At 38.2% G+C, this 57,671-nt stretch carries 55 protein-coding genes (2 of these 55 only partly in view); 12 read left to right on the top strand and 43 right to left on the bottom strand.

Going from position 1 to position 57,671, the window contains the following annotated elements:
• Together E6H07_09070 and E6H07_09065 are read right to left on the bottom strand one after the other, a co-directional pair.
• Positions 1–921, bottom strand: the 5' portion of a protein-coding gene (locus E6H07_09070; GenBank protein ID TMI66037.1) for an extracellular solute-binding protein. 240 nt of this gene lie to the left of the window's left edge; only the first 921 of its 1,161 coding nucleotides appear in the window; the start codon lies at positions 919–921; its stop codon lies beyond the left edge, outside the window.
• Between the two features lie 6 nt (positions 922–927).
• Entirely contained in the window at positions 928–1,368 is a 441-nt protein-coding gene (locus E6H07_09065; protein ID TMI66036.1) for a dehydratase, read from the bottom strand.
• A 330-nt stretch (positions 1,369–1,698) separates the two neighbouring features.
• On the opposite strand from E6H07_09065, the gene E6H07_09060 reads away from it, so the two are divergent.
• On the top strand, positions 1,699–2,358 hold the full coding sequence (locus E6H07_09060; GenBank protein ID TMI66035.1) for an HAD family phosphatase: 660 nt from the start codon (positions 1,699–1,701) through the stop codon (positions 2,356–2,358).
• 48 nt (positions 2,359–2,406) lie between these two features.
• On the opposite strand, the gene E6H07_09055 is transcribed toward E6H07_09060, so the two are convergent.
• From E6H07_09055 to E6H07_08935, 25 genes are all read right to left on the bottom strand, one after another.
• Positions 2,407–4,155, bottom strand: coding sequence for a sodium/solute symporter (locus tag E6H07_09055; GenBank protein ID TMI66034.1), 1,749 nt, complete (start codon positions 4,153–4,155; stop codon positions 2,407–2,409).
• 24 nt (positions 4,156–4,179) lie between these two features.
• Positions 4,180–5,682: an L-arabinose isomerase gene (gene araA, locus E6H07_09050; GenBank protein TMI66033.1), complete on the bottom strand. Its 1,503-nt coding sequence runs from the start codon at positions 5,680–5,682 to the stop codon at positions 4,180–4,182.
• Positions 5,683–5,691: 9 nt separating this feature from the next.
• A complete protein-coding gene (locus E6H07_09045; protein ID TMI66032.1) occupies positions 5,692–6,822 on the bottom strand; it encodes a galactose mutarotase in 1,131 nt (376 codons plus the stop codon).
• 20 nt (positions 6,823–6,842) lie between these two features.
• The gene (locus E6H07_09040; GenBank protein TMI66031.1) at positions 6,843–7,541 is read right to left on the bottom strand and encodes an L-ribulose-5-phosphate 4-epimerase; all 699 of its coding nucleotides are present in this window, start codon (positions 7,539–7,541) and stop codon (positions 6,843–6,845) included.
• Between the two features lie 33 nt (positions 7,542–7,574).
• Positions 7,575–9,212 (bottom strand): ribulokinase, encoded by a 1,638-nt coding sequence (locus E6H07_09035; GenBank protein TMI66030.1) that lies wholly within the window; start codon positions 9,210–9,212, stop codon positions 7,575–7,577.
• An 88-nt stretch (positions 9,213–9,300) separates the two neighbouring features.
• Positions 9,301–10,014, bottom strand: a complete 714-nt coding sequence (locus E6H07_09030) for an NUDIX hydrolase (GenBank protein ID TMI66029.1) — start codon at positions 10,012–10,014, stop codon at positions 9,301–9,303.
• A gap of 41 nt (positions 10,015–10,055) precedes the next feature.
• Positions 10,056–13,472: a DUF4982 domain-containing protein gene (locus tag E6H07_09025; protein TMI66028.1), complete on the bottom strand. Its 3,417-nt coding sequence runs from the start codon at positions 13,470–13,472 to the stop codon at positions 10,056–10,058.
• A 136-nt stretch (positions 13,473–13,608) separates the two neighbouring features.
• Positions 13,609–13,803: a hypothetical protein gene (locus tag E6H07_09020; protein ID TMI66027.1), complete on the bottom strand. Its 195-nt coding sequence runs from the start codon at positions 13,801–13,803 to the stop codon at positions 13,609–13,611.
• Between the two features lie 118 nt (positions 13,804–13,921).
• Positions 13,922–14,626, bottom strand: coding sequence for a sulfite exporter TauE/SafE family protein (locus tag E6H07_09015; GenBank protein ID TMI66026.1), 705 nt, complete (start codon positions 14,624–14,626; stop codon positions 13,922–13,924).
• Entirely contained in the window at positions 14,623–15,060 is a 438-nt protein-coding gene (locus E6H07_09010; protein ID TMI66025.1) for a hypothetical protein, read from the bottom strand. The genes E6H07_09015 and E6H07_09010 overlap by 4 nt, the downstream gene beginning before the upstream one ends.
• Before the next feature lie 11 nt (positions 15,061–15,071).
• Positions 15,072–16,517, bottom strand: a complete 1,446-nt coding sequence (ccoG, locus tag E6H07_09005) for a cytochrome c oxidase accessory protein CcoG (protein ID TMI66024.1) — start codon at positions 16,515–16,517, stop codon at positions 15,072–15,074.
• Between the two features lie 30 nt (positions 16,518–16,547).
• Positions 16,548–17,477, bottom strand: a complete 930-nt coding sequence (locus E6H07_09000) for a c-type cytochrome (GenBank protein ID TMI66023.1) — start codon at positions 17,475–17,477, stop codon at positions 16,548–16,550.
• A gap of 2 nt (positions 17,478–17,479) precedes the next feature.
• Positions 17,480–17,695 (bottom strand): cbb3-type cytochrome c oxidase subunit 3, encoded by a 216-nt coding sequence (locus E6H07_08995; protein TMI66022.1) that lies wholly within the window; start codon positions 17,693–17,695, stop codon positions 17,480–17,482.
• 12 nt (positions 17,696–17,707) lie between these two features.
• The gene (gene ccoN, locus E6H07_08990; protein ID TMI66021.1) at positions 17,708–19,864 is read right to left on the bottom strand and encodes a cytochrome-c oxidase, cbb3-type subunit I; all 2,157 of its coding nucleotides are present in this window, start codon (positions 19,862–19,864) and stop codon (positions 17,708–17,710) included.
• 4 nt (positions 19,865–19,868) lie between these two features.
• Positions 19,869–20,051: a cbb3-type cytochrome oxidase assembly protein CcoS gene (gene ccoS, locus E6H07_08985; GenBank protein ID TMI66020.1), complete on the bottom strand. Its 183-nt coding sequence runs from the start codon at positions 20,049–20,051 to the stop codon at positions 19,869–19,871.
• An 84-nt stretch (positions 20,052–20,135) separates the two neighbouring features.
• The gene (locus E6H07_08980) at positions 20,136–22,568 is read right to left on the bottom strand and encodes an HAD family hydrolase (GenBank protein TMI66510.1); all 2,433 of its coding nucleotides are present in this window, start codon (positions 22,566–22,568) and stop codon (positions 20,136–20,138) included.
• Positions 22,569–22,878: 310 nt separating this feature from the next.
• Positions 22,879–23,793, bottom strand: coding sequence for a transporter (locus E6H07_08975; GenBank protein TMI66019.1), 915 nt, complete (start codon positions 23,791–23,793; stop codon positions 22,879–22,881).
• A gap of 57 nt (positions 23,794–23,850) precedes the next feature.
• Entirely contained in the window at positions 23,851–24,591 is a 741-nt protein-coding gene (gene ric, locus E6H07_08970; GenBank protein ID TMI66018.1) for an iron-sulfur cluster repair di-iron protein, read from the bottom strand.
• A 20-nt stretch (positions 24,592–24,611) separates the two neighbouring features.
• Positions 24,612–25,379: an ABC transporter permease gene (locus E6H07_08965; GenBank protein ID TMI66017.1), complete on the bottom strand. Its 768-nt coding sequence runs from the start codon at positions 25,377–25,379 to the stop codon at positions 24,612–24,614.
• Between the two features lie 11 nt (positions 25,380–25,390).
• Positions 25,391–26,143 carry an ABC transporter ATP-binding protein gene (locus E6H07_08960; GenBank protein TMI66016.1) on the bottom strand — a complete coding sequence of 251 codons (753 nt, stop codon included), beginning with the start codon at positions 26,141–26,143 and terminating at the stop codon, positions 25,391–25,393.
• A complete protein-coding gene (gene nosD, locus E6H07_08955) occupies positions 26,140–27,369 on the bottom strand; it encodes a nitrous oxide reductase family maturation protein NosD (protein TMI66509.1) in 1,230 nt (409 codons plus the stop codon). Before nosD ends, E6H07_08960 begins: the two co-directional genes overlap by 4 nt.
• A complete protein-coding gene (locus E6H07_08950; protein TMI66015.1) occupies positions 27,369–28,400 on the bottom strand; it encodes a hypothetical protein in 1,032 nt (343 codons plus the stop codon). The genes nosD and E6H07_08950 overlap by 1 nt, the downstream gene beginning before the upstream one ends.
• Positions 28,401–28,476: 76 nt before the next feature.
• Positions 28,477–29,034 (bottom strand): fasciclin domain-containing protein, encoded by a 558-nt coding sequence (locus E6H07_08945; protein ID TMI66014.1) that lies wholly within the window; start codon positions 29,032–29,034, stop codon positions 28,477–28,479.
• An 11-nt stretch (positions 29,035–29,045) separates the two neighbouring features.
• Positions 29,046–31,037, bottom strand: coding sequence for a Sec-dependent nitrous-oxide reductase (nosZ, locus tag E6H07_08940; protein TMI66013.1), 1,992 nt, complete (start codon positions 31,035–31,037; stop codon positions 29,046–29,048).
• Positions 31,038–31,063: 26 nt separating this feature from the next.
• Positions 31,064–31,534 carry a cytochrome c gene (locus E6H07_08935; GenBank protein TMI66012.1) on the bottom strand — a complete coding sequence of 157 codons (471 nt, stop codon included), beginning with the start codon at positions 31,532–31,534 and terminating at the stop codon, positions 31,064–31,066.
• Between the two features lie 165 nt (positions 31,535–31,699).
• Here E6H07_08935 and E6H07_08930 point away from each other — a divergent pair, with 165 nt between their 5' ends.
• Positions 31,700–32,140: an Rrf2 family transcriptional regulator gene (locus E6H07_08930; protein TMI66011.1), complete on the top strand. Its 441-nt coding sequence runs from the start codon at positions 31,700–31,702 to the stop codon at positions 32,138–32,140.
• Between the two features lie 92 nt (positions 32,141–32,232).
• Entirely contained in the window at positions 32,233–32,988 is a 756-nt protein-coding gene (locus tag E6H07_08925; protein ID TMI66010.1) for an iron-sulfur cluster repair di-iron protein, read from the top strand.
• 88 nt (positions 32,989–33,076) lie between these two features.
• Here E6H07_08925 and E6H07_08920 read toward each other — a convergent pair whose 3' ends face one another.
• The 3 genes from E6H07_08920 to E6H07_08910 are packed head-to-tail and all read right to left on the bottom strand — an operon-like array spanning position 33,077 to position 35,895.
• A complete protein-coding gene (locus tag E6H07_08920; GenBank protein ID TMI66009.1) occupies positions 33,077–34,003 on the bottom strand; it encodes a hypothetical protein in 927 nt (308 codons plus the stop codon).
• Positions 34,004–34,050: 47 nt separating this feature from the next.
• Positions 34,051–34,668: a hypothetical protein gene (locus E6H07_08915; GenBank protein TMI66008.1), complete on the bottom strand. Its 618-nt coding sequence runs from the start codon at positions 34,666–34,668 to the stop codon at positions 34,051–34,053.
• A 30-nt stretch (positions 34,669–34,698) separates the two neighbouring features.
• Positions 34,699–35,895, bottom strand: coding sequence for a hypothetical protein (locus E6H07_08910; GenBank protein ID TMI66007.1), 1,197 nt, complete (start codon positions 35,893–35,895; stop codon positions 34,699–34,701).
• 591 nt (positions 35,896–36,486) lie between these two features.
• Here E6H07_08910 and E6H07_08905 point away from each other — a divergent pair.
• From E6H07_08905 to E6H07_08865, 9 genes are all read left to right on the top strand, one after another.
• Positions 36,487–36,702, top strand: a complete 216-nt coding sequence (locus E6H07_08905) for a hypothetical protein (protein TMI66006.1) — start codon at positions 36,487–36,489, stop codon at positions 36,700–36,702.
• A 21-nt stretch (positions 36,703–36,723) separates the two neighbouring features.
• Complete coding sequence (locus E6H07_08900; GenBank protein TMI66005.1) at positions 36,724–37,698, top strand: 4Fe-4S dicluster domain-containing protein; 975 nt, start codon at positions 36,724–36,726, stop codon at positions 37,696–37,698.
• 38 nt (positions 37,699–37,736) lie between these two features.
• Complete coding sequence (locus E6H07_08895; protein TMI66004.1) at positions 37,737–39,086, top strand: polysulfide reductase; 1,350 nt, start codon at positions 37,737–37,739, stop codon at positions 39,084–39,086.
• 11 nt (positions 39,087–39,097) lie between these two features.
• Complete coding sequence (locus E6H07_08890; protein ID TMI66003.1) at positions 39,098–40,000, top strand: hypothetical protein; 903 nt, start codon at positions 39,098–39,100, stop codon at positions 39,998–40,000.
• 52 nt (positions 40,001–40,052) lie between these two features.
• Positions 40,053–40,454: a cytochrome c gene (locus E6H07_08885; protein TMI66002.1), complete on the top strand. Its 402-nt coding sequence runs from the start codon at positions 40,053–40,055 to the stop codon at positions 40,452–40,454.
• Positions 40,455–40,618: 164 nt separating this feature from the next.
• Positions 40,619–41,095, top strand: coding sequence for an OsmC family peroxiredoxin (locus E6H07_08880; protein ID TMI66001.1), 477 nt, complete (start codon positions 40,619–40,621; stop codon positions 41,093–41,095).
• Positions 41,096–41,127: 32 nt separating this feature from the next.
• Complete coding sequence (locus tag E6H07_08875; protein ID TMI66000.1) at positions 41,128–41,664, top strand: hypothetical protein; 537 nt, start codon at positions 41,128–41,130, stop codon at positions 41,662–41,664.
• 78 nt (positions 41,665–41,742) lie between these two features.
• Positions 41,743–42,984: a PAS domain S-box protein gene (locus E6H07_08870; GenBank protein ID TMI65999.1), complete on the top strand. Its 1,242-nt coding sequence runs from the start codon at positions 41,743–41,745 to the stop codon at positions 42,982–42,984.
• Positions 42,981–44,036, top strand: a complete 1,056-nt coding sequence (locus E6H07_08865) for a response regulator (protein TMI65998.1) — start codon at positions 42,981–42,983, stop codon at positions 44,034–44,036. The genes E6H07_08870 and E6H07_08865 overlap by 4 nt, the downstream gene beginning before the upstream one ends.
• Before the next feature lie 44 nt (positions 44,037–44,080).
• On the opposite strand, the gene E6H07_08860 is transcribed toward E6H07_08865, so the two are convergent.
• The 13 genes from E6H07_08860 to E6H07_08800 all read right to left on the bottom strand — a co-directional run.
• On the bottom strand, positions 44,081–44,605 hold the full coding sequence (locus E6H07_08860) for a hypothetical protein (protein TMI65997.1): 525 nt from the start codon (positions 44,603–44,605) through the stop codon (positions 44,081–44,083).
• Positions 44,606–44,695: 90 nt separating this feature from the next.
• Complete coding sequence (gene mnmE, locus E6H07_08855) at positions 44,696–46,078, bottom strand: tRNA uridine-5-carboxymethylaminomethyl(34) synthesis GTPase MnmE (protein TMI65996.1); 1,383 nt, start codon at positions 46,076–46,078, stop codon at positions 44,696–44,698.
• Between the two features lie 83 nt (positions 46,079–46,161).
• The gene (locus tag E6H07_08850; GenBank protein ID TMI65995.1) at positions 46,162–46,989 is read right to left on the bottom strand and encodes an energy transducer TonB; all 828 of its coding nucleotides are present in this window, start codon (positions 46,987–46,989) and stop codon (positions 46,162–46,164) included.
• A gap of 162 nt (positions 46,990–47,151) precedes the next feature.
• The gene (locus tag E6H07_08845) at positions 47,152–47,976 is read right to left on the bottom strand and encodes an energy transducer TonB (protein ID TMI65994.1); all 825 of its coding nucleotides are present in this window, start codon (positions 47,974–47,976) and stop codon (positions 47,152–47,154) included.
• A 54-nt stretch (positions 47,977–48,030) separates the two neighbouring features.
• A complete protein-coding gene (locus tag E6H07_08840; protein TMI65993.1) occupies positions 48,031–48,693 on the bottom strand; it encodes a biopolymer transporter ExbD in 663 nt (220 codons plus the stop codon).
• 33 nt (positions 48,694–48,726) lie between these two features.
• Positions 48,727–49,395 carry a biopolymer transporter ExbD gene (locus E6H07_08835; protein ID TMI65992.1) on the bottom strand — a complete coding sequence of 223 codons (669 nt, stop codon included), beginning with the start codon at positions 49,393–49,395 and terminating at the stop codon, positions 48,727–48,729.
• 60 nt (positions 49,396–49,455) lie between these two features.
• A complete protein-coding gene (locus E6H07_08830) occupies positions 49,456–50,310 on the bottom strand; it encodes a MotA/TolQ/ExbB proton channel family protein (GenBank protein ID TMI65991.1) in 855 nt (284 codons plus the stop codon).
• Positions 50,311–50,505: 195 nt separating this feature from the next.
• Positions 50,506–51,786: an ABC transporter permease gene (locus tag E6H07_08825; GenBank protein ID TMI65990.1), complete on the bottom strand. Its 1,281-nt coding sequence runs from the start codon at positions 51,784–51,786 to the stop codon at positions 50,506–50,508.
• Between the two features lie 64 nt (positions 51,787–51,850).
• Positions 51,851–53,224: an NADH-quinone oxidoreductase subunit N gene (locus E6H07_08820; GenBank protein TMI65989.1), complete on the bottom strand. Its 1,374-nt coding sequence runs from the start codon at positions 53,222–53,224 to the stop codon at positions 51,851–51,853.
• 15 nt (positions 53,225–53,239) lie between these two features.
• A complete protein-coding gene (locus E6H07_08815; protein ID TMI65988.1) occupies positions 53,240–54,760 on the bottom strand; it encodes an NADH-quinone oxidoreductase subunit M in 1,521 nt (506 codons plus the stop codon).
• A gap of 133 nt (positions 54,761–54,893) precedes the next feature.
• Positions 54,894–56,786 carry an NADH-quinone oxidoreductase subunit L gene (gene nuoL, locus E6H07_08810; protein TMI65987.1) on the bottom strand — a complete coding sequence of 631 codons (1,893 nt, stop codon included), beginning with the start codon at positions 56,784–56,786 and terminating at the stop codon, positions 54,894–54,896.
• A 128-nt stretch (positions 56,787–56,914) separates the two neighbouring features.
• Positions 56,915–57,244: an NADH-quinone oxidoreductase subunit NuoK gene (gene nuoK / locus E6H07_08805; GenBank protein TMI66508.1), complete on the bottom strand. Its 330-nt coding sequence runs from the start codon at positions 57,242–57,244 to the stop codon at positions 56,915–56,917.
• Positions 57,245–57,350: 106 nt separating this feature from the next.
• Positions 57,351–57,671, bottom strand: partial view of an NADH-quinone oxidoreductase subunit J gene (locus E6H07_08800; protein TMI65986.1) — the 3' portion only. The gene runs 183 nt beyond the window's last position; the window shows 321 of its 504 coding nt (coding positions 184–504); its start codon lies off the right edge, out of view; its stop codon occupies positions 57,351–57,353.

Here is a 57,671-nt window from a genome sequence, read left to right as displayed (position 1 = left end):
TGCTAAATGCCCGGGCTGTCCACTATGCTGTACATATACTGTTTTCTGAAAGTTTTCTGAACAAACAAATGCAGCAAAATCAATAGCTGTTTCTTTATTCTTACTGAATGCAGAAACAGAAATTCCCGTGCCACCGATCGTTGTCTTTAGTTTTTTATTACTAATTGTAATTACATCCATGTAATGAAGCAGGTGATCTGCAAAACCTGTTCTTGAATAATTACTATAGCCATATGCAAACGGGCAATACCAGTAATCATTTGTACTGCTCATCAATTCAGCAACAGCAATTGGATTGCATTCAAACATCTTTTTATCGACTAATGAATACAGTTGTTTCATTGTCTGTATTGCTTTTATACCTATCTCCTCATCTATTAATTTATTTTGCAAAAAAGGCTCCTGGCCTTCAGCAATACAGAATGAATAAAAATTCATCAGCAGGTCGATCGGGATTGCTGGTACTGCTACTTTACCAGCTTTAGCCAAACCGAGTAAATCATCCCAAGTTTCGGGCAATGATGTACTATTTTCTTCCAGCAGATCTTTTCTGTAGCTGGCGAAAGGTGCTGCAGCATCGATCGCCAGTGCCCATTGTCTTCCGTTATAGTTATAACTTTCGCAGGAGCCGCCAACAGAATTATCTAATTGGTTTTTCAAGTATGCTGAGGGTAAATATTTGTTTAGCGGAAGTACGCAATTTGTAGCCGCTGCACAACCAACCCAGGGATGGTCGATGATGAGTAGGTCGTATTCTTCAGTTAATTTCTCAATTGGAAAATCAGCGAATTCCTGTAACGTCCGTTTCTTCCATTGAATTTGTACATCCGGGTGCAACTCTTCGTAGCGCTGGGCGGCAGCGAGCAGAGGAGTAATTCCCCTGCTGTGCCCCCATGCTATGCCTCTTAAAACTGCTGCCATCGTTAATTACCCTTTTTTGTTTACCAATAACAAATGCTCACACACCATTACCAATTCATTATCCTGGTTAAAACACTCCACCAGTTCTGTTACCAGTCCAAAGCCGGGCTTTTTATGTTCTTTACTCTCTTTCACTGTTACCGTCACTTTTATAGTATCACCAATAAAGACAGGTTTGATAAACCGCAACCTTTCATATCCATATGTCATCGATACTTCGTTTACAAAATCGGCTGTAAGGCCGATCGCTACTGTAAATATCAACGTACCGTGAGCTATCCTTTTTTTAAAGGGCTGTGTTTTACACCATTCCTCATCCATATGATGCGGGAAAAAATCGCCTGATTGCCCTGCGTGAATTATAATATCCGTTTCTGTGATTGTTCTTCCCTTTGTCACCCTCTTCTCGCCTGTAATAAATTCCTCAAAATATTTTTTTATAAACATGGCCGATCTGATAAAATGAATAAACCCGTTATATTAAGCTGGTTATTTACCCGGGATTGCTGAAAAGGGATGACGAAAGAAGCGTTTGAATAAGAAAGCAGTGGAGTTTTCTCTATGGCAAATGCTGGATCATCAATCGAATTTTATACAATCGTAGGCTACCTGTGAAATTCATTTTTTACGATAAATTTCAGGATATTAAATTAGAACGGAATAAAGGCCAGCCCAATGTCAGGTTTTACTGTATTGATGGAAGATTTTACTATTCATTTTTGAGCCTAAAATGAAAGAAACGAGCAACAATTTGATTATACAAAGTATCATTGCAGCATGAATTATAAAGCATTCTTATTTGACCTGAACGGTACTATGATCGATGATATGGAGTATCATATTAAAGCATGGCACAGGATATTAAATGACCTGGGTGCTGATCTTAGTGTTGAACGGGTGAAAGAAGAATGCTATGGAAAAAATCATGAACTGATCGAACGCATTTTCCCTGGCAGGTTTAGCGAAGAGGCAAAGAACAAAATGAGTATAGATAAAGAAACGCAATACCAACATGAGTTCCGGCCACATTTAAAATTACTAAATGGCCTTGACGATTTTTTAAAACAAGCAAAGAATAATAATATTAAAATGGCGATCGGCTCCGCTGCAATTATGTTTAATATCAATTTTGTACTGGACGGTTTAAATATCCGGCATTATATCGATGCTATTGTGAGTGCTGATGATGTTGCATTCAGTAAGCCCAACCCAGAAACATTTACCCGTTGTGCTGAATTGCTTCATGTATCGCCCAAAGATTGTTTAGTATTTGAAGATGCTCCTAAAGGTGTAGAAGCTGCTGCGAATGCAGGGATGGATTGTGTTGTGCTTACTACAATGCATACGGCAGAAGAGTTTCAGCAATACAAGAGTATTAAAATGATAGTAAATGATTTTTCTTCTCCAGAACTAAAAGATTTATTTAGCAAAAAATAAAAGGCAGTCCGAAGACTGCCTTTATCATCGATCATTAAATAATTATTATCACCAAAACTTAGCGTACAACACGGTAAGGATAAGTAATGTAACTACGATCATTGCAACAATTGATGGTTTCAGTTTAAACATTTCTTTATCCAGTACAAAAGCTTTCGGATTTATTTTCGGACCTGCTAGACTAAAGCCCACCATTACCAATACAGTAAAGAAGAATGACCAGCCCATATTGATAAGGAATGGTATCTGGTAAACTTCTTTTCCTTTTTCCACTGTATGGAATGCTGTATATAACCATGTTTCATTTCCAAACATGGAAACTGCATAGTTATTAAAGAAGATCGCTAGTGCTAAACCGGTAATAAGACCAGCTACTGCGGCAGGGCCAGTTGTACGTTTCCAGAACATACCGAGTATGAACATGGCAAATACACCAGGGCTGATAAAGCCCGTATATTTTTGAATGAAAGTGAAACCGCCTTCGCCGCCAATGCCCAACAGATCGTCCCATGTAAAAAGTAATGAAATAAGAATTGCAATCACGGCAACTATTCTTCCCGTCCAAACTTGTTTCTTTTCATCTGCATTTGCTGCCATTTCAGTTTCCAGAAGATTTAAAACATCACTTTGAACAGGTTCTTCTTTTTTCTTTTTAAAGTACTTGTTATGGATATCGTATGTATAAATGGTCGAAATACTATTGAGTTTACCTGCCAATGAAGCAACAATAGCTGCTGTTAACGCTGCAATAGATAAACCCTTTAACCCTTCGGGTAAAAATCCAAGAATGGAAGAATAAGCACTATCCATTCCATTTACTTCCAGATGTCCGCTTTTATTTAATACATATGCGGCAATGCCCGGCAGCATAACAATAACCGGCATAAACAATTTCAGAAACCCCGCAAATAAAATTCCTTTGCGTGCAGTTTGCAGATCGGCGCCCAATGCCCGTTGTGTAATGTATTGATTACATCCCCAGTAATTCAGGTTTACGATCCACTGACCCGCAAAATACATTGCAAGCCCTGGCAGCAATAAATATTTATTGATATACTCCTGCGAAGCATCTGCATCGGGTTTAGATAAGATCATATGAAAATGACCCGGTGCTTCTTTTAATAATGTATTGAAACCGGCGATAGCATCCCGGCCCAAACCAAATTTTTCACTCACGATCGTCAATGCAAAATAAATAGTTGCAAAACCGCCTATGATCAAAACAGCAACCTGAATTACATCTGTATAACCAATAACTTTCATACCTCCGAGTGTGATGATCAATGCAAAAATGGCAAGGCCGATCATGATAGCATGAAAATATTCCGGCCCAACCAGCCCACTGATCGCAACCGCTCCAAGAAATAAGATAGAAGTAAGGTTTACAAATATGTAAAGGAATAACCAGAAGATGGCCATGATCAATGATACGGTTTCATTATACCTTGTCTTCAAAAATTGCGGCATGGTATATATCTTATTCTTTAAATAGATCGGGATAAACCAGACAGCAATAATGATCAATGCAACGGCTGCTATCCATTCATAGGCTGCAACAGCAACACCGACAAAGAATCCATTTCCGCTCATTCCGATAAATTGTTCTGCAGAAATATTAGAAGCGATCAGCGATGCACCAATAGCCCACCAGGTAAGAGAACCTTCTGCTAAAAAATAATCATGTGAAGCTGTAATAGAGGCTTTCTTTTTCCTTCTGTATACCCAATAACCATAACTGGCTATCAGGATAAAATAAAAAATAAATACGGCAATGTCACTGCTGGCAAGTTTGTTCATTTCGTTTTGGTTAAATTATTTGTATCAGGATTTATTCAGTTGAAAATACATATCGCTCCATCTTAAATTATTCTTGAACTCTGAAATTGCGGTATTTTTTCCAATTAACACAAATTCAATTCCCGCCATTTCAGCGAAATCTTCCAGATGTTCCGATGTAAGATTTTGAGAGTAACAGGTATGATGTGCACCACCTGCCAATATCCATGCTCCACAAGCTGTCTGCATATCCGGCAACGGTTTCCATAATACTCTTGCTACTGGAAGTTTAGGCAAATCATATTGCGGTTTTACAGCCTGCACCTCATTTACCAATAACCGGAATCGGTTGCCCATATCAACTACAGATGCATTTAATGCAGCACCTGCTTTTACATTAAACACTAATCTCACGGGATCTGCTTTTCCACCAATACCTAATGGATGAATTTCACAAGATGGTTTTCCATTAGCAATGCTTGGACAAATTTCAAGCATATGCGATCCTAAAACAAATTCATTACCCGGTTCAAAATGATAAGTATAATCTTCCATGAATGAATTACCGCCTTGTAAACCGGTTGCCATTACCTTCATTGCTCTTACGAGTGCAGATGTTTTCCAATCACCTTCACCACCAAAACCATAACCTGATGCCATTAATCGTTGAGAAGGAATACCGGGCAACTGAGCCATTCCATGCAGATCTTCAAATGTATCAGTGAAGCCTTTGAAACCGCCGGCCACTAAGAATTTCCGCATACCAATTTCTATTTTTGCGGCATCTCGGAGTGACTGATGTTGATTGCCGTTTTTCTTTAATGAAGGCACCAGTTTATATTCATTGTTGTATACTTCAACCAGATCATCAATTTCTCTTTCTCTTACTTTATTTATAAGTCCTACCAGGTCTCCTATTCCGTGGGTATTTACGCTATATCCAAATCTCAATTCCGCTTCTACTTTATCGCCGTCTGTAACAGCGACCTGTCGCATATTATCACCAAAGCGTACAAACTTTGCCAGTTGCCAATCATTCCATCCTGCGGCAGCACGACACCATATATCAATTTTGTTTACGACATTTTCATCAGCCCAATGTCCTACTACAACTTTCCTGTTCAACCGCATACGGCTCATCATAAAACCAAACTCACGATCGCCATGTGCAGATTGATTCAGGTTCATAAAATCCATATCAATTTCACCCCATGGAATATCCCGGTTAAACTGGGTATGCAAATGCAATAAAGGTTTGTGTAAAATCTTCAAGCCATTGATCCACATTTTCGCCGGTGAAAAAGTATGCATCCATGTTATCAGCCCGATGCATTTTTTTTCTGTATTCGCCTCCATACAGATGTTATAAATTTCTTCTGTTGACTTTACTACAGGTTTGAATTTAACCTGCACAGAAATTTTATCAGACGTATTAAATGAGGCGGCAATCTTTTGAGAATGTGCGGCTACCTGTTTCAGAGTTTCTTCACCATACAAATCCTGGCTGCCGGTTACAAACCAAACTTCCAGCTTATTAAAATGTTTCATTATAATATTTTACTTGGTTGAAAATTTATAGACAGATGTTTGCCTGTAAGTTTCTCCCGGTTTTAAAATTGTAGTTGGAAATGCTGGTTGATTTGGACTATCAGGATAATGTTGTGTTTCGAGACAAAGCGCAGCATGCTTTACATATTTCTGTCCGTGCAAAGTATTCGTCAATGTGCCATCCAAAAAATTACCTGAATAAAATTGTAAGCCGGGTTCAGTGGTAAATACTTCCATGAATCTTCCGCTGCCAGCATGATATAAAGTTGCAACCTGTTCTAATGTAGTTCCGTTTTTATTCAGAACCCAGTTATGGTCATAGCCACCGCTTACGCTATCAATTTCTTTTCCGATTGCTTTTGCTGTATTAAAATCCATAGGCGTTGATTTTACTGGATCAATTTTACCGGTTGGAATTAATTTATCATTTACAGGAGTATAACTATCAGCTTTTATCAACAACTCATGTCCGAGTATTGTTGAATCACTACCGCCTGAAAGATTGAAATAGCAATGATTTGTCAGATTTATCGGAGTAGCCTTATCAGTTGTTGCAGTATAATCGATTTTCAATTCGTTTGCAGAGCTCAGTGAATAGATCACTTCAATATTTAAGTTACCGGGATAACCTTCTTCACCATCTTTACTTTGGTAAGTTAATTTCAAACTGCTGTCGCCAGCTAGTTTTTCAATATTCCAATAAACTTTATCATAACCTTTATTGCCGCCGTGTAATGTATTGCCATGATCATTTGCAGCTAGTGTGTATGTCTTTCCATCTAGATCAAACTTGGCATTGGCAATACGGTTACCATATCGTCCGATCAATGATCCGAAATAAGGGTCGCCTTTTTGCAGGTATCCATCAAGTGTCTCATACCCGAGAACAACATCACCCAATTTACCCTGCTTATCAGGAGCAAGAATTTTTGTAACGGTTCCACCATAATTAATAATACTCACCTGCATTCCCGAAGGGTTGGTAATGGCATACTCGGTTACCGGTTTAGTTTCAAAATTGCCAAAGGCTTTTTCAGTAATACTGAATTTGCTGTCGGTCTTTTCTTCGGTTGTTTTGTTGTTGTTGCATGATGAAGCAAACAAAATGATAGCAGGCAAAACGTTAAGAATTTTTTTCATGAATAAAATATTTAAAAAGATTATTGGCCGTAATAAGAATCAGGGCCGTGTTTACGTTCAAAATGTTTTTTTATCAATGCATCTTTCAATCTTTCCGCAGATGGGTTTATTTGTTCAGTTAACAAGGCCATTTTGGCTATTGCTTCCAGGACAGCGCTGTTATGCACCGCCTTACCGGCATTTTTACCCCAGGTAAATGGAGCATGATTGCCCACCAAAACCATTTCCACTTCTGCATAGTCCAGTTTTTTTTCTTTAAAACAATTCATTATCTGGAAACCCGTCTCGTATTCATAATTCCCTTTTATCATTTCATCACTCATTGGGGGTGCGCAGGGAATATCAACGGTGTTATAATCTGCATGTGTTGTTCCGAAAATCGGGATGTCTCTTTGTGACTGTGCCCATGCAGTAGCGTATGTAGAATGTGTATGAACAATACCTCCGATCTTTTCCCAATGCTTGTACAATACAGCATGTGTCAGCGTATCCGATGAAGGACGAAGATCTCCTTTAACAGTATTGCCATCAAAATCCACGATCACCATTTTATTTGGCGTTAATTCATCGTAAGGCACGCCGCTTGGTTTTATGGCAAACACACCCAGATCTCTGTCAGCAGCACTTACATTACCAAACGTAAACAACACAAGCCCCAACTCAGGCAACTGCATATTTGCTTTATATGCTTCTTCTTTTATATGTTGATATTTACCCATATGTTTATTCAATTAAAACTTTACAGTCAGGTGTTACGATTGCTTTTCAATAAATGCACCCAGCTTTTTATATTTCTTAAATTTTCTTTTGTAGGCCGAAACATTTTTCTTTATTGGTTTGTACTCTTTTTCAAACCCCTGTCCCATCGCAGCCATTGCATCTTCTACATTATTATATATACCTGCAGCAGTAGCAGCAAACATAGCCGCACCAGCTGCACAGGTTTGATCGCTTTTATGAACCCTGATAGGCATATTCATTATATCAGCCATTGTTTGCATAATATAAGGTGATTTTTTTGCAACACCACCCAAACCAATTAAACCTTTGACCGGAATGCCTTCATCAATAAATCTGTCAACGATTGCTTTGGCGCCAAAACAAGTTCCTTCCACTAATGCTTTAAAGATTCGTGGCGCATCGCTGCCAAGATTCAGGTTAGCAATTGCTCCTTTTAGTAACTGGTTGGCATCGGGTGTTCTTCTGCCATTAAACCAATCTACAGCAATTTCATCGCTGTCATTCAATGGGAGTTTGGCAGCTTCTTCAGAAAGGCTATCGATAATATTATCGCTGAGTTGTTTTTTTAACTCCTCGTCTGTTATTTGATTTAGCGGCCAGCTCAATAAATTTTTAAACCATGCATACACATCACCAAATGCTGACTGACCTGCTTCAAGACCAATCATACCTGGAATAACAGAACCATCTACCTGTCCGCAAATTCCTTTGATCGTTTTTCCATGTATATCATCAGCAGGCGCCACCAGCATATCACAAGTAGATGTGCCCATCACTTTACTTAAGTAATAGGGTTCTATCTGTCCACCAACTGCACCCATATGTGCATCGAATGCACCAATACCAATTACAACATCAGTTGATAAGCCCAGCTTTGCCGCCCATTCACTGCATAAATTACCTGCAGCTTTATCAGCGGTATATGTTTCTGTAAAAAGTTTTGAAGTAAATCCATCGAGTAATGGATCGAGTGATGCAAAAAAATCATTGGGAGGAAATCCATTGAATGCTTCCGCCCATAAAGCTTTATGACCTGCACTGCACACACCTCTTTTCATTTGTTTAGCATCGTTACCTCCGGTTAATAAAAAAGGTATCCAGTCGCAATGCTCCGCAAAAGATGCAATGCTGTTTCTTATGGCTTCATCTTCTCTTAATATATGCAGCAACTTTGCCCAAAACCATTCAGAAGAATAAATACCGCCAACATATTGCAGGTAATCCGCAGGAAATTTTGTTCCATGTTCATTTATCTCGGCTGCTTCTTTGGTGGATGTGTGATCCTTCCACAGCACAAACATAGCATTTGGATTTTCTGCAAACTGTGGTAATAATGCCAGTGGCGTTCCTGTTTTGTCAACAGCAACTGGTGTAGAACCTGTAGTATCGATTGAAATCGCTTTTACATCCCTTACAATATCGCTACCTGCTTTTTGAAGACAATCTTTTATTGTTGCTTCCAGCCCTTCGATATAATCCAACGGGTGCTGACGAAAAAGATTTGCGGAAGCGTTGCAATACATACCTTGTTTCCAACGGGGATAATAAAAAATGGAAGAGGCAATTTCAGTACCATTGGCAGCATTTACCAATACTGAGCGAACGGAATCTGTTCCGTAATCGGTTCCGATGACATAGCAATCTTTCATAATAAGTGTCAAAATAACACTTTAAAATTGACTGGAGAAAAAAATATTTTTGAATTCACAGCCGACAGGGCAGCACAGTATTCCCACCTTAGTTTTTCCTGAATATATCTTTCGTCGGAAGAAAACTCATAAATGTCTGAAGGTTAGAATAATATTTTCTTTTATCCAGTTTATAATAAAATGCTCCTTTTTTAGATGATAGCCTCTCCTTCTCTTTTTGCTTTATCACTAACCCTGCTGAGACCAGCTTGCGCATAAAATTCCGTTTGTCAAATTCTTTTTGGTAAATGGCTTTATACAAACTCAGTAATTGAGGAAAGGTAAATTTATCCGGCAGTAATTCAAATAATATTGGATGTAAAGCAGCCTTGTATTGCAATCGTCCTAATGCTTCATCGGCCATTTTCCGGTGATCAAAGATCAGTTTTGGTAATTTATTTAATGAGAACCATTCTGGCTTGTAATCATTACTGATCTGCTTTTCATATTTATGAATATCGATAAGTGCAAAATAAGTAACCGATACAGTACGATCGAACGGATCTCTTTTCAAATCACCGAAAGCATGCAACTGCTCCATGTAAACACTCTCCAACCCGGTAAGTTGTTTTAAAACCCGTACAGCCGCATTATCGAGACTTTCATCTTCATTTACAAATCCGCCCATCAGGCTCCACTTATCTTTCTCAGGTTCAAAGCCGCGATGGATGAGTAAAAGTTTTAATTCAGTTCCGTCAAAACCGAAAATGACACAATCCACAGCAACTAGTATCGGGGTTTGATTGTAACGGCTTTGCGGCATTGATCAAAAATAAGGAGATAGTTTTTACCGCCAAGAATACTTTATTTATTCATCATAAACCTCTTCGACAGTTCATCATACAGTAATAAAAGGTTATTCGATTTACCATCATTGTCAAAGATTTTTTCCCATGTGTTTAGCGGCTCCCAAATGCAAGTGCCCTTACCCTTACCATCAGGTAATTCAAAAGCAATTTTGTTCACTTCTTCTTTCAATGCCGAATATTCAACGACAATCACATCTTTATTATAACGGCGAACCAAATCCTTGAGATTACTTTCCAGGTCACTGAGTGTACCATGCCATTTCGGATAATAGGATTCACCAATCACATCAAAATGTACGCCCCTGGCAATCATATTATCGATAAAGAAAACCGATTCATGATTTTGTCCACCCAATGCTATATGCAGCATCATAGCGACATTGGGATCTACTGCTTTTACGGCAGCTGTTCCTGCACTAATGAGCTGTGCAGTGGCATCAATATTCCTCGCATTTCCATCGGGCCATACAAGACCATGATTAATTTCGTTTCCTATCTGCACCATATCGGGTGTTGTGCCCTGTGCTTTTAATTCCTCCATTACTTTTTTAGTATAATCATACAATGCTTTTTTCAAATCCGTGAAGGATAAATTTTTCCATGCTGCAGGTTTATATTGCTTTCCGGGATCGGCCCATGTATCGCTGTAATGAAAATCCAACAAGAGCTTCAACCCGGCTGCTTTAACCCTTTTTGCCATTTGTTTGGTATGCTCTAAATCACAAAAACCTTTTTTAGGAGAATAACCGCTATCACTTGCCGGATCATTAAATATGCGTAGACGTATATAATTAAATCCATGCTCTTTTAAAATTTGTATGGCATCTTTTTCAACTCCCTTATCAGAAAATTTAATTCCTCTATCCTCAAGCTGAGGAAGAAAAGAAATATCAGCACCCATCATTTTGTCAACAGGCCTTGGTTTAGCTGCTTCACCTTTGAGCTGATATTTTTCATCAGTAGTAATCGTGTTTGCATTTTCATATGATACAGTAATAATATCAGTTGAACCGCTGAACAAGCCGGATGAAGATGCTTCAAACTTTATGATACCCGGTTCACCTGTGCCCTGAACAATTACCTGGCATTTACCATTAAAGGCACTTCGCTGCCATGCACCATCCACACATTTATCCGGTTCATGACTGCTGGGATCACCGTTACCTACTCCAATAATTTTGCCCGGACCGCTGATAGTAAACCGAACCATATTATTTGCATCGGGTACTTCTCTTCCTTCACGGTCAATGATACTTATATTCATCACTGATGCATCTTTTCCATCAGCCAGCATCACTGTTTTGTGAGGTGTTAATTGCACTTCAGCAGGGGCTCCTGTCGTTTCAATTTTCGAAGTAAGCTTTTTTCCTTTTTTGTATGCAACAGCTTCCAATTTACCCGGTTCAAATTTTACATTCCATCGTAAATGACTGTTACGTGGCATATCTTTTTTGCCAAGACTTTTTCCATTTAAAAACAACTCCACGTTATCTGCATTACTGTTTACCCATACATCAATTTCTTTTGCAGGCTGTCCCCATTCATTGCGATGATTCCAATGTGGTGAAATATGCAGTACATCTTTATCCGTCCACCAGCTTTGATAGTAGTAATAAATATTCTTTGGAAAACCGCACATATCCATAATACCAAAATGGGAATTGATATTGGGCCATTTGTAAGGAGTAGGCTCACCGCGATAATCAAAGCCTGTCCAAACAAAACCACCCAACCAATAATCATTGGGTGCTGCAAGCTTCCACCATGTTTCTGCTGTACTTGCCCACCATGGCGCTGTTAAATCCTGGTCGGGTAAATAGCCACGGATAGAATCTTTTTGCCAAATACCACGGGTAGTAACGGTACTTCCCATTTCGGTACCTAGTATCGGCTGATCCGGATGTTCCTTATGATAATCTTCCACTGCAAATTGGCGATAGTTAAAACTGCGAACCGGTATTACTTCATTCACACCACGAAATACATTTGCTACATCAGCGGCGTAGGTGCAAGTTCTTGTTGGATCAAGTTGTTTTAGTTTGGCAATAAATGTCTGAGCAATTCTTTTACCACTGGTTTGTGTATGGATCCAGCCTTCTTCATTACCAATACTCCATATAAAAACAGATGGATGACTCCTGTCTCTTTTTACCAGGCGTTCAAACTGGCTCATATATTCCGGGCCACTATTGAGTAACCGTTGTTCATCCATTACCAGCATACCTAAACTATCACATGCATCCAGTAATTCAGGTGTTGGTGCATTATGACTTGTCCGGTATGCGTTGGTTCCTAAATCTTTTAATAAACCAATCCTGTAATAGTGAAGATAATCGGGCTGTGCAGACCCAACACCAGCATGGTCGTGATGATTATTAGTACCAAATATTTTTATATACTTACCGTTTAAGAAAATACCATTTGGTTTTATTTCTACAGTACGAAAACCAAAACGCATTTTTTTTGAATCAATAACTTTTCCGTTTTCTTTAAGTTCAACAACAACCCGGTACAGGTAAGGATTTTCAAGACTCCATAACTCGAGATTTACAACTGTTATGGTTTGCTTAGCGGTTTTTTCTTCAAGTGTATTTATAATTACTGGTTGCTCTTTTGCATTGCCAACTATTTTACCTCCCTTATCAGTTAAATAAGTGCTGATGGAATAGTTGGCGCCAGAACTTCCTTCATTAGCAACAGTTGTTTCTACAGTTAGCGTTGCTTTATTATTTGCAATAGAAGAATAAGCAAAAACTCCGTCAGTTGCAATATGAGTATTGGAATATTTATTCAACCATACATGCCTGTAAATTCCTGCACCTTCGTAAAACCATCCTTCGTATTGAGTCGCATCTACCCTTACGCAAATAACATTGTCACGGTTATAATTAATAAAATCTGTTACATCATAACTTTCTCCTACATACCCACTTTTATTATTGCCCAAATAAAATCCGTTGATCCATATATTAGCATCCCGGAAAATTCCATCAAACTGAATTTGAAAACGCTGACCAGAATCTGATTGTGCAACAGTAAAATGTTTGCGATACCAACCGATACTTGTTGCCGGAAACAAGCCACCAACAGGTTTGTAGCCATGACTCTCAACATCAGAATTATCTACGTTTACAAATGGCAATTCGACTGCCCAATCATGCGGAAGTGAGACTATACGCCATGCACTGTCTTTATATCTTGGCTCTATTGCAGTACCCGGAGCTCCGCCAGCTTTTGAAAAAATAGTCCGTATGCTATAATTAAAATCTTTTTCAGGATTTGCAGCATGACCGAGTGCGAATTTCCAGTCATTATCCATGTTAATTCTTTGACGGGGAGATTGCGCTGATGATATTAACCCGACTAATAAAAAGCAAATAACGTTGAGGAATAGTTGTTTTATTTTCTGCATGTGCTTATATAATGTTGTTTTATTTTTACCAAACAAACAATTGCTAAAAAATTTTTCCCCTGTAAAAACAGAGGAAGCTAATTAAGTATTGATCAGCCCGTCTACTCTCTTTTTCGCTGTTGGGTTTATTGCTCCGTTACTGGAATGCTTCCATCGCAACTGTCGGCTTTCCCGAATTATCAAATGCCCCTAATGTATATCCTTTCCAGCCACCATAGCATTGAGGTTCCCAGTATAAAACTCCCAGGCCTTTATTTCCGGTTACTGATTTTACTTTTATAATCAGGTCACTTAAAAAAGATTTACAATTTGCCGTGTCATCCCAAGGCATTCCAACTTCCACTAAGTTTCAATAGGTTTGACATCAACTCTAGACATTACAAGATACAAAAGAGATACATAATCGAAACTAACACCTTATGTAAGATGAAGGATTTTATAAGCAGGTATCAATGACAACTCATTCCACCCCCTGCTACATAGGCAGGGCTCACGAAAGGAATTCCCAATTCCAATCCACGCAATACAAGCAAAGCGGCCATTAAAAATAAAAACACAGGTAGCGCCTTATTAATTTTTAATCTTACCTGTTGATTAAGATAATTGCCGAGAAGTATTGTTGCCATCATTGCAGGAAATGTACCGAGGCCAAAGAAACTCATGAATAATGCTCCATTCAATGAACTTCCGGTAATAACAGATGATGTAAGTGCTAAATAAACAAGTCCACAAGGAAGCAGCCCATTTAAAATTCCGATAAAAAATAATGAGCTTAAATTTTTTGATTGAAACAACTTACCCAACTGCTTACGCAATGCGATAAAGGGGCTATTGAATATAGTTGGCTTTGAAAAATGAAGATATTTTTTTGGAATGAACAGGTATAATAAAATGACTACTCCTAGTATTAACGACAGTCTGCTTTGCCAGTGAGAGCTAATGATCAGTTTACCAATTGAGCCAAATACCAAACCCATCGAAGCGTAAGAAACAATTCTTCCAAGATTGTATAGTGTACCGCCCGCAAAACGGGAAAGATTATCTGAATGAGAAACAGGTAAAGCCAAAGCCAGCGGGCCGCACATACCCACACAATGCAGGCTGCCTGCAAGCCCCATGATAAATGCTGTACCTATGATCTCGATGCTTATCACAAAAATATTTTTCGTTCATTATAATATTTTTTTCCGTCGGCTGTCCAGGAAAGTTTGAGCTCATACAGCCCTTTTGCTCCTTCTGGCAGCGATTGATTAAATTCAGGAGCATTGATCGTAAAACTTTTCCTGAAATCTTTCTTATCATCAGCCGGGTAATAGAGATAAAAGTCCACATCAATTTTTTTGTCCTTCATTTCAATAGGAAAGCGGACTGTAACGGCTCCTTCATTTCTTTCGACTGAAACCGGTGCAGATAATGCATTCGCATTGGCTGACTGATCGATCACCTGCTGGTATTTCAGTTCTTCGCCATAGTAATCTTTAGTTACCATATCAAACCGTTCATTGTTTGCTTTAAAAACCAGGAATACAATGCCTGCTACAAAGAGCAGGTAAACACCAGCTATTTTATATCCCCATGAAATTTTCATAATCGTTATTTTTAAGATCCTGGTCCGAGAAATGTTGTTTTCAATGTCTCCAGTTTTTTATTGCCCTGGTAAACACCCAATACAATCGGTGTTTTTCTTTTTGTGATCAATGAGCTATCAATTTTTACGAAGAAGGGTGTCTGGAAATAAGATTCCTTCGGTACTATTAATTCTCTCGCTACTACTTCTATCTCGCCTTTTATATTCTCCAGCTTTAGTGTTACTGGCACATCATGCCTTGTTTTATTTGCTAGCTTAATATTGAAAAGATTACTGATCCTTCCATCCGGCATTTCCTGGTACAATTGCCCGGCAGTGCGAAGTATCCTTGCATCCACATCATCACGGGTAGTTAATAATATAACCAGCACACTAAGCAACACAGCAAGTACGACAGAGTAACCTGCAAACCGCCAGTTGAATTTTGATTTTTTACTGTGTGCAATATTTTCTTCTGATTCATACCGGATCAGGCCCAATGGTTTATTGATCTTATCCATGATCGCATCACAGGCATCAATACATGCAGTACAGTTCACACATTCAAGCTGTGTACCATTGCGTATATCAATCCCGGTAGGGCATACACGAACACAGGCATGACAATCGATGCAATCACCATTATCACTATTAACAGTATAATCCTTTTTTAAATGACCCCTCGGTTCGCCTCTTACATAATCATAAGCAACAACAATTGATTTTTTATCGAGCAATACTCCCTGCAACCTTCCATAAGGGCAAACAACAATACATACCTGCTCCCTGAACCAGTAATAAACAAAAAAGAAAGCGGTAGTAAAACCAAGCAATGAAATAAATGTACCGCTATTCGCAGCTACTCCTTCCTTTGTCATTGCCAGCACACTATCCATACCGATGATATAAGCTAAAAAGAAATTAGCAATGATAAAAGAGACCATGTAAAACACTCCCATCTTCACTGCCCGTTTGCGGATCCTATATCCATTCCATGGCATTTCTTTCAGTTTGCGCTGTGCATTCGCATCACCATCCAGCCAGTATTCAATTTTACGGAATACCATTTCCATGAAAATTGTTTGAGGACATGCCCAGCCGCAAAACGCACGGCCAAAAACAACCGTAAATAAAATAACAAACACCATGAAAGTGAGAAAGCCGATAGCGAAGATGAAAAAATCCTGTGGCCAGAAAACCTGTCCGAAGAAAATAAATTTTCTTTCCACCACATTAAAAAGAAAAAGCGGCTCTCCTTCTACTTTTATAAATGGTAAGGTGAAAAAAACTACGAGGTAAATAACTGAAGTAATCGTTCTCCAGTTATAATATTTCCCAACCGGTTTCTTCGGAAAAATATAATTTCGCTGGCCCTGCTTGCCAATGGTAGCAACAGAATCCCTGAAGGTCTGATCTATAAACTCTCTCTTTCCTTCTACCAGGTGTGAATAATCATCCAACTCGTTCAAGTCTTTCATCTCACTCATATTTCAATAGCTTTATCCTCGTTACTTAGCCGATACCGGCTTCGCTGCTACAGCTGAATCTTTCTTGATTCCTGTACTATCAGTTGGCTTTATACCGGGAATATATTCTGTACCCTGCGGTGCTTTGCCATTTGCAGGGTTGCTACCCTGCAATGACAATACATAGCTCGCAAGATTTTTAATATCTGCAGAGGCGAAATTCTTTCCCCATGCCTGCATGCCTTTTTCAGGCACACCCAATGTGATCGTTCTGAAAACATTATTGAGTGAGCCACCATGCAACCAGAATTTATCTGTCAGGTTTGGACCGACCATATTTCCTTCACCACTTCCCCCATGGCATGGAGTACAATTTTTTGTAAACATTATTTTCCCCTCAGCAATTCCTTTTACATCCGCCATCGTTACTGTTTTTTCGTCTACAGATTCTTTATTATTCTTTCTGAAATCCTCCATTTGTGCAGCAGCAACCATCATCTCTTTTTCATACTCCTGTAGCGGTGTCGGGCCTGTTTCCCATACATGAAAGCGCAGCAGGTACCAAACTCCCAGTACCAGTGTAATATAGAATCCCCATTTCCACCAGGGTGGTAATGCATTATCCAATTCTTTGATACCATCATAATCGTGGTCAAGCAAAACGTCTGCTTCTTTTTCTAATGATGCAGCCTTAGTAAAATATCTTTTATCAAGTTCACCCCACCATTTGCTGAAGCCTGTAGGTGCATTTGGGTTTCCTTTAGCGATATTAGCTTCCTTCTGGTATTTATTATTCAGCGTCAACAGGTAAATAGCTGCAATTAACGCAATCAATACAAAAGCAAATACACCGTATAAAAAGCCCTGCATTCCACTACCTACTCCCAAAGCATTTTGTGAATAAGCAGGCGCACTGAATAAGAATAAGGCTGATGCAAGGGTGAACAATCTGATGAGTTTTTCTGTTCTCATGTTTAAGCTTGTTTTAGGTTATTTGTAGTAAATAGATCATTGTCCCTTGTATCGGAATCAAGTGGCAGGTTGCTTATCTCTTCTATTTTTTTCTTATCCATCTTTTTTACATAGTAAAGCAGTACCACGAAGAATATAAAAAATACCAGGAGGGAAAAAATGGGATAGATACTGATCCCTTCAATACTTGATGCATGTTCTTTTATATACTTAAGCATAATTTTTAATTTTTATTTTTCAGCGATTTTATTTTTCTCTGCATCTGTTCCCATTCTTTGCAGGTAAGCAATGATTGCCACGATCTCTGTATTCGCTAATACTTTTATCTTATCCTTCTTCAGGTTATCAGCTATCTTGTTTGCCTGTTCCATCAAATCTTTATTTGCACTGTTCTCATACCCTTCGGCATAAGGAACACCGATCGTACGCATAGCTTTGATCTTTGCAGGAGTGCTGGCAGTATCCAGCAATTGGTCAATCATAAATGAATACTGGGGCATAATGGAACCCGGTGAAATATCCTGCGGGTTGTCCATATGATTAAAATGCCATGCATCTGTTTTTTTCAAATTGCCAGTTCCTTCTCTTGCCAAATCGGGTCCTGTTCTTTTTGAGCCCCATTGGAACGGATGATCATATACAAACTCACCGGCTTTGGAATATTCACCATAGCGTTCTGTTTCTGAGCGAAACGGACGGATCATTTGCGAGTGACAAGTGTAGCAACCTTCACGTACATAAATATCACGACCCTGCAATTCAAGCGGAGTATAAGGTTTTACACTTGAAATAGTCGGCACGTTTGATTTTACAAGGAATGTTGGGATCATTTCAACTGCACCACCAATTAAGATCACAATCAGTGCAAGTATCATTAAGCGGACTGGTTTTCTTTCGATCTTCCTATGCCAGTGTTCACCACCGTGTGCTGCATATTCTTTTGCCAATGCAGGAGCTTCAGCATCTTCATTTGCCACCAGCTTTCCTTTTTTCATTGTCATAAGCAGGTTGTACATCATCATAATAGCACCCGAAACGAATAGTGCACCACCAAATGCACGGACTGCATAAAATGGTTTCATGTAAATAACAGTATCAATAAACTGGTATTTCAACTGGCCGGCTTCGGTAAACTGTTTCCACATAGATGCCTGCTGAAAACCTGCCCAATACATTGGCACAGCATAAAAAATAATTCCAAGTGTTGCGATCCAGAAATGGGTGTTTGCCATTTTCTTTGAATACAATTCAGTTTTAAAAATTCTTGGTATCAGCCAATAAAGAATACCGAATGTCAGCATGCCATTCCAACCCAAACCGCCAACGTGTACGTGGGCAATGGTCCAGTCAGTAAAGTGGCTGATCGCATTTATTGATTTTAATGCGAGCATCGGACCTTCGAATGTTGCCATACCATAAGCTGTAACGGCAACTACCATAAATTTCAATATCACATCTTCTCTTACTTTATCCCATGCACCGCGGAGTGTAAGTAATCCATTGATCATACCACCCCAGCTTGGAAAAATTAATGTGAAAGAAAAAACAATACCCAGTGACTGCGCCCAGTTAGGTAATGATGTATATAATAAGTGGTGAGGACCTGCCCAGATATAAATAAATATCAATGCCCAGAAGTGAATGATAGAAAGTTTATAGGAAAATACCGGGCGGTTGGCGGCCTTTGGCAAATAATAATACATGAGACCGAGATAAGGCGTGGTTAAAAAGAAGGCAACTGCATTATGACCATACCACCATTGCACCAATGCATCCTGTACGCCGGCATACCAGGAATAACTTTTGAAAAAGCTAACCGGGTATTCAAATGAATTTACAAGATGTAAAACTGCAACTGTAACAAATGTGGCGATGTAAAACCAGATAGCTACATAAAGATGGCGTTCTCTTCTTTTAAGAATGGTTGCAAACATATTCCATCCGAATACAACCCAGATAATTGTAATGGCAATATCAATCGGCCATTCGAGCTCAGCATATTCTTTACTGGTAGTAAGACCAAGTGGCAATGTAAGTGCAGCAGCAACGATGATTGCCTGCCACCCCCAGAAATGTATTTTGCTAAGCAGGTCACTGGCCATACGGGCTTTTAATAAACGCTGAAGCGAATGATAAACTCCCATAAAAATTCCATTGCCGACAAATGCAAAGATGACAGCGTTGGTATGTAAGGGACGTAAACGGCCAAACGTAAGACCGATCGTTTCTTTACCTACTGGTATACCACCAATATTCAAATTAGGAAAAACCATGAGCAGCGCTACCCATAACCCGACCAGCATACCCACTACACCCCATATAATAGTGGCGTAGGCAAAATTTCTTACGATCTTGTTGTCATACTGAAAACGTTCCAGTTGTTGCATGAATTTATTTTTGTTTTGATTTTAAAGATGTAGTTGTATCGGGCAAAGGTTTATCATCAAACAGCATACGAACTGATGGCGTATAATCGTCATCATACTGGCCTTTTTTAACTGACCATATAAATGCAGCCAGGAAACCACCGGCTACCAGGATACTCACAACGATCAGGATGATTAATACACTCATATAAAAGAGACACAAAAGTATTTTTCAGTAAAAATGGGATAGCTGATATGCATCAGACAAAGACATGACGATTATCATTCAGCCTCACAATCCTTTCTTTTTTGCTACCCAGGCAGATGCCAGTGTGACAAACGCTACAATAGTAATAGAGCTGGCTGGCATAAGTATCGCAGCCACCAATGGTGACAGCAATGCCTGCACCGCAAAACTTAATCCTACTACATTGTATAAAATGGAAAGAATAAAACTCAACAACACGATTCGTTTACCAGCCTTAGCATAGTTTATAAATGCAGAAAGTTTATGCACCACACTGCTATCCATGATCGCATCACTGGCTGGTGAAAACTGGCTGGTGTTCTCACTTACAGCAATACCTACATCCGCCTGTTTTAATGCACCGGCATCATTCAATCCATCACCCAACATCATAATTTCTGCATCACAATCATTCTTCCGCAACCGGCTGATATATTCCTGTTTATCCTGTGGTGACTGTTTGAACCTTATTACAGCATTTTTTCCAAATATTTTTTGAAGATTATTCTTTTCAGCATCATTATCGCCGGATAACAGGTGTAGTTCATTTTTTCTAGCGGATAAGTCATGAACCATATCATTTATACCATCGCGGTATTGATTGGTAATTTTAAAAACGCCTTTGTACTCGTGATTGATGGAAAGAAAAACATATCCGCTACCGGAAAATTCATTGGCTGGATCATCATCATTTACAAACTGCCAGGAACCCATCTTCACAAGATTGCTGTCAATCACTCCTGCAATTCCTTTTCCGGGAAATTCTTTAAAGTCCGTTATAGAAAGAGGCTCCGTGTTATATCTTTTCAACAAATCTTTTTTAATAACACGGCTCAAAGGATGAACAGACTCCTTTGTGAGTGAATAGGCCATCGCAATTTCATTGCTGTTTAATTCTTTTCCTTCATAAACAACAATTGCCTGTGCAGAATGTGTAAGCGTTCCTGTTTTATCAAAAACAATGGTGTTGATCTTTGCAAGGGCTTCAATCACTGAAGAATTCTTCAGATATAATTTATTTTTACCGAACTGCCTGAGCATGTTTCCGAAAGTGAATGTAGCAGACAGTAGCAATGAGCAGGGGCAGGCAACTATTAAAGAAGCAGTTACTGCCGGCCATATTTTAGTTGTATCCGTAAAAGCCCAGTAGATCGCCGCACAACCGGCAATAGAAAACAATACCAATGTAAAATAGCGGCTCCATGGATGTACAAATGATTTGTCTTTGTTCTTTTGCTCAGCAAAGGCATCGTTGTTGTTCCATAACTGGGTGATATAACTTTGCTCAACAGGTTTTACTACTTCCATTTCGATCATGCTCCCTGTTTGCTTACCACCCGCATATACCAATTCTCCTTGGTTTTTTTGAACCGGTGTATTTTCCCCCGAAACAAAACTATAATCAATATTCCCTTCTCCTTTCATGATGACAGCATCTGCCGGTATCATTTCATTTTGCCTAACAAGAATTTTGTCGCCCCTCTTTAAAGCACTGATAGTTGAGGTCTGCTCTCCGTCTTCTTTTAATATTGTAACCCCTAATGGAAAGTAGGATTTATAGTCCCTGTCGAAAGAAAATGAATCATAGGTTTTATCCTGGAACCAGCGGCCAACCAGCATAAACAATACGATGCCGCTCATTGAATCAAGATAACCGGCTCCTGTACCACTCAATATTTCATACACACTTCTGCCAAAGGCAACAAGTATTGCCACAGCGATTGGCGCATCTATATTCAGCCATTTTTGGCGCAGGCCCTTCCATGCCGAAACAAAAAACTCGGATGCACAATAGAATAATACCGGCAGTGACAAAGCCAGGTTTAGATAAGTAAAAGTATTTTTCAATGAATCGTGACCAATATTACCTGAGGAAAAATATTCAGGGAAACTCAACATCATGATATTACTGAAACAAAAACCAGCTACCCCTATTTTAAAAATTTTTCCACGATTTATTTTTCGGTTTTTCTTTTTTTCACCATCATTCAAGCTGATATAAGGTTCGTAACCTACAAAGGCCAGCAACTCTACTATTTTTCTAAGTGAAGTTTTCGAAGAATTGAATGCTACTGAAATATCCTTTCGTTGAAAATTTGTTTTGGAATACAGAATGCCCGCATCGATCGTATGCAGGTTTTCCAATAACCAGATACAGGAGGCACAGTGCATTTGTGGCAGGTGAAAACTTACCTGGCTTTGTTTGCCATCATCAAACCGCAACAGTTTGCTTTTCACTTCTTCATTATCCAAATAAGCAAACCGATCCGAAGAAAACTTTCCTTTTACTTTAATACCGGGCCTTGAGGATAATTCATAATAATTACACAGTCCATTTTCCTGCAATAGCTGGTAAACAAATTTGCAGCCATCGCAACAAAAATATTTTTCATCAGTAGCAATGCTTTTATCACAGCTTTCACCGCAATGATAGCATTTCACCACTTCTGGTTTATTTCGCCTTGTCTCTTTTTGTATTATGGTTTCTTCCAAAGTGTCGTTGGTTTAGAAGGAATGACAAAGATTGCCGGCAGCAGGTGGAATCGGGTTGAGAATTCTCAACCTGATATATGACTTCTATCAAAAAGTAAAGCCCCCTGAGGAATCAGCGGGCTTTTGCTATTGAAACGAAAACCAACGATATCCCGCTAGGATGCGGGAACTATTTTAAATCATTTGCATTATCAAATGTATCAGCGATGATTTTCGTACAAAATGACTTTCATCAAAGAAAATACTGAGATTAATCAAGTGAAGCCAGTTAAGATCGGGAGCTGATTTTTGAAACTCAAAAAGAAAAGCTTACATGCGCCATGCCTTTAATTTTTTGCTCAGTCTGATTTTCTGCAAAATTTTGTGCTAATGGTAATTGTGCATTTATTCCAAATGTGATTTTATTGATGCCGAACTCAACCCCAACAGCACCCTGGAAAAGCGACCCACCTGTCAAATCAATTTTCTCTGCAGCTGATTTACTCGCATCAGTGTTTTCAAATAATAAACCCATATTGGGGCTGATCGTTGTTTTACCGGCAGTCATTGAATAAGAAACAAAGCTGTTGGCAGAAAACTTATTACCAAACCTGAAGTTATCATCATTGGTAGTACTGATCTTATAATTTGCCTGGGTAGTAATTCCAAATTTGCTTACCCTAACATTATACATTCCATTCAGCAAAATATCTGTGCTGCCTGAGCCTAACTGCATATTTGCCATAGAAGCGATATCGGAACTATTGGGGTCAATTTCAAATTTGCCGGTAGGCAATTTAACTCCACCACCAAGCCATAATTGCTGGTAAATATTTTTCCCATTACTTGTCTTAGAATTTACATCAAACAGTTTATAATTCATCAATACAACAACATCACCCAATCCTTTCAGGTTGCTTATTCCTTCATCTGATTCTTGATGGTTGAAATTAAAAGGAACCGATGTCAACAACTGAAACCGTTTGCCAATGTTCCATCCACTCCAGATTTCTACTGTCTGATAATAATCTTTACTATACTGGGAAGGATCGTTTTGTAATCTTGTATTAAAATGATTGTAATGATAACGTAAACCGATAAACCGGTTTTTAAACTGTGGCAAAATACCGATATAATAATTCCCAACTCCGCAGCCGCATATTTCACACGCCTTGGTTTCCTGGGCTCCTATTAATAATAAAAGTGCTATGACAATAAATTTTCTTTTCATAATTGAGCTATGTTTAATAATTAGAATCGCAATAATTGTGTGCAAGGTAGCTTTAAACTAATTAAATACTGTTTCCTGTAATTTTTGAAATAGCCCAATTGATTTTGGAAATAGGATATTATTTTCCAAATGCACATGTTGGTGCAGATCCATTTCAAATGCCTTTAATGCTGCAAAGCTTAACTGGTAAGTAGTGCATGCATCCATCGGGGGAGTGTAGTTATTGCTGAGTATCCGTATTTCATTCAGCATAGTGCCTGCGTGATCATGTTCCTGTTCCATAATAGTGATAGGCGATTGCAGATAAGTAATACTGATCTGAAGATTAGGTCTATCTGATTCAGCCAGCTTTTGCAACTCTTTTATTCTAGGAAAAAGAATCGTTTCTTCTTTTTTCATATGCAACTCCATTTCTTCTTTCACTGATGCAAACATTTCAGCTATCTTGTAAAGCTCAGGGTGTCTTTCACCATGCTTAGATGCAATTTTTTCAAGCCATGCATAGATCTGCGGCATTTCATTTTTTACATAGCTATGATGGGTGTTGACGATATAATCACAAAGGACAGACAATTCGCTCTTTTCAAAATCAGGACCAGCGGGTGAACCTCCCTTTGAAAAAACAGTTTCTAATTCGGATACAACTTCAGTAATTGGCAACTGTTGTTCTGTACATGCCTGCTCCAAAGTACGTTTCCCTTTGCAACAGAAATCTAAATGATATTTTTCAAAAACAATCCCTGCTTTATGATTAGTTTTTACTAATTGAGCAAGTGTCAACGAATTGATATTTTCCATAATGTATATTTTTTTAAAATCTATAAATCTTTCCTTTTAAAATACCTGACTGAAACCCATAACGGCAGTACCACCCAGAGGAACATGATGCCTGTTGTAAATAATAAACCCCAGCCACCACCAAAGAAATCTTTGTACAAGGCACCAGTGTAACCCATTAATGCACTTACATCCATTTTCAGCATGATGAAGATGCGGCCCAGGTCAACCGGGTTCAGTGCCGATAATACCAATGTGAATTTTTCCAATGGATAATCACTGAATGCAAATAATATCAGCATAACAATTCCATCATAGATCAATGTAAAATAAAACCAGAGTAATAATGCAATGCCAATGCCTTTTGCTTTATCTCTTGAAATAACGGATGCAAAAAATGCCAGCGAGGTGAACACCAGTGTTAGCGCAGAACCCGTGAACAATAATGCAATGCCAGTTGCATCCGGGGAATACAATAAAACCGGTATACCAATACCAATAAAGAAAGAGGTGAGCAGTGAAATACAAATGCCACTGTATTCACTCAACAAAATTCTTGTGCGGCTCATGGGCTGTGACAACATCAGCTCAATAAATTCGTAAGAGTTATAATAATGAATTGTTGTAAACACAAGACTTATCAGCGGCAATACGATAAGTATTATATTCATCAGGCTGAGTATCGCCTTACTGCTGTTTTCCTCCATACGAAACATACTGATGGAAATCACCAATAAGAATAATGTGTAAGCAATAATTATTTTATTGCGGAGTATGTCGTAAAGTATATATCGTGATAGCTTTAGCATTGTTTTCGTTTTTACTTTCCAGGATTCAGAATTTTTTCGATCCATGTAGTACCCAGGCTTTCCCCTTTCATGATTTTTGCAATAGCCTTGCTCAGTCTCAACTCACCGGTCTCTTCACGTAGTGTTTGCATATCTTTTACAAATTCCATTTTACCATCCTGCATATACATAATATGTGTGGTCAGTTCTTCCAAGTCACTCAGGATATGTGATGTGATCAATATCAGTTTACCTTTTCTTTTTTCCTTCAGAATTTTCTCTTTCAGGATCTCAGAAGCCAGCGGGTCAAGGCCGGCAGTCGGTTCATCCAGTATAAGAATACCCGGATTGAATAAAAAAGCAACTGCCGCACTTACTTTTTGCCTTGTGCCACCGCTCAGGGTTCTCATAGGTTTTTCAAATATTGTCGTCAGATGAAACTGGTGGATCAGTTCTTTATCTAAATGATCAGCGGATTGATTGCGTATATTTTCAAGCATTTCAAACAACTGACCCACTTTCATATTATCAGGATAGCGGCCGATCTGTGGCATATAACCAATATCATTTTTGTAACGGGGGTCTTCTCCGATATATTCATTGTTCACTGAAATGCGTCCGCTGTTTGGTCTCACCATTCCGAGAATGCATTTGATCAATGTTGTTTTCCCAGAACCATTAGGGCCAATCAATGAAACCACCTGGCCTTTATGAAACTCGACATTGACCCTATCGAGTGCCTGTAACCGTTTAAATTTTTTGCTTATGTTTTCAATCCGGATCATAGCTTGTTGGGTTTTATCGTTGGTTGCGTATCAATTAAATTTTCAGGAGTTAAACTCGGTATTGCTTTTTCAGCTTTATCCAGCAACTGAACAGTGAAACTTCTGAGCAGTATCAATGCATTCGGATTCTCTTCCACGATCATTGAATACATATTTACTGGATGATAAGGCACATCACCAAATCCATCTTTGTTCAGATCATACCCATCATATTTATCCCAGTAGTTATTGTAAAATTTATTTAACACCATAGTGCCGTTTGTAGCTATATCGAAAGTGTTCCCGAAATAATTATTATGATGAAAATTATTATTATCACAACTTGCCTGCACTTTCATAGCCCATCCATTTTCCTTAAAAATGTTTTTCTCCACTTCGATACGGCTGGTTCCCTCCATATGCAGTGCCACTGTGTTTTTATAAAAAGTATTATTGCTTATATAGCTGTCAGAAATATCCTTTAATAAAAGGCCATACGCAGAAGCCCCCCAATTCTGCTCAAAATGATTGAACTGCATGGTCACTTTTTTGGAATACATCACTGCCACACCTGCGCCATTATCATGAAATGTGTTGCTGAGGTATACATCATCATTTGAATACATGAAATGCAACCCATATCGGATATTTTCCTGGCTTATGTTTTTTTGGATCGTTGAGTGGCTAACAAATTCAAAATAGATACCATCCCTGTGGCCGGTGATGAAATTAGCTTCGATCAAAGCATTATTACACTTCCAAAGATGGATACCATTACCTGTTGTTTGTTCTGTTTTAGGTGATCCGGCGATCCGGTTATTCCGAACCGTACAAAAAGTTGAATTATTAAGATGAATGGCAAAATAGGAATTGAGAAATTTATTTCCTTCAATTACAATATAACTGGCATCTATAACTTTCAAAGCCGCATAATCATTCATAGAAGAATAACCGGAATTCTGAAACTGAATTCCTTTGATAACAATATTCTTTCCACTTACGGTAAGTATCTCGAACTGGCTTACCCCGTCGAGAATAGCATTATCGCCAATAAGTGTGAGGGATTTCGTAAGAATAATATTTCCTTCTTTATAAATACCAGGTGACAACCTGATAGTATCATTGTCCTTTGCAACAGCAATCGCCTGCTTCAGTGTTTTTACAGGTTCGTTAGCGCCAACAATAATTGTGCGGCCCGATACAGTTGCAGAAATGTTCAATAGCAATATGATGAGCAAAAACTTCATCATTGAATTTTTTTATAGACCTCATCCCATTTCATGAGCTGGCCTTCCATTTTATCTTTTACAGTATTCGCTTCTTCGTCCGATATAAATGCTGCAGCATTGCTACCCATCGGGCTTCTCAGGTCATTGCTTATAAAAAATGAAGCTTTCTTTACATCAATAAATTCATTCTCCTTTTTAAAATTGATAACCAAATTCTGCTTTATATCTTCTTTCTTTATTGCATCAGATTTCAGAAAGCGTACCATACAAATGATATCATCAAATTTGTAAACCTTGCCTTTTGTAGTTATGATCTCTCCGCCAAATTTCGGATCCATCACTCCCATTTTACATGCGTGGCAATTATCAGTTCCATATTTAAAAGGCTCGGGCTGTACACTACAGGAAGAAAAAAATATAAGTGGCAGCAGTAGTAATGCTGTTGTGATTTTTAAACGTGAGACTTTTCTTTGTTTATACCACTCCAAAAACCAAACGACAAAAGCCATACCTGCAGCACCGATCACTATCCATCCACCGACATCCGGAAATGAATACGCATCAAAATTCAAAAGCCTCTTATGGCCAAATAACGGAGGCTGGTAAGACATGCCGGGAACCTGGATCGGTGCAGTGGGATTGAGATTATGTCCATAATTATATTCCCACATATAAAAATCATACATTGCCAATGCACCTCCAATAACAGTCAACAACAGGTATAAAAACAAAAATCTTCTATTACCTGTAATAGAAACCAGCATACCCAGCAACATAAAAAATCCAACTACATAAGGCAGGTAAGAAAACTCCGGGAAATCTGCTGCTGAAAATGGTTTCATCCCGATATAGTGGTTCAATCCATTGATCACATCTACGTCGCCGGTGAGTTTGTTGATCCAGATATTCATCTTTAATCCTTCTGGATACTGGGGGGCAAATAGATCAATGCGCCAGACGGGAAGAAAGAATGCCGCAACCAATGCACCTGATGCAAATGCCACCAGTATTCTTGAAGTAACGCTTAAGGGAGTAGACTTGAGTAACATGTTTCAATAGTTAAAAGGGCCGGCTAACCTGCTGGTAAAGCCAGCCCGTATTATATAAAACCTTAAAACAAAAAACTTATTTCGGCAGCAACACTCCATCAATCACATGCACCATACCATTTGATCCCTGGACAGATGCAACAATTGTTGCTGAATTATTCAACATCACTTTTCCATCTTTTATACTTACAGTAATGTTTCCGCCATTCACCATACCGATCGTCATTCCATCTTTAAAGAAATCTGCCTTCAATGATGAGGTAGTAACATGATACTGTAAAATATTCTGCAGGTCGGCTTTCTTATCATCTTTCATCAAACCATCCACAGTACCTGCAGGCAGTTTATCAAAAGCTGCATTGGTTGGTGCAAACACGGTAAAAGGACCAGGGTTTGCCAATACATCTACCAATTCAGCCTGCTTTAATGCAGCAACTAATGTGGTATGATCCTTTGAGCCCACAGCTATTTTCACAACATCTTTCATTGAAACATCATCCTGTACGGCTGCTTGCCCACCCTCGGGTTGTGCAGTTGCATCAGTTGTTGCAGTTGCTTCATTAGCTGGTTTATTGTTGCAAGAAATAAAAACGAACAACAAAACAGCGGTCAATAGATTTATTATTCTTCTCATAACAATAGATTTTATTTTTTCTCGGTTGTTGTTGCTGCAGGTGTTGGTTCAGTTTTACCTGTGCTGAATGTTAATGGCACATTAGCTCCGGCAGGGCTTACTCTTATATATCCCTGCATTTCCTGGTGCAGTGCACTACAGAAGTCAGTACAATACATCGGGTACACACCAACTTTCTCAGGCTTCCATGCCAGTGTTTGAGTTTCACCCGGCATAATTAATAATTCTGCATTGGCAGCACCTTTTACAGCAAAGCCATGTGGTATATCCCAATCCTGCTCAAGATTAGTAACATGGAAGTAAACAACTTCTCCCAGTTTCACTCCTTCAATATTATCAGGAGTAAAATGTGAACGGATTGATGTCATATATACATGCACTTCATTTCCTTTTCTTTCTACTCTTGCAAAATTGTCGCCTTTAGCTACCCATGGGTTTGCATTGTCTTCTATTTTAAAGATCTTAGTTGAATTCTTCATGATCAAACTTGCAGGAATTGCTTCAGCATAGTGAGGTTCACCAATTGTTGGGAAGTCAAGAATAAGTTTCATTTTATCGCCACTGATATCATAGAGCTGTGCACTCTGTGTTAATTCAGGTCCTGTTGGCAGGTAACGGTCCTTTGTAATTTTATTATAAGCGATCACATATTTACCCCAGGGCTTTTTAGTTGGACCGCCCGGTACACACAAGTGACCAATAGAATAATAAGTAGGCACACGGTCAACAACTTTTAAATCTTTGATATTCCATTTCACTATTTCAGATGAAACAAAGAATGAAGTATAAGCAAACCCGTTTCCATCAAACTCGGTATGCAATGGTCCGAGGCCTGGTTTCTGTACTTCACCATGTAATACGGCTTCGTATTTTAAAACAGGAATACCATCAAATTCACCATCATAATTTTTAGCGGCGATTGCAGCTTGAATTTTTGTAAATGAGAAAACAGGAATTACTGCAGCGAGTTTACCGCTACCAACAATATATTCACCGGTTGGATCGGTATCACAACCATGCGGAGATTTAGGACAAGGCATAAAGTAAACCATATCGGGGCAATCTTTAGGATCCAGTACAACAACCTCATTCTCCATTGTTGAAGTTGCCATATGTTTTGCTTCATCCCATTTATTATGTGCATACCTTACTGATTTCTTTGTTCCTTTTCCTGCTTTGGCATATTCTTCTGCTTTCTTCCAATTCACACACATTATAAAGTCTTTGTCCTTTTGTGAAGCGTTTACTTCAAGTAGCGTATTTGCTTTTTCTGAATTATAACAACTAAAGAACATCCAATCATGTGATTTGCCTTTACCTGCACGGGCCAGGTCAAAGTTGATACCGGGTGTGAGTATCTGGAAAGCAATACTCATATTACCGGACGTTTTATCAACACCAATAAAACTTACAGTTCCTTTGAAGTTTTGTTTGTAGGTATTAATAGGTACATCCTGGTTATCACCAATTGGTACGCTGAAACGTGTTCCTGCTACAACATACTCTGAGTTTTCAGTAATAAAAGGTGAAGAGTGATTACCAGCACTGTTGGGGATCTCAATGATCTCTGCTGTGCGGAATGTTTTTAAATCAATACGGGCAATACGCGGAGTATTGTTAGCATTTCCAAATACCCAGCGGCCATCATGTGTACCATCTGTAACAGACAATGCGATATGGTGAAGATCATCCCATGGAATAAACCCATGCGAAGTATTCAGCATTGGTTTAGTTTCTTCACTGTATCCCCATCCCTTCTCCGGATCAACAGAGAAAACAGGAATAACACGGAACAAACGACCCGAAGGCAATCCATACACACTCATCTGTCCACTAAAACCTCCCGATACAAAATTGTAAAACTCATCGTATTTACCGGGAGCTACATAAGCTTTTGCTGCGTCACCGCCAGCAGAAGCCTTCGTGCCCTTTGGTGTACAGCCCTGCATGGATATAAGTCCGATCAGTGCAAGCACCAGTGAAATTTTAAAAAGCGGTTTCATATTTTATTATTTAGCATTATAAATTCTTATTTCTCCCCATCATTATTACGCATAAACTCAATTACCTTTCTTGCTTCTTCCTGTGTTAAATTCTGGTTAGGCATACGAACCATACACAACTCCAGTAGTTTTTGCGCTTCTGCATCTTTTTCCAGCATCATTTCCACGTTGGTGATCATATTCATGATCCAAACAGGTTTTCTTCTTTGAGTTACATTCTTCCAGCCTGGTCCAACTAATTTTTCTTCAGTCAGGCGGTGACAGCTCTGGCATTTCAGTTCATAAAACCCTTTACCGGCTGAAACCCATTCCGCATTTAAAGGATTAGACAAAGTGATGTCGGACTCTTTCACTTCTGTTCCATGAGTCTCAGCTTTTTCATCAGTAAGTTTTGTAATGTCTACAGGTTCTTCTTTTTGCACACCACCACCGCAGGCAATAAATAAAATTGTGCTGCAAGTAAGCAGCGCAGTGATAAAAATTTTCGAAGCTTTCATTGACGTTGATTTTTTATTTAAAAAATTAAAGGACATGCTTGTCTTTTGAAGACCAAAAATATCCAGGCAGCATTCTCCCTAAACTGACATACATCATTTAAATGAATGATGTTTATCAGGCATAAGTGACTAACGGCCTGATATTTTTAAACTTTATTAATAATTATGGTTTTGTCAAAATCATTCGGGTATGCATTGCGTAGCATATTATATATGGCAGCTGTGCAAGAAGAAAAAAAACATATCCAGTTGCAGGAAATAGCTGCGCAACTGGATGTGCCACGCCATTTTTTAGGTAAGGTGATGAAGCGGCTATCCAAACAAGGCATTATTGACTCTACAAAAGGACATGCAGGTGGCTATGCTTTAAATGAGAATACCCTGTCGACCCCGGTAATGGCAATTGTTATGCTGATAGAAGGTGAGGAACTATTTAATACTTGTGTAATTGGTTTTAAAAAATGTAATGAACATAATCCATGTCCGCTGCATCACAAGGTAGTGGCCACCAAAAACGAGATGATAGAAGTATTTAATAAAACCAAAATCAGTGATCTACTGAAAGATGATAAACCGGCATTTATACGAAGCCTGGTGACAGCTTAAAACGTCATGGACAAGATGATAAAAATCATTCTAGAGGAATTTAAATAGATATAATTTTCTATCCAATATTATAAAAACAGCAACCGTTGACTATGTTTTTAAACAGTAACAAGATAAGTGAACATTCCTTTGTATCGGAAATTGTAAAACAGGATTACCGTACTGCTGAAGTATTCCGCCGGCACGATATTGAATATTGCTGTGGTGCCAAATGGTCATTGGACAACATTTGTATGATGAAGGGAATTGATGTAAATGTGCTGAAAGATGAACTGGAAAAAGCTACCCGGAATATACAAGTGTCCAACAATCTTAATTTTGATGAATGGCCTGTTGATTTCCTGGCAGATTATATTGTCAATGTCCACCACAGTTATATGAAACATTCCATGCCTGAAATAAAAACTATGTTGAAAGGTTTTGTAGAAGAGCATATACAAAAATATCCCAACCTCGCTGAACTGGAAATTTCATTTAACCAATTATATAAAGAAGTATTTCCGCATATGAAGCAGGAAGAAGAGATACTCTTTCCTTATATTAAACAGATCTATCATGCCTTCACTACCAAAGAATCGTATGCAAGTCTGCTTGTACGTACATTACGTAAACCCGTGGAAGAGGTAATGGATAAAGAGCATGAATCTGCAATGAAACATTTGCGTAAGTTCAGGACGCTAACCAATGATTATACAGCCCCTACCAATGCATGTGTAAGTCATAGGGTAAGTTTTGCAAAACTGCGTGAGCTGGATAATGATCTTACTCAGCATATTCACCTGGAGAGTAATATTCTTTTTCCAAAAGCAATAGCAATTGAAAAAGAGCTTTTGAAAAATAAAGTGTAGTGGAACATTTCATCTTTCAGTATACTAACAAACAAAAGAGGTTGATTTTTAATCACCCTCTTTTGTTTAAAAAAGCATATTCTTTTACTTATTCTTTATCTTTTTTCAGACTCATACTCCGGTTAATGGTAAATCCAAATGCAAGATTGCCATCTTTAAGGTATCCTGTATTTTTCGCTAACTGATCAATGTTGGAAGAATTCATTGTATTGCCAACAAAGAATTGAAAAAGGTGACCACCGGTATTGATCTCAATTCCCAATGACAACAGGTCAGGGCTGTAATGTGTGATAGCACCGCTTTCGTCAATTATATTTTTATACATGTTTAACTGGCGGGTGTATTCCATAGTCACATTCATTTTCTGAGTGGCTTTCCATTTTCCTGCTGCGCCGATTGAATAAACAAAGTTGCTGTTGTTAATACCATAAGGAACTTTATTTAAAAAGATCAGCGATGGAACTAACTGCAACGAGATCTTGTCTGACATCTTCCTTGCAATAAGCAATTGATGAAGAAAAGACCATTTATCCCATGCAGAACCGGTTCCTTTTGTCTGGGCAAAATCCACATTTGCCAGAGAATACCAGGTGGCAGTAACGGGGTAATTCTTAGGTCCCGTTTGCTGACGAATAATTCTGAATTTGGCCCAACCTTCGTACTTAGAACTTCCTGCTAAAGCAAAACCAAGGTTTGCATAATCAGTAACCGAATAATCAAAAGACAAATAAGTTCGGGCCACACCGGAATTGATGCCGAGAAATTGTGCAAGGTTTTGCTCTGTTGTTTGATCTTTATTCCATAAATAACTGAAATGGTGAGATACCATAAACTGCAGCACTTCTTTAGGCACTATCTCAGTGCTCTGAAGGTTAATGATCTTAGTGGCATTAAAAGTTGCCCGGGCATATTTTGGTTTTACCGTTTCCTGGGTTACAGTTTCGGTACTATCCTGGGCCATAGTTACAAACCAGCAACTCAATCCTGCAACCAATAGCAATATTATCTTTTTCATATATCCTGTTTTAGTAGTATTAATTGAAGAAGTTTTCATTGGGAAATTTATTTAGGCATACCCTGGTTGATCCAGGCAATAAATGTATTAGTAACGCAAGTGGATAAACTAATAGGCCCTCCGGGGTGACCAGTAGCTCCGCCGCTGTTCATCATAGCAATTAATTTATCCTGATTGCTTACCAGTTTGTTATAATCCAGAACAGGAGCAATGCCACCATGACAAGCTCCACCTTTGCAGGTAGTGTTATAAATAGGTACTATGTCTTTTGTGTAAGTAACTACTGTTGGTACTGTGCAGCCTGCACCATCATCAAAAGGTTGACCTTGCGCTACCCATTCTCTGATGATAGCTTTTTCATTTGGATTAAAGTCAATATTACCCCCACCAGGGTGTGAACCACCATTTACCCATGGACCAAAATGTGACAATGCTCTGGAGGAAATAGCATCATAATAAATGGTATCCTTACATGAAAATCTGACCTGCCCGGTAGTACAATTATTATGACATCCGCAGGCACCCGCAGTAACGATTGGAATAACTTCTGCACGAAATGATACCCTGGGAATTTGCTGAATATCTACTTTATTCTTGTAACAGGATGACAACAAGTAAAACATCATTGAACATGCCATTGCTGCTATGATTAAACGTTTTTTCATATTCTGAAATTTTTAAATGAGCTGATAGGATTAGCGTCTGATAATTAAGTTTCCTGATTTGGCATATTTGAAAATACCGGTATTGGTTTTACCATATTTCCATACATCGGGAATATTAGGATCTGCGAAATACCATGCTTTGATCAATGCGATCTCGGATGGCTTCAAGCCTCCGTCCTGGTAAGCCATTGATCCGTTGACACTGTTAACAGTTCCTGTCTGAGGATTGAGAAACAAAAGTGTTGAGTCAATTCTCCTGATAAAACAATCGTTGCTGTTGAGGGGATCTGATTTGGAATAATACTGCACTCCCCCGGGACTTGTATATACTACTGAAGAGTTACTCCGTATATTTTTGGGAATATATATATCCATAAGAACATCATCATAGCTGCCTAAAGGACCTCTTCGTGAAGCGGTGGTCCATGGAGTAGTAAAAGTTTTTAGAATCCGGAATGAGGCTTTACCTATGGTATCGCTATAATATGTTTTTACGCTGTCTTTATAATCATTCCATATGGTGTTGAGCTTGGTTTGATTTATAAACTGGCAATAACGGCTCTGTGCACCCGTTGCTGCATCATAGATATAAAAAGAGGCTGTATCTGTAGTAACGATAGAATATCTAGTACCTAAAATACCTTTTTCTGCCCATGAGCCAGCCACAGTACCCTGGTTATGGCAATTAGCAGATCCGCAACCGTCATTAATTAAGCGAATGGCTGCCGGTCTGAAATCAGCCAAGATTGGATTTTCCCTTGCTCCATTATAGATCCAGTTATAAATAATGGCTTTGTCCTTTGTATTTAATTCGTGATTACTGTTTACCGGGGGCATGGCTCTGTTAAAATCATTTGTAGTGATCATTTCCCATAATTTGCTTCCGGATGGATTACCAGCAACTACATATTTCATAACATCAGCATAGGAATTAAATTTTGGACTGATCGGACCACCATGGCAATTTGATGTGCCACAGTACTCATGCACAATAGTCTGAACACCCCTCATTTTTATTACATCATTGGTTGCTGGTGTTACATCAGCCGATGGAATGGTGTAATTATCGTTGAATGCTGCATAAATAGTGGAGTCGGGGATGCTCGGGTAAGAACGATCCAGGTGCTGAATATTATCACCCACTTTGGTACATTTAAATAATGAATGGGTGAGCATTAGAACACCAATGAAGATGGTAACAGCCTTGATAATTGAGACTTTTTTCATAAAGCTAATTTTGCTGATTGAATAAAGATTATATTGAAAGAATAATTAGTAACTAATACAACACTCAAAAATATCTGTACCAAGCCTGACAATTCCATGACAAGTAGCAAAAGAAAACATGATATTAATCAGGCACATGTCTAATATCCATAATTAAACATGCCTAATCAACACTAATTAAACATTAATTAAATAGGTGCAGACAGAATTTCAAAAAATATACTAGTAATCAGAAGTGCTATGCCGCTTAAGAAAATATCTGTACGGTTAATTTTTACCCGTGTCTCAAGCCTTATCCTTGGCTAAAGTTAGAAATAATCAGGTAATTGAACTAAAAAATAATTCTTCAATGTTTGTAACTCAGGATTATCAAATCTGGTATTTGGTATTATTTATATGTATCCTTTTTATTTATCTTTAATATACTAGAATTGTTTTGCTGTGCAGATTTTTGTTGAACATCATATAGCAAAGTGACCAAAATCACATAACTTCCTCATTCAATCATAGAAACAACTTTTTACATCCGATACTTTAGCCTTCTCGTTTTCCACCCCTTTTGAAAAAATCTTAACTTAAAAAAGATAAATCATGGGCAATAACAAACAACCTGATAACAAATCCCGCAGGTCATTCTTTACAGATCTCCTGAATTCAAAAAAAGAAAAAGTAAAAATGCTTACCGCAGATGGAAAACTGGTGGAAGTTGATAAAGATGTTCTTGATGCTGCAAGCAAACAAAAAGTGAACAATAAAGAAATACTGCAGTGGATGAAGAATCCCTCCAAGAATGACAATGAAATTTAAACCAACATTTAAAACTGCACAATGAAACAGGAAGAAATAAACGATAAATCACGCCGTGACTTTTTAAAAACTGCTGCTGTAGCAACTGTAGCTGCTACAGCATGTGGCAGTCTTGCTTGTTCATGCGGTAGCAAAAAAGCTGAACAGGCAGCAAGTAGTGAAAAAGTAAAACTTCTTTCACCTGATGGCCAAATTGTGGAAATAGATTCTTCATATATACAAGCTCATCATCACCATGCAAGTGTAGTATCAAGTGCGGAGGCAAGAAATGGGATCCCGGGAAGAAAATTTGTAATGGTGATCGATCTTGCCCGTTGCAAAAATGCCCGTAAATGTGTTAGTGCCTGTCAAAAGATGCACCATTTACCGGAAGAAAAAGAATGGTTAAGTATAAAGCTGATGAAAGATAATGAGACGTCATCACCTTATTGGTTTCCTAAAACTTGTTTTCATTGCGATAACCCTCCCTGCGTAAAGGTTTGTCCTGTTAACGCAACATTTAAACGCCAGGATGGATTGGTATTAATAGATAATGAAAGATGTATTGGATGTAAATTCTGCATGGCAGCATGTCCTTATTCCACCCGTGTATTTAATTGGGAAGAACCCAAACAAGACCTTGACATAAGAAATTTGGTTGGAACCCCTGAAACAAGTGTGCCAAGTAAAGTAGGCACTGTTGAAAAATGTGACTTCTGTCCCGATATGGCCAGGCAGGGTCTGTTGCCTGATTGCGTATCTGCCTGCCCCAATGGAGTATTCTATTTTGGCGATGAAAATGAAGATGCAGTTACTAATGGTGATGAAACTGTAAGTTTTACAGAATTAATAAGAGACAGGAGTGGTTATCGCTATATGGAAGACCTTGGCACAAAACCAAGAGTTTATTATTTACCACCAAAAGACAGGCAATTCCCGGTAGAAAGAGGTTATGATAATTTACCTGATAACCTGAAAGCAAGATTTAAAGATGTAATGGAAGAAGGAAAAAAATAACACAACCATAATTGATCTATTAAGAGAAAATTTTTTTTATGCAGCTCAATTCTTTTCAACAAAAGGCATTCGAAGATCAACGTTCACATATAGAAAAATTTGGCAGAAAATCCTGGGGGTGGACAATATTTTTTCTTCTCTGGATCATAGTAGGGGGTTATGCATTGTATTTACAGAATTCTGCCGGACATATTGTAACTGGTATGCGGGATAATGTGGTATGGGGTTTATACATTGCCAATTTTATTTTCTTTATTGGTATCAGTTATGCCGGTGCCGTTATATCAGGCGTACTTCATATTCTAAAGGTTGAATGGCGAAAACCGATCATCCGTATTGCCGAAATGATCACCGTGATCTCAACAATAATCGGCCCCGTTTTTATTCTCCTTTGCGTTGGAAGACTTGACAGGCTTCATCATTTGATACTTTATCCAAGATTACAATCGCCTATTGTATGGGATGTATTTGCCATCACTACTTATTTTACCGGGAGTGTTATTTTTCTTTATCTCGCATTAATAAAAGATTTTGCGATCTATCGTGATGCAAAACTAAAAATCCCTAAGTGGAGGCAAAAAGTTTATAAAGCATTGGCTATAGGTTATCGTGGTACGCCAAGTCAGAATAAACATATTGCTATTTCAACAAACCTGATGGCGATCATGATCGTTCCATTAGCGATCATTGTTCACTCTGTGCTATCATGGATATTTGGTATGACGCTAAGACCAGGCTGGCATAGCACCATCTTTGGACCTTATTTCGTTTTAGCAGCAATTTATTCCGGAACAGGCGTATTGATAATGGCGATGTGGGTTTACAGAAAAATGTATAACCTGTATGATTACATTCATGATAAACATTTTATTTATCTCGGGTATATCATGCTTGTGCTGGGCGCAGCGTATGGCTATTTTACATTTTCTGAATATCTCACTGACTGGTTTGGCTCTGAAAAATGGAATAGTGAAGTCATTCATAAATTATTCAGCTTCTCAGAATATGGGTGGTGGTTTTTATTTGCCAATGTAGCTGGCATATTATTCCCGATGTTTATTGTTGCTTTTCCCAAGACAAGAAAACCGGGTTGGATCGCCATTGCATCTTTTTTTATGGTGATCGCACTTTGGGTAAAACGTTATCTGATCATTGTACCGACACTTGAAACACCCTTATTACCTATGCAGGATACAAGATTGGAGTATGTAAAATATTCAGCAACATGGGTTGAGTGGGCTTTGACTTTCGCAGGTATCGCTACTTTCTTTTTAGGTTTTATTCTGCTGTCAAAATTTGTGACCATTATACCTATTTCTGAATTTGAAAACAAAGAGAAAGCAAAAGAAAAAATAACTGCACCAGAAAGTGAGATCGCCCCGACATAAACTTATTTATTATGAGAAAAATAATTCAACTACTAACTTTTAGTTTCCTGGCGTTGATAATTTCTGCGCCGGGAAAACTAATGGCGCAAGCTGATAGTTTAGCTAAAAAAGAAGTAAAAGAAAAAACGACTTATGCTCCGCTAATTTCATTTATAAGTGTTCAAAAAAGTGATAACAGTGTATATCTGAAAGCTACCGTACAGGCAAAGGTCAGCGGAACGCTTACCAAACTTCCTGGATTTAAAATTGAATTTACAGTTGGCTCCGATTCAACAGCAAAAAAATTAGGCGATGTTATTACCAATAGTAAAGGAGTAGCAATATTGAATTGTAAACCCGATCAATTAACAACTGATAAAGAAGGTAAATTAAATTTTAAAGCAAGTCTTACGGGTAAAGATTCGATCGAATCAGCGGAAGAATTAGTGTCAGTAAAAAGAGCAAGGCTCGAGATCACACCTGTAAAAGAAGACTCACTATTAACTGTAAAAGTAAAATTAATTGACCTTGGCACTGGCAAAGAAACAGCAGTACCAGAAACAGATCTTGGAGTTTTTGTAAAAAGAATGTTCAGTTCCCTGAAGTTAGGAGAAGGGAAAACAGATGAAGCGGGTGAAGCAACAATAGAAATTCCAAACAATCTTCCTGGGGATGCACAGGGGAATATTACACTGTTGGCAAAGCTCGACGAAAATGAAGTGTACGGGAATTTAGAAGCAGCCGTTACACAACCATGGGGAACCCCTGTTTCTGATGAACTAAAAGCCATGCCCCGTGCATTGTGGAGCACACTTCCTCCTCTTTGGATGCCAATCACATTCCTGATTCTGATGACAGCTGTGTGGGGCCACTATATCGTTATTATATTTGAATTATTCCGCCTAAGAAAAGAAGAACCAAAAAATGCATCATAAGCAACTAAAATGTAACTTTAATCATCTCATCAAAAACAAAAAACCCTGAATCATGAAAAAGTATATTTCCATCCTGTTTACCGTAATGTTTGTAACTGTATTAATGGCCTTTTCGCCAAAAACCACCAACGATCCATGGCCGGTTCCTGATAAGTATAAAAACATGGCCAACCCCGTAAAATCTGATGCAACTTCTATTGCTAGAGGTAAAGAGTTGTTTACAACACATTGCAAATCTTGCCACGGCACAAAAGGAAAAGGTGATGGACCAAAAGCAGCACAGCTTGATACCGAATCTGGTGATTTCACAAAACCTGCAACTCAATCGGAAACTGATGGCGCTTTATTTTATAAAACATCCGAAGGACGTAAAGACATGCCATCATTCAAAAAGAAAATTGCTGATCAAAATGATATTTGGGCAGTGGTGAACTACATGAGAACACTTAAATAAAATAAAGAAAAAGATAACTACAGCCGGTGATTGTCACCGGCTTTTTTATTGAAGAATAGTTGGGTTTGAGTTTCAGTATTCCCTTTTAAAATCATCCTTCTCTTTGACTTAGGTCATTATCAATCGCTTTAGGCCACAGTAGTTTTGATACAAAGAATACTGCTATGCCATTAAAAAATAATAAGCCGGTCATATTTTCAACAGAACTCAGTTGGCTTGCTGATAAATCCGGGGTTGTGAGTTTGAATTCAGGAAAAAAATCCTTTAGAGTCTCTACTCCGCCCGAGTTTGGCGGGCCTGAAGGAGACTGGAGCCCTGAACATTTATTTCTAAGTTCAATTATAAGTTGTTTTATGAGTACCTACCTGGTATTTGTAAACAAACTTAAGATTGAAAATACGGGTTTTGAATGTACAGCTACCGGCCAGGTTGAAATCATTGATGGTAAATATAAATTCACTTTTATACATATTTATCCAAAAGCATTTGTAGCTAACGAACCTGATATAGAAAAAGCCCGGATTGCCATGGAAAAATCAAAGAAGTATTGTCTTATTTCTAATTCTATCAACGCAGAGATCGTTCTGCATCCTGAGGTAGTAATTTCAAAACAACATGCAGCGGTCAATACGGCTGCTTAAACCTGATTTCTAAACCTTTTAAATTGCGAATCATGAGAGGTCTTGTAATCTATAAAGGTAAATACGGCGCCACCCAACAATATGCTATGTGGATAGGACAAGAATTACAAATGCCCGTCGTTTCGGTTGATCGTCTTCAGCTTAGGGAATGGCCCAAATATGATTATATCATCATTGGTTCGAGTGTTTATATTGGCAAACTTGAGATAAGAAAATGGGTGAAGAAAAATCTTGCTATATTAACTACCACAAAAGTTTTTATATTCCAGGTAGCTGCAAGCCCCGTTGATCAAAAAGAAAAAAGAGAAAGCTATAACATAGCAAGTCTGCCACAGGAACTACTACAAAAAGCTGAGGTTTTTTATCTGCAAGGCAAAATGAAAATGAAAAATCTTTCCTGGTGGGATCGATTCTTGTTAAAAATGGGAGCAAGACTAACAAAAGACCCGGTTGAGAAAAAGAAGATGTTGACAGACTTCAATGAAGTAAAAAAGGAAAATATAGAACCATTGATCGAATCCGTGAGAAAATTTGAGGAAATAAATGAACCTGAAATTGCTCACATATAGATCTTTTTACCTGGTCAAATTTGAATTTACTTTTTTCATGACATTAGTTTACTTTGAGGCAAATAATTAAGAACTGCAATGCTTGACCAGGCACACATGACCTCTTTGTTTGAAAATGCAACGGAAGGAATTATTCTGACTGATGGTCGCGGCCTTATCATACTGGCAAACCCTGCCGCTGAAAAAATGTTTGGATATAACAACAATGAATTGACAAACCTCCCTGTGGAAGTGTTGATCCCCGGTAATTTCAGACCAAGACATAAAACTTTGAGAGAGGGTTTTCATAATAATCCATCCAACCGATCAATGGGTGCAGGCAGAGACCTCTTTGCATTAAAAAAAAATGGTGAGGAATTTCCTGTTGAGATCAGCTTAAGTCATTATACGAACAACAATGAATTATTTGTCATTGCATTTATTGTTGATATTACATTGAGAAAGGAAGCCGAAAAGAATCTTGTAAAAAAGCAAAATGAATTGGAGAAAGTGACATTCGAGATCCGCAAATTGAATACAGAACTTGAAAAAAAAGTTGATGAACGTACTCATATTCTTAAAGAAGCACTCGAAAAACTGGAAGAATCGCAAACAGAACTTCATGAAGCATTGGATAAGGAAAAACAATTGAATGAAATAAAAGGCCGTTTTGTTTCGATGGCCTCCCATGAATTCAGGACCCCGCTTAGTGCTGTCTTATCTTCAGCAACATTGATATCAAAATATACGAATGAAAATGACCAGGAAAAAAGAGATAAACATATCAATCGCATAAAAGATTCCGTAAAACATCTTAATGATATACTTGAAGATTTTCTTTCCTTAGGTAGACTCGATGAGGGTAGAATATGCGCCGATCCTGGCGAATTCAATCTCAAAGAAATGATCACTGAGACCCTTAGCGAAGTAAAGGTGGTATTGAAGCCGGGGCAAAAACTTGATTTTAGCTATCAAGGAAATGAAAAAATAAATTCAGATAAGAAACTAGTACGAAATATCCTGATCAACTTAATTAGCAATGCTGCAAAGTTTTCAGAAGAAGATTCGCCAATTACAGTTTCGGGAATGAGTGACAATGAAAAAAATACTATTACTGTAGTGGATAAAGGTATCGGCATTTCTAAAAAAGACCAGGAACATCTTTTTACTATGTTTTACAGGGCATCAAATGTTACTAATATACAGGGAACAGGACTTGGGCTTCACATCGTAAAAAGATATATTGACCTGATAAATGGAACAGTTAAATTGCAAAGTACATTAGGAGAAGGAACCATTATAAGTATAACGTTTCCAAATTTTACAAACAATAACTCATGAAATCAATTCTTGTTATCGAAGACAATAAAGACATCAGGGAAAATACCGCTGAGATCCTTGATTTGGCCGGCTTTAAAACTTTTACAGCTGAGAATGGGAAAAAAGGAGTTGATATCGCCATTAAAGAAAAACCTGATGTAATTATTTGCGATATCATGATGCCGGAACTGGATGGTTATGGAGTACTGCATATGATAAGAAAAAATGAGAATACCCAGACCATTCCATTTATTTTTCTAACCGCAAAAACAGAAAGAAGCGATTTTAGAAAAGGAATGGAAATGGGAGCTGACGATTATGTCACAAAACCATTTGAAGATATTGAACTGCTAAATGCAATTGAGATCAGGTTAAAAAAGGCTGAAATACTTGGGAACAAATACGCTTCTTCGCAACAGGGATTATCGCAATTTATAAAAGACGTTAAGGATAGTGGCCTCATGAAACAATTGGCAGATCAATATAACATTGAATCATACGGCAAAAAACAATCGCTTTACCAGGAAGGCAAACGGCCAAAACTTCTATACTACGTTGTAAAGGGAAAAGTGAAAGGAATTAAAACACACGAAGACGGGAAAGAGTACATCACGGATCTTTTCAGCGAAGGAGATTTTATTGGTTACCCAGCCTTAATTGAAGATAAAAACTATGATGACAGCGCTGTTATACTTGAAGATGCAGAGATAATGCAAATACCCCGTGAGGATTTTCATAAAATGGTCTTTGGGGATTTAAATATAGCTGCGAAATTTATAAAGATCATTACAAAGAATGTAAAAGAGAAAGAAGAAAGATTACTTAGCCTTGCTTATAGTTCATTACGTAAAAGAGTTGCAAAAGCACTTGTTGACATTCTGGAGAAATTTAATGTCGACGGACAAAACAAACCAATAGAAATATCAAGAGAAGATATTGCACATTATGTTGGAACTGCAACCGAATCATTAATTAGAACACTTAGTGATTTTAAAGCCGAAAAACTTATTGAAATAAAAGAAGGGAAAATTCTGATCACAAATCTTGATAAGCTAAAGAATCTTTTATATTGACCCCGATAGTCAATTATTTTTATTTTTATTGAACCCCATCAATTTTATTGTAAGTTAGACTTTATTTTCTTAAGCTTTTTAATATCTCGTTTTCGAAGTAATTGAATATTCAGTATGTGATAATTCGCATCAAAATTGTATATAAGTGTTACTTCGCTTCCATTTCTAAATGTTAATCCTCTGGGTTGAAGTAATTCGGAGATAGGTTTTGATTCAGCCACAGTTTTTGCCACTACTGGTACTAAATAAATACTATCCAATAATGTATAATCAGGCATACTTGTGGATGTACTATCATAAAACAGCACATTAATTTTATGCTTTGTTGCAATTGAACTAAATCGATGTGCATCAAAACTATAATCTATCATTAACCCATTATTGTATTTTTTTTGCGAAAAAAAAGTATTGTGTGATGAGTTTTTATTAAGATTTGACTCAAACCAAATGATATGATCATGATAATAAACCAACCATCCAGTTTTTAATATTGTATCTGATTTATTAATAGCATAAACGGACGTATCTAATAACACGACAATTATATAAAACAAAGCTATTTTTTTCATTCAAAAAGTTTTTTATTTTCAATAGGCTTGACATCTCTATACTTTAAAATCGGTAGTAATTGCGTAGAATCTGCATTTGCCAAATGATGGTTACTTTCCGATACAGAACTTGGAGAAAACATAATCAAGTAGATCATCATTTGTGATATCCCCTGTTATCTCACCCAAATAATGTAAACAACGACGGATATCTAATGCAAGCAGATCACCTGGTAATTTATTATCAAGCCCGTTTTTAATTTCGGTTAGTGATTTAGCTACTTCCTTCAATGCATGATAGTGCCGGGCATTAGTAACAATTGTATTTTCTGATTCCACCTGACCTGCCATTACCATATCTATCATTTTTTCCTTTAATACTTCAGTGTGCCGGCTGTGTTTTGCAGAAATATAGATGACCTTTTCAACAGAAGAGAATTTATTTCGTAACGCCGCTTCATCACCTTTATCTACTTTATTTGCAACAAACAAGTACTTGATATTTTCTTTTTTAAAATCTGCACCCCGCTTTGAAAGTTCTTCAGACGTTTCCTCTGTTGCATCAAACAAATACAATACAATATCGGCCGTTCTTATTTTCTCAAGGCTTTTTTCCATTCCTATTTTCTCTATTGTATCTGTTGTATGCTGGCGTATGCCTGCTGTATCGATCAAACGAAAAAGTATTCCATCGATATTTATTATCTCTTCGATTGTATCCCTTGTTGTTCCGGCAATATCGCTTACGATAGCACGGCTTTCATTCAGCAATACATTTAATAAAGTTGATTTTCCCGCATTCGGCTTGCCTACAATTGCCACACTTACCCCATTCTTAATTACATTACCTAACTGAAATGAATTGATCAGTTGGTTAGTTGACTGTGATAATTGACTGATCAGGTCATGGAACTGCTTCCTATCAGCAAACTCAACATCTTCCTGGCTAAAATCCAGTTCGAGTTCAATCAAGGCAGAAAATTTTACCAGTTGTTCACGCAGTTCCTTCAATTGAACAGAAAAACCTCCACGTATATTATTCAATGCGGTTTTTAGAGAAGCATTTGTGTTGGATGCAATGAGATCGGCTACAGCTTCAGCTTGTGTAAGATCCATTTTTCCTTTGAGGAAAGCCCGTTGTGTAAATTCGCCAGGCTTGGCCAACCGGGCGCCGTATTTAATACAGGTATCAATAATTTGTTGCTGAATAAATGGTGAACCGTGGGCACTTATTTCAATCACATCTTCTCCTGTGTAAGATCTAGGTCCTTTAAAAAGTGAAAGCACAACTTCATCCAATATTTTATCATCATCTTTTAAAAAACCAACATGTAATGTATGTGATGCCTGTGCAGATAAATCTTTAGCTGGGAAAATCCGGGTGATGATCTCAAATGATCTATTGCCACTCAAACGAATTATTCCGATAGCACCTATGCCCGGAGGCGTAGCCAATGCAACAATTGTATCATCCCAACCCGTGTACCTGCTCATGCTGCCAAAGTTAGCCGGAATAGATTTTATGAAATAAGAAACCCCGGAGATTTCCGGGGTTTACTAAATAAAAGGTGTTATTCTCAGCCGCCCGTTTCAACTATAAAGGTTATTATCTGTGTATGATAAGAACCAACGGATTTTCCATTTTGATTTCCCGGAACCCATTTATCTGATTTTTTAATTACACGGATCGCTTCCTCTTCAAGTCCATACCCAAGTTTTGTCAGGGGAGTTATATCACTCACATTACCTTGCTTATCTACTATAAACCGGATATTAACTTTATAAACTCCTTCCGGTGCTCCGTTATCAGTTGGAGTCTCCTGTTTCAGGTTTCTTTCAAGATATCTTTTCCAGGCTGCAAAACCTCCCGGGAAAGAGGCTTCTATTTCCACCTTCTCAAAGAAATCTGGTTCTTCATCTTTCTTTTTAATTTCTAATACTCCTTTACCATCATCAAGTGTTGCTTCAGTTGGAAAATCATCCTTCACCCCTTCCTGGTTTTGAACATCAATTTTTACATTTTCCATGTCATTTTGTTCAGGTGGTTTTTCATCCTCAGGTACATTCTCATCTTTTGTAATTACAGGAGGAGTAAACTGTATCATTTCCACACGGGGAGGCTCCACAGGAAGTGGCGGTGGTGGCGGCTCAAGTATCTTCTCTTCTTCGGGGGTAATTTCAGTAAGAGTGATCTCGGTTTTCTGAAGTCTTTCATTATCCTTGTCAACTTTACTGGCAACAAAGGAACTTAACAGGGCAATTAAAGCTAAGGAGCCTGTGATCATTAGTGATTTCCTGATACGGCTGTTATATGTTTTTCTAAGTTGATAAGCACCGTATTCTTTGTTTCTGTTCTCAAACAGAATGTCAAGCAGATCTGCTGACAAAATTTTTTTGGATTCCATATAGCGTGGTTTTAATAATCAGATGCATTTAATAAAACCTTCCACAAAAAATTTATCAGGTTAATATTATAACAACAGCAGTTTGCTATTTAATAAAACACTACATAAAAAAAGATCCCCGGTTGTTACCGGGGATCTATAATTTGTTATTTGTGTTTAAGCTTATTCTTCAGTTACTACAAATGTAATTGGCTGAGTATGGTAAGAGTTTACGGCTCTTCCATTCTGATTACCTGGAGACCATCTGGGACCTTTTTTAATTGCCCTTACAGCTTCGTCTTCAATTCCAAAACCGTGACTTGTCAATGCCCTCACATCACTGATATTACCTTCTTTGTCCACAACAAAACGAACATTGACAGTATATGTACCAGCAGGTGCACCATTCTCAGTTGCAATTTCTGCTCTCAGATTTTTCTCCAGATATTTTCTCCATGCAGCGGTACCGCCAGGAAAAGTAGCTTCTATTTCTACTTTCTCAAATATCTTATTCTCATCTTCTTCTTTCTTTTCTTCTACTACTTGTTTTCCTTCATCAATGTTGGATACAGTAGGTGCTTCATCTTTTACACCTTCCTGGTTCTGAACATCGATCTTCACATCTTTCAATTCTTCTTGCTCTGGTGGTTTCTCCTCTTCCTTTACTTCTTCATCCTTCTTAATTACTGGAGGAGTAAATTGTTTCATTTCCACTTTCGGCGGTTCTACCGGCGGAGGTGGCGGAGGTGGTTCTACTTTCTTTTCTTCTTCGGGTGCTATTTCAGTAAGCGTCACCTCTGTCTTTTTTATTTTTTCTCTTGAAGCATTTACTTTATTGACAATAAAAGAGCCCAATAAAGCCAGCAGGGCCACACTCGCAGTAATGAGCAAAGCCTTTGTAATACGCCTGTTATAGGTCTTACGTAATTGGTAAGCACCATAATCCTTATTCCTGTGCTCAAAGATCAGGTCAAGTAAATCGGCTGAAAGAATTTTATTGGCTTCCATTTTGTTTTTTTATTTTTATTTAAGATGCTGATTCCAACATCTTTCCATAAATTTTTATTTCTGAGTACCCGGAGTACCACCCTCTGTTACTTTGATCAGCTCATATTCTGCAGGTGCTATTTTCACCATTGCATACTTAAGTACACGACAGATAGTCATTTCATCGAGAATATCCACTGTGTTTTTATAAGTAGCTTCTTCAGTAGGCTTTATTACGACCACAAGATCTTCCTGCTCACAAGATTCCTCTGCATCTTTTAAATACTTTCCCTCTATCCCTTTCTGTCTCCAATCTCCCATTTTCTTATCGATGCATGCCTGGTCTCTTCTGTAGCGGGAAATAACATCAGCCTTCTTATCCAGGATAATTTTTCTTATATCTCCCATTTTGGCTGCTTTGAAATTATTTCCAGTCGCATCTACTTTCAACTGGCCTTCATAATAGTAAACATTATTTCCTTTACCCAGCATAATGGTGAGGGCACCAGACTCTTTAGCCTTGTTTTGCTCTTCTGGTTTATCAGTGTCTTTAGGTACATTGAGTTTTAATGCAGTGGGGCTCGACATGGTCGTAGTGAAAATAAAGAAGGTAATCAACAGAAAACCCAAATCCACCATTGGCGTCATATCAATGCGGGTAGAAAGTTTTTTGGCTTTCTTTACTCCCCGGCCTTTTTTATGATGTCCGCCATCGCCACCGCTATCTATACTAGCCATATCTATTTTTATTTAGATTAATAAAATTGTGTTCTACTTATTGTTTGGCTTCTTATTATATTTATCCAGATCCGATCCCGAAGGCACTCCTTCCAAAGATGTGACCAACTGGTACTTAAATTCATCATTACGTTTTAATGCGCTGACAATTCCTTCAAATACCGGGTATTTGGAACGACCATCTCCTTTGATCAGGATATCCTTTAGTTTCATGTTTTTATCTGCAAAAGCAGCCTGCGAGGCATTGATCCACCAGGCCAGTTCATTGGTGGCCGAATCAAGAACAGGGATTCCTTCTTCAGGAAATTTATCCCTTTGGTCATCCGAGGCACTCAAGAATTGGCCAATCGATTTAAATGGAACACCGATCGCATATACTTTTTCAAAGTTTTTTATTTGCTCAGGAGTTAAATTAAGTCCTCTTAGCGTATTAAGCTTCTTCAATACATCAACTTTGAATTTGGGCTCTTTTTGAGATAAAATTGCATAAAAAACCCTGCCGGCAGAATCAATCGAGATCATTACAGCATCATTTTCAGGAAGCTGGTCAGAGTTAACCGAGCCGGGAGGGTCAATAGGTACTTTTTCAGGCGGCTTAAACTTGGTAGCCAGCATGAAAAATGAAAGAATCAGGAAGGCCACGTCCACAAAGGGGGTCATGTCCGTATCCGTACTCTTCCGGGGTATCTTGACACTTGGCATTGTTTAAATTGTTTAGTTATTAGATGAAAAGGTTTCAAAAATCCATACTGCTTTCCTGTATTATTTATACAAAGAAGCAAAACTTTGAGTCAGCGTAAAACCTGATTCATCAATGCCGTATGTAATAGAATCGATCTTGGTAGTAAATATGTTATACATTATAAGTGCCAACGCTGAAGTACCGATACCCAGAGCCGTGTTATACAGGGCCTCAGAGATACCTACCGCCAATTGGCTGGCATTACCACCTGCACCCTCATCACCTAAGGCTGAGAACGATTTGATCATACCAATTACCGTACCCAACAAGGCGATAAGGGTACCAACTGATGTAATAGTAGATAAGAATACAAGATTCTTCTGAAGCATCGGCAATTCAAGAGCAGTTGCTTCTTCTACCTCTTTTTGAATAGCCAGCACTTTCTGGTCTGTATTCATTCCTTGCTCTGAGATCATTTCTTTGTAGCGGCGAAGACCTGCTTTCATTACATTGGCAACAGATCCGCGTTGCTTATCGCATTCGCTTAATGCTGCGTCAACATTCTTATTAGCCAGGTGATACTGCACACGGCGAATGAAGTCTGCAATAGAACCACTTCCCAATGCTTTTTGAATAGTAAGGAATCTTTCTATAGAAAATACGATAACCATCAGGAGCATTCCAATAAGCAACGGAACGATGACACCACCTTCGTAAATACGGTGTAAGGCATCCTTTGGTTTGTGGTGGGTCGGAAACATTCCACCCTCTGTTGAGGGTTCTTTAAACCCACTTGGATCACCCATAATAAAACGCCAGATGCAATAACCTGCGATGATACACACAATTGGAGCGACCCATGAAATAAGATTGCTGCTTTTCTTTGCCTGAACAGAAGTAGATTTTACTGCAGCAGTTGGATTTGTTTCAGCCATGATGCTTTGTTTTTAGTTTTTAAATTAAATACAATTCGTTTAAAACAGAACTACAATTCTAAGAAAAAATTCCTGAGAAAGTACACTGTCCCTTATCTTTTACGTAGGGGGTTCAAGATAATGATTTTTTCAAACGCAACAATTCCGGGGAATAAAAATTATCTGCAACCGTTTGTGGTAGCCGGTCATTGATAATTATTCATAACGCAACGCTTCTATTGGATTTAACCTGCCTGCCTTTAATGCAGGATATAACCCGGCCAGTAAGCCTACAAGGCTACAGAGTATTACACCAATAATCACCCAGTTCCAGGGAACAACAAAGCCGGTACCAAGAGACAACGCAATAAGGTTACCTGCTACAATGCCTAAAATAATTCCCCAGAATGCACCCATCAAACTGATTAACACTGATTCTATTAGAAACTGGCGTCTTATCAGCTTGCTTTTTCCTCCAATGGCTTTTATAAGTCCAACCTCTCTTGTTCTTTCAGAAACTGAAACCAGCATAATATTCATTAACCCAATTGCTGAACCTATCAAAGTAATAATGCCTATTACAATACCTGAGATAAATAAAAACCCAAGAATACTAATAATGGTCCGGGCTATGCTATCACTGCGATCCAGCACAAAATTGCTTTCCTCTGTAGTGTTCAGTTTTCGGATTGCCCTGAAGACTCCTTCAGCCTCTCCCATTGCAACGTCAACTTTCTTTACATCATCCGTCATTACTGCTATTACATAGGAAGCTCCGGATGGAAAATTGCGTTCGATATTATTATATGATGTTATCACCAGGTTATCCCTGCTGAATCCAAAAGTTGAACCTTTACTTTCCAGTATACCCAATATCCTGAAAGGAACCGAATTGACCCGGATGACAGAATTAACCGCCATTTGAATATTCCGGCCGAATAATTTACTTGCCACATCATACCCTACAATGCAAACATTTCTACCTGTTCGCACATCAAGATTGTTTAAGTTTCTTCCATACTGCAGGTTATATCCATTCAACAATAAATAGCTTTCATCGGCGCCAAACATCCATACGTTGGGGCTGGTTTTTTTTGTTTCGTATGATATTATATTATTGTTACTTCCCCAGATCGAAAGGCTTCTTTCCGAAGGAAATTTATAAGTCTGTAAAAAAAGCTCCGCTTCATCTTTTGTAACAGGTTTACCGAGGTTGGAAGTCTTTTCCTTTTTTGCTCCCTTCTTACTCAACTTTACTTCCCTCCTGTTATTACCACCACCTATCCGGATATTTCTTTCTTTAAAACGGAGTGTAAAGCCATTGGCTCCCATTGAAGAAAAACTTTCTGTAAATTTTTGCTCGATAGCTGTAATGGCAGTTGTAATAAGAATAACGGCAAATATTCCTAATGCTATGATGGCAACAGTAATGCCTGTACGCAGTTTATTTGAACGAACCGTTCTCCATGCAAGTGATAAAACATCCAGGAATTTCATGCAAAAGAATTGAACCCGAAATTACGGATTGAGAGAATGAGAAAAACGAATCTTTTATCAATGGTTAAAAATAAAACCAATAGAGCAGTGCGTTTGGATAAATGCCCAAAAAGATAACTAACGCCGCCAAAGCCAGCAATGTATAGTTAAATGCTTTAGATGTTTGCAATTTATTAGAATCTCCATCCTTAAAATACATTGCCTGGATAACACGGAAATAATAATAAACACTCACTGCAGCCATTAATACTGCAAACACTACCAGCCAGAAATGTTTACCGGTTGCAAGCGCTGCTTTCAGCATATAGAATTTTGAAAGAAACCCTGCTGTAAGTGGTATGCCCGCGAGAGATAAAAGAAATACAACCAAAGCCCCGGCAATAAGCGGATTCTGTTTTGCAAACCCGTTGAACCCATCAAATGTATAGTCATTCATTTTTGCCAACACAGCAAAAATGCCGATTGTAGCAAGACAATAAGCAGCCGCATATAATAATATCCCTTCTTTAGCATCTGTATTCATTGCAAACAATGCAAGCATCATAAAACCAGCTTGTGCAATACTTGAATAAGCAAGCATTCTTTTTACACTCTGTTGAAATACGGCAGTGATATTTCCGATAAACAATGTAGCGGCTGTAATAATTGCAACCCATAATTGCCAGGTGGGTTGCAGGTAACCAAATGCTTCATCAAACAAACGGATAAATGCGATAAATGCCCCTACTTTAACAATGGTTGCCATGAAGGAAGTAAAAACAGTTGGTGCTCCATCATATACATCCGGTGTCCAGAAATGGAACGGTGCCGCCGAAACTTTGAATGACATAGAGAACATCAACAATGTCATTCCCGCTATTAATAACGGAGATGGTGTTCCTGCAGTAAAACTTATACGTTCAACCTGGAAGCTTCCCATTGCACCATATACCAGTGCAATACCCATCAGCATAAGACCAGTGGAAAATGCACCCATTAAAAAATACTTTAAAGCAGCTTCATTACTTTTCAGGTTGAGTTTATCGCTTCCGGTAAGAATGTAAAGTGGTATAGAAATGATCTCGATGCCCAGGAACAATATCAGTAAAGATTTAAATGCAGAAACCAGCACTACACCACAAAGAATAAAAAATATCAAAGCGAAATACTCGGCATAGTTGGTGCCCACTTTCTCCATATCTTTTGCAGAAAGCAAAAAATAAATAAATACTGAGACAAAAATGATCGTGTTAAAAAGCAGCGCAAAGCGATCGAAGAGCATCATCCCTTTAAAATCAATTTTAAAAAAGACTGTGCCATTCATTTCAAGAATATTCGCCACCAGCAATAAACCAATGCCCGCCAGCGCAAGACTGCGAATAGCCGATTTCTGTTTCAGCCAGATACTGCTGAACATCATCACTACACCTAATACTGCTGTTAATACTAATGCGTTCATATTCCTCTTTCGTTGTTACTTCTTCAAAAATTGTGATACATCCGCTTTGTTCATTATAAAATCAGCCGCCTGTTCTGTAATGTCTAATAATGGTTTTGGATAAACACCAATTACAATTATTAATATTACGATCACCGATAAAACAATTTTTTCATTTATACCCAGGCTTATTCCTTTTGCTGTCAGCTCATTTGTTTCGCCATAAAATACTTTGCGGATCATATTCAATGTATAAATGGCAGCGAGAATAATTCCAATGCCTGCCACTACTGTAAACAATAAACCAAAACTTGATGCATTGAATTTGACACTACCGAATAACGTGTAGCCGCCATCAAATGCATTACTATTGAAAATTCCATTGAACATTAAGAACTCACCGGGAAAAGCATTCGTTAATGGCAATGCAATATTTGCCAGCGCAATGATGGTAAGGAAGATTGCCAGCGTTGGTGATGAATTTGCCAAACCCCCTAATTGGGAAATTTTTCTTACTCCGAGATTTCTTTCAATGATTTCTACCACTATCCACAAACCGATAATATTGATACCATGATTAAACATTTGCAGCATTACACCCTGCATGCCGGTTTTGTTTACTGCAAATAATGTCAAACACATTAACCCGATATGCGCAATAGATGAGTAAGCCACCAATCTTTTAATATCATCCTGCCGTATAGCAATAAGCGAAGCATAAATAATTCCAAATACACAGAGGAAGGCAACTGCATTTGTCCAGTTGGCTGTTGCAAATGGAATGACCGGGAGCAACCAGCGTATCACAGCAAACAATCCCATTTTCACCATCAGGCCGCTCAGCACCATTGTTGTTCCTGTATTTGTTTGTTCATACGTGTCCGGCTGCCAGGTATGAAAAGGAAATACAGGCATCTTAATTGCAAATGCAACAAACATCATCCAGAATACCCAGCTCTGCCTGTTCTCCCCCACCGCTGCTTTATAAAAAGATTCTATATCAAAAGATGAATCAGGGGTACTGTTATAAATAAATAACAAAGCAATCAGCATTAATACTGACCCGAGAAATGTATAAACAAAGAATTTAAAAGTAACAGCGATCCTTTTTTCACCTCCCCATGTTGAGCAAAGAAAGTAAACAGGTATCAATGCCAGTTCCCAGAAGAAATAAAACAATAATGCATCTGCAGCAGTAAACACACCTAACAAGCCTGCCTGCGTTAAGAGCATTAAGCCAAAATACCGGTTTGAATTTTTATAAGATGTTTTAAGCGTAGAAATAAAGATCATTGGATAAGCAATGGCCGTAAGCAGGCACATTAATTTACTGATGCCATCCATCTTTAAATGAAAGCTGCTGCCGAGAGAACCCATCCATTCAGCTTTGAAATCAAAACAGGAAGGATCAGAACAACTCAGTAAACCAAACAATACAACGCCAACCGTTACTACAGAAGAAACATAGGCCCATGTCCTTACATTTTTATCTTCCTTTATAAAAAAAGATACAATGCCAGTCAGTAATGGAATTAATATCAATAATAATGCGATCATAAGTACCCCAACCCCTAAAGGGGCTTTTTGAACCTTAAACTCAAACGAGTTTTAGATTTATTAAATCAATTTTCAAATTATATCAATTATAAACCTCCTCGACCTAAGTCACCCCTTTAGGGGGACAGGGGGTTTATTTTCTTATAAAAAATTGCCATGCAAAAATCAATAGCATGCTGATCACCATCAGCAATATATAACTACCCACATGTCCGCTTTGTAATAACCGTAATTGTCTGCTGCCATAGTTAACAGCTTTGCCGGCTCCATTCACTATCCAATCGACTACCTGGCTTTCAAATACTTTATCAAAGAAATCAGCCAGCTTGTTCAAAGGTTTTACAATGATCGAATCATATAATTCATCTACATACCACTTATTCTCGAGCACTTTTCCTAATCCCTTTTCTTCAGTAGCTGAATATTTCCTGTATTTAAAATAAGCAAACAGCACTGCTACAAGTACCAGGCCCGTAGCAAGTCCCATCAATGCCCATTCCATTGAATGAGACACATGATGCACCGTATTTAATGGAACAGCAGAAAATAAAAATTGTGTAAGTCTGTTTGCTGTTTCGCCGAATACTGCGGGTAGTTCAATAAATCCACCAGCAAAAGAAAGTATAGCAAGAATTATCAAAGGCACAGTCATTGCTGCCGGACTTTCATGTAAATGATGTTTCTGTTCTTCAGTGCCCCGGAACGATCCGTGAAAAGTAAGTAACAGTAACCGGAACATATAGAAGCCGGTTAGCATTGCACCTAACAAAGCAAACGCATAAATAGTTTTATTATGCCCGTATGTAGCGAGCAGTATTGCATCTTTTGAAAAGAAACCAGAGAAGAAAGGAAAACCAGCAATAGCCAATGTGCCTACCAGGAAGGTGAAATAAGTTGTCTTTATTTTTTTACTCAGCCCACCCATATTTCTTATGTCTTGTTCTCCACTCATTGCATGTATCACACTACCTGCGCCAAGGAATAATAAAGCTTTAAAAAATGCATGCGTCATTACATGAAATACAGCTGCTGAATAAGCACCCATTCCTAATGCAATAAACATATATCCTAACTGGCTTACAGTTGAATAAGCCAACACTTTTTTAATATCATTTTGTTTTAATGCAATTGTTGCTGCCAACAAAGCAGTTGCCAACCCAATATAGGCTACCACATTTTGAGTAACAGGAGCCATTGAATACAAAATATTGCTTCGTGCAATCATATAAATACCGGCTGTCACCATCGTAGCAGCATGGATCAATGCTGAAACCGGGGTCGGGCCTGCCATTGCATCTGGCAACCAGGTGTACAATGGTATCTGTGCACTTTTGCCTGTAGCGCCGACAAATAACAACAATGTAATTACTGTAATATCAGTTTGTGATAAAGCTTCCAGAGACTTTGCAGAGAACACTTCTGTAAAAGATGCAGTGCCAGTTTTACTAATAAGCCAAAAAATAGCGATCAGGAATCCCAAATCGCCGATCCGGTTCATGATAAATGCTTTATTGGCTGCAGCCGTGTAGTTTATATTTTTAAACCAATAGCCAATCAGTAAATAAGAACAAAGTCCTACACCCTCCCAACCGATAAACATCACTACATAGTTTCCTCCCATCACCAGCAGCAGCATTGAAAACACAAACAAGTTGAGATAAGAAAAATACCGGGCATAATGTGATGAGTTTTCTTCATGCATGTAAGCCGTAGAGTACACATGAATTAAAAAACCAACACCTGTGATGATCAAAAGAAATAAAGATGATAAAGCATCAATCCGGAATTCAAAAGGAATATTGATCGATCCGGCTTTTATAAAATCGAAATAATAAGCATCATGTGCGTTGCCGCCTTTTACCTGCATAAACACCCAAACACTCAGCAACAAAGAAATAAATATCACCCCGCTTCCAATAATGCCCGTCATTCCTTTACTGAGCTTATTCCTCCCCAACCCGGTAATTAAAAAACCGAGTAATGGAAAGAAAGGGATCAACCAGGCTATTTGTAAAACGTTTTGCATACCCCAAACCCCTAAAGGGGCTTTTAAAAACACTCATTTAACTTAAGTGTCTGAATTTTAAATTAAAAAATCTTTATTTATCAATTAAGCATTGCCGACCTAAGTCTCCCCTTTAGGGGGACAGGGGGTCAATGCTTTAATCTGTTTAAAAATCCTATATCTACTGAATGTACATTCCGGTACATCATCACAATAATTGCCAATCCCACACTTACCTCTGCTGCGGCTACTACCATTATAAAAAACACGAATATTTGTCCTTCTGTTCCTGCCGTTGCATCTACCGCACCAGATACAGCATTATGCATTTTTGAAAAAGCCACCAATAGCAGATTCACTGCATTCAGCATAAGCTCAATGCACATAAAAATGATAATGGCATTACGACGAATAAGCACTCCCACTATTCCAATTACAAATAATGCAAGTGACAGAAATATGTAATAATTGATCGGCATAATACCCCAAACCCCTAAAGGGGCTTTTAGAACATTCTGAAATTTTGAATTTACTTCCAATAAGAGCTTTACCACCTAAGTTCCCCCTTTAGGGGGACAGGGGGTTTTATTCTTTCTTTCCAATCACCACTGCGCCAACCATGGCACTTAAAAACAACACACTACTTATTTCAAACGGCACTACATAAGTACTGAACAATTCCTTTCCCAGGATTTTTATTAATCCTATATTTCCTGTATTGATCAATGCAGTTTTTTCCTTCATATCACCTGCATCTTTCAACGCCGCTACCAATACCAGCAGCAAACATCCTCCAGCAACAACACTGGCAATTTTTAACCACCTTCCTTTTTGTGGTTCTGTTTCCTTATTCAGGTTCATCAGCATGATCACAAACAGGAACAATACCATGATGGCGCCTGCATA

The organism is Bacteroidota bacterium, assembly GCA_005882315.1.
Classification (GTDB): domain Bacteria; phylum Bacteroidota; class Bacteroidia; order Chitinophagales; family Chitinophagaceae; genus VBAR01.
This window is presented reverse-complemented; position numbering and strand designations above follow the sequence as displayed.

Excerpts from the sequence above, each read along its gene's own strand:
- E6H07_09065 (TMI66036.1), bottom strand. The coding sequence starts at position 1,368 with ATGTTTATAAAAAAATATTTTGAGGAATTTATTACAGGCGAGAAGAGG.
- E6H07_09060 (TMI66035.1), top strand. The coding sequence starts at position 1,699 with ATGAATTATAAAGCATTCTTATTTGACCTGAACGGTACTATGATCGAT.
- E6H07_09055 (TMI66034.1), bottom strand. The coding sequence starts at position 4,155 with ATGAACAAACTTGCCAGCAGTGACATTGCCGTATTTATTTTTTATTTT.
- araA (TMI66033.1), bottom strand. The coding sequence starts at position 5,682 with ATGAAACATTTTAATAAGCTGGAAGTTTGGTTTGTAACCGGCAGCCAG.
- E6H07_09045 (TMI66032.1), bottom strand. The coding sequence starts at position 6,822 with ATGAAAAAAATTCTTAACGTTTTGCCTGCTATCATTTTGTTTGCTTCA.
- E6H07_09040 (TMI66031.1), bottom strand. The coding sequence starts at position 7,541 with ATGGGTAAATATCAACATATAAAAGAAGAAGCATATAAAGCAAATATG.
- E6H07_09035 (TMI66030.1), bottom strand. The coding sequence starts at position 9,212 with ATGAAAGATTGCTATGTCATCGGAACCGATTACGGAACAGATTCCGTT.
- E6H07_09030 (TMI66029.1), bottom strand. The coding sequence starts at position 10,014 with ATGCCGCAAAGCCGTTACAATCAAACCCCGATACTAGTTGCTGTGGAT.
- E6H07_09025 (TMI66028.1), bottom strand. The coding sequence starts at position 13,472 with ATGCAGAAAATAAAACAACTATTCCTCAACGTTATTTGCTTTTTATTA.
- E6H07_09020 (TMI66027.1), bottom strand. The coding sequence starts at position 13,803 with ATGCCTTGGGATGACACGGCAAATTGTAAATCTTTTTTAAGTGACCTG.
- E6H07_09010 (TMI66025.1), bottom strand. The coding sequence starts at position 15,060 with ATGAAAATTTCATGGGGATATAAAATAGCTGGTGTTTACCTGCTCTTT.
- ccoG (TMI66024.1), bottom strand. The coding sequence starts at position 16,517 with ATGAAAGACTTGAACGAGTTGGATGATTATTCACACCTGGTAGAAGGA.
- E6H07_09000 (TMI66023.1), bottom strand. The coding sequence starts at position 17,477 with ATGAGAACAGAAAAACTCATCAGATTGTTCACCCTTGCATCAGCCTTA.
- E6H07_08995 (TMI66022.1), bottom strand. The coding sequence starts at position 17,695 with ATGCTTAAGTATATAAAAGAACATGCATCAAGTATTGAAGGGATCAGT.
- ccoN (TMI66021.1), bottom strand. The coding sequence starts at position 19,864 with ATGCAACAACTGGAACGTTTTCAGTATGACAACAAGATCGTAAGAAAT.
- ccoS (TMI66020.1), bottom strand. The coding sequence starts at position 20,051 with ATGAGTGTATTAATCATCCTGATCGTTGTGAGTATCCTGGTAGCCGGT.
- E6H07_08975 (TMI66019.1), bottom strand. The coding sequence starts at position 23,793 with ATGAAAAGAAAATTTATTGTCATAGCACTTTTATTATTAATAGGAGCC.
- ric (TMI66018.1), bottom strand. The coding sequence starts at position 24,591 with ATGGAAAATATCAATTCGTTGACACTTGCTCAATTAGTAAAAACTAAT.
- E6H07_08965 (TMI66017.1), bottom strand. The coding sequence starts at position 25,379 with ATGCTAAAGCTATCACGATATATACTTTACGACATACTCCGCAATAAA.
- E6H07_08960 (TMI66016.1), bottom strand. The coding sequence starts at position 26,143 with ATGATCCGGATTGAAAACATAAGCAAAAAATTTAAACGGTTACAGGCA.
- nosD (TMI66509.1), bottom strand. The coding sequence starts at position 27,369 with ATGAAGTTTTTGCTCATCATATTGCTATTGAACATTTCTGCAACTGTA.
- E6H07_08950 (TMI66015.1), bottom strand. The coding sequence starts at position 28,400 with ATGTTACTCAAGTCTACTCCCTTAAGCGTTACTTCAAGAATACTGGTG.
- E6H07_08945 (TMI66014.1), bottom strand. The coding sequence starts at position 29,034 with ATGAGAAGAATAATAAATCTATTGACCGCTGTTTTGTTGTTCGTTTTT.
- nosZ (TMI66013.1), bottom strand. The coding sequence starts at position 31,037 with ATGAAACCGCTTTTTAAAATTTCACTGGTGCTTGCACTGATCGGACTT.
- E6H07_08935 (TMI66012.1), bottom strand. The coding sequence starts at position 31,534 with ATGAAAGCTTCGAAAATTTTTATCACTGCGCTGCTTACTTGCAGCACA.
- E6H07_08930 (TMI66011.1), top strand. The coding sequence starts at position 31,700 with ATGGTTTTGTCAAAATCATTCGGGTATGCATTGCGTAGCATATTATAT.
- E6H07_08925 (TMI66010.1), top strand. The coding sequence starts at position 32,233 with ATGTTTTTAAACAGTAACAAGATAAGTGAACATTCCTTTGTATCGGAA.
- E6H07_08920 (TMI66009.1), bottom strand. The coding sequence starts at position 34,003 with ATGAAAAAGATAATATTGCTATTGGTTGCAGGATTGAGTTGCTGGTTT.
- E6H07_08915 (TMI66008.1), bottom strand. The coding sequence starts at position 34,668 with ATGAAAAAACGTTTAATCATAGCAGCAATGGCATGTTCAATGATGTTT.
- E6H07_08910 (TMI66007.1), bottom strand. The coding sequence starts at position 35,895 with ATGAAAAAAGTCTCAATTATCAAGGCTGTTACCATCTTCATTGGTGTT.
- E6H07_08905 (TMI66006.1), top strand. The coding sequence starts at position 36,487 with ATGGGCAATAACAAACAACCTGATAACAAATCCCGCAGGTCATTCTTT.
- E6H07_08900 (TMI66005.1), top strand. The coding sequence starts at position 36,724 with ATGAAACAGGAAGAAATAAACGATAAATCACGCCGTGACTTTTTAAAA.
- E6H07_08895 (TMI66004.1), top strand. The coding sequence starts at position 37,737 with ATGCAGCTCAATTCTTTTCAACAAAAGGCATTCGAAGATCAACGTTCA.
- E6H07_08890 (TMI66003.1), top strand. The coding sequence starts at position 39,098 with ATGAGAAAAATAATTCAACTACTAACTTTTAGTTTCCTGGCGTTGATA.
- E6H07_08885 (TMI66002.1), top strand. The coding sequence starts at position 40,053 with ATGAAAAAGTATATTTCCATCCTGTTTACCGTAATGTTTGTAACTGTA.
- E6H07_08880 (TMI66001.1), top strand. The coding sequence starts at position 40,619 with ATGCCATTAAAAAATAATAAGCCGGTCATATTTTCAACAGAACTCAGT.
- E6H07_08875 (TMI66000.1), top strand. The coding sequence starts at position 41,128 with ATGAGAGGTCTTGTAATCTATAAAGGTAAATACGGCGCCACCCAACAA.
- E6H07_08870 (TMI65999.1), top strand. The coding sequence starts at position 41,743 with ATGCTTGACCAGGCACACATGACCTCTTTGTTTGAAAATGCAACGGAA.
- E6H07_08865 (TMI65998.1), top strand. The coding sequence starts at position 42,981 with ATGAAATCAATTCTTGTTATCGAAGACAATAAAGACATCAGGGAAAAT.
- E6H07_08860 (TMI65997.1), bottom strand. The coding sequence starts at position 44,605 with ATGAAAAAAATAGCTTTGTTTTATATAATTGTCGTGTTATTAGATACG.
- mnmE (TMI65996.1), bottom strand. The coding sequence starts at position 46,078 with ATGAGCAGGTACACGGGTTGGGATGATACAATTGTTGCATTGGCTACG.
- E6H07_08850 (TMI65995.1), bottom strand. The coding sequence starts at position 46,989 with ATGGAATCCAAAAAAATTTTGTCAGCAGATCTGCTTGACATTCTGTTT.
- E6H07_08845 (TMI65994.1), bottom strand. The coding sequence starts at position 47,976 with ATGGAAGCCAATAAAATTCTTTCAGCCGATTTACTTGACCTGATCTTT.
- E6H07_08840 (TMI65993.1), bottom strand. The coding sequence starts at position 48,693 with ATGGCTAGTATAGATAGCGGTGGCGATGGCGGACATCATAAAAAAGGC.
- E6H07_08835 (TMI65992.1), bottom strand. The coding sequence starts at position 49,395 with ATGCCAAGTGTCAAGATACCCCGGAAGAGTACGGATACGGACATGACC.
- E6H07_08830 (TMI65991.1), bottom strand. The coding sequence starts at position 50,310 with ATGGCTGAAACAAATCCAACTGCTGCAGTAAAATCTACTTCTGTTCAG.
- E6H07_08825 (TMI65990.1), bottom strand. The coding sequence starts at position 51,786 with ATGAAATTCCTGGATGTTTTATCACTTGCATGGAGAACGGTTCGTTCA.
- E6H07_08820 (TMI65989.1), bottom strand. The coding sequence starts at position 53,224 with ATGAACGCATTAGTATTAACAGCAGTATTAGGTGTAGTGATGATGTTC.
- E6H07_08815 (TMI65988.1), bottom strand. The coding sequence starts at position 54,760 with ATGATCGCATTATTATTGATATTAATTCCATTACTGACTGGCATTGTA.
- nuoL (TMI65987.1), bottom strand. The coding sequence starts at position 56,786 with ATGCAAAACGTTTTACAAATAGCCTGGTTGATCCCTTTCTTTCCATTA.
- nuoK (TMI66508.1), bottom strand. The coding sequence starts at position 57,244 with ATGCCGATCAATTATTACATATTTCTGTCACTTGCATTATTTGTAATT.